This is a genomic window from Gilliamella sp. M0364 (assembly GCF_016100565.1).
In the GTDB taxonomy this organism is placed as follows: Bacteria; Pseudomonadota; Gammaproteobacteria; order Enterobacterales; family Orbaceae; genus Gilliamella; species Gilliamella apis.
This window is the reverse complement of sequence record NZ_JACFSF010000005.1, coordinates 57,672-112,816: the sequence shown is the minus strand read 5'-3', so window position 1 is coordinate 112,816 and position 55,145 is coordinate 57,672. Positions and strand designations below refer to the sequence as shown.

Here is a 55,145-nt window from a genome sequence, read left to right as displayed (position 1 = left end):
GTAGTGTGGGTATTACCCATGTGAGAGTAGGGTGCCGCCAGACTTTTAAATATACGAGCCCAGCAGCAATGCTGGGCTTTTTTGCTTTCTAGGATTAATAAAATACTATTGTAGATAGTCAAATAATTTCTATACAACGCCTATCACAAAAATATAATGTTATATTTCTTTTACATATCATACCTAATCTTAAATACTTTTTATCGGCATCATTATTTTCGTTATATGAATGGTATACAGTTCTTTTCTATTAAAAAACAAAATATTTTTTTACTAATACAATATTGGTATTTGATGAAAATACATATGACATATTCGTTAGTGATGATAAGGAATTTCTATGGATTTATTGCAAATACACTAACAATATAGAAGCGGTAAACGGTATAAATATATATACTTTTGGGGACATGTAGAAAAGCAACCTTCTATCATAACAAAGAGTTGTTTTAGCCAATGGTATCCAAATCGTTTTGAGATTGATAATATTTACTATCCAACATCAGAACATTATATGATGGCTGAGAAAGCAAGATTATTCGGTGATGAGCAAATATTATCAAAAATACTTACTGCTAATTCTCCTGGATTAGCAAAGGCATTAGGGCGTCAAGTAAAAGGATTCATACCGAAGATTTGGGATGAACACTGCTTTAATATTGTCATAAATGGTAATTATGCTAAGTTTTCACAGAATTCAAAGTTGACTGATTTTATATTATCAACCAAACAAAGAATATTAGTAGAAGCAAGTCCGGTTGATAAAATATGGGGGATAGGATTGTCTCAGGATGATCCTAATATTGAAAATCCGCTAATGTGGCGTGGAAAAAATTTGCTTGGATTTGCTTTAATGAATGTTCGCCAACAATTACAAGAAAAATAATGAATTATTTATACGAATCTTATTGGATAAGAAGCAATATTCAACTATTAAATATTGCTTCCTGATTTATTAACCTAATAATAAGGCATCGTCAGTTACTTTTTCACCACGAGTTTTTTCAAACATATCTAATAAATCTGTGACTGTTAGCTTATCTCGTTGTTCTCCTGACACATCAAGTACTACTTGTCCTTGATGTAGCATCACTGTTCTTGTGCCATATTCTAATGCTTGTTTCATTGAATGAGTCACCATCATAGTGGTTAATTGGTTTTTCTGAACAATTTCATTAGTCAGATCCAAAACAAATTGTGCAGTTTTGGGGTCGAGAGCCGCTGTATGTTCATCAAGTAATAATATCTTGGATGGTTGCAATGTTGACATGAGTAGGCTAACGGCTTGTCTTTGTCCGCCAGAAAGCAAGCCCATCATATCTGATAGTCTATTTTCTAAACCTAAATTTAGCGTTGCTAGTTTTTCTTTAAATAGAACACGCAGTCTACGATTTAAAGCTGGTCGTAAAGTAAAATTATTGCCACGGTTGTAAGCGATAGCTAAATTTTCTTCTATGGTCAGGTTTTCACAAGTTCCGACCATTGGATCTTGAAATACTCGTGCCACCATTCCAGCTCTTTTCCAAGCGGGCCATCGTGTAACATCTTTATTATTAATGGTAATATGACCAGAATCAGCAATCAGATCACCACTAATGACATTAAGTAATGAACTTTTTCCTGCGCCATTACTACCAATAATAGTAACAAATTCCCCTTTTTTGATATTGAGATTCAAACCACGTAATACATGATTTTCAATTGGCGTTCCTTGATTAAACGTCAATTGTAATTGTCCTACTTTAATCATGCTTACTTACCTCTTTTTTTAGAATATTTTTTTAGTTGTTTTGGTAATACTAATGCCAAAACAACCAATATTGCTGTAATAAGATTTAGGTCTTCAGTACCTACACCAATTTCTTGTAAGAATTCATTACTGAGTGCGAAAGCGATAAATAATCGATATAAGATTGCACCAAAAATAACGGCAATCATAACTGCCCAGATGCGTTTTGTTGGGAATATACTTTCACCAATAATAATTGAAGCAAGACCGATAACAATGGTACCAACCCCAATAGTGATATCCGCTCCGCCTTGTGTTTGCACAAATAATGAACCACCTAGAGCGATTAATCCGTTTGATATTGCCATCCCTAAAATAGTGATCGCACCCGTTGGAATACCTTGAGATTTTGCCATTCGTTGATTAGTACCTGTTGCTCTTAGTGCTAATCCAACTTGAGTATTTAGAAATAGATTGAGTAGTAGCCAAAAAACTACAACAAACGCTAAAATCATCATAGGTTGTACTAGATATTGATTGCTATAATCTTCAGCCATAAATGGTGAAAAAATAGTTTTTGCATCTAGTAATGATAGATTAGGGGATCCTGCCATTCTTGGGGTTTCGCCCATAATATATGGCCCTATTCCTAAAATTCTTAAATTAATAGAATACAGACCTATCATTACAATAATACTGGATAGTAATTGCAATATATTAAGTTTAACATAGAGTAGTCCAGTCATTGCACCAGCAATACAACCAGCAAACATACCTAAAAATGTTGCTATCCATGGATCAATACCAACGTACATACATAATCCACATACTGCACCACCAAGTGGAAAACTTGCATCAGCTGTTAGATCGGGGAAATCAAGTAATCTAAATGAGATAAACACACCCAAACTAACTAATGCGTAAATAAGTCCTATTCCAATTGAGCCTAATAAAAATTCAAATGACATGAAAAAATCCACTAAAAAAGTAACCGCCAAATTTGGCGGTTTAGTTATTAAAACGGTTTAAATTATTTTTCGACAACTTTTGCCGCTGATTTTAATACTTCTTCCGATAGCGTTACACCTTGACGTTCAGCCGCTTTCTTATTAATTGTTAATTGTGTGATATTACCAACTTGTGGTGCAATATCACCTGGTTTTTCACCATTAAGAATTCGAATAACAATTTTACCAGCTTGGCGGCCAAGATCATAATAACTCATTCCTAAAGCGGCAATCGCTCCTCGTTCAGCTGAATCAGGATCTGAAGCTACTAGTGGAATTTTGTTTTCATTGGCAACTTTAGCTAAAGCTTCATAGGCCGAAACGACGTTATTATCGGTTGTTGTATAGATCAGATCAACTTTTCCTTTTAAACTTCTTGCTGCAGTTGAAATGTCAGAGGTTCGTTGTGCTGGTGCAGCGATGATTTTCATGCCACGTTTTTCAAGTGCAACTTGTAATTCTTTAAGTACAATTGTTGAATTAACTTCACTAGGACTGTAAACATAACCGATATTTTTTGCATCTGGTTTGATTTTTAACATCATATCGATTTGTGATTCTAATGATAAAGCATCGGAAACCCCGGTTACATTTGTTTTAGATGCATCCCAACTTGGTGTCAATTTAGCTGCAACCGGATCTGTTACTGCAGTAAAAACGATAGGGATTAATTTAGTTGTAGCAACTAACGCTTGGGTACTTGGTGTTGCAATCCCTACGATAGCATCTGGTTTATTGGCAACAAATTGTTTAGCGATTTGGGCTGCATTAGCGCTACTACCTTGGGCACTAGCAAATTGTAATTTTAGGTTTTCACCAGCAATATAGCCATTATCTTTTAACTCATCTTCAACACCTTTACGGACATTATCTAAGGCAGGATGTTCAACAATAGCGGTGATAGCAACAAATTTTTGTTCGGTTTTATTATCAGCAGATGAAAAAAATGTTACTGCGGATAAACTGAGTAACATAAAAAGTTTGATTATTGAATTTCGCATTTGCTACTCCTGTAATATTTATTTTACATTCAATTTAAATATTTGCTTACTATAAAGCAAAATCGGACAATTTTCTATAGTTAAAAGAAAGTATATGTGTAAATTATTTGTTACAGTTTGTGTTGTTTTTGTCGAAATAAATGGGTTATTTAGCAATAAACGATAGTAATAATTTTTGAGGAGAGGGGTTTTTTAAAACCTTGCTCATTTCAATGAGCAAGGGATTTGATGATTATTTAAGATAAGGATTTATTTTTGACCGATAACTTTATAGGCTGATTCGATAACATCTGCTGATAAATCAATTCTTTGCTTCTTAGCAGCATCAATATTGACCACCAAACGTAATGCTTGACCTATTTCTGGCGTAATATTTCCTGGTGCTTCACCATTTAAAACTCTTACCACAAGTTTGCCTGATTGGCGGCCAACATCGTAATAACTCATACCATAAGCGGCAACTGCACCACGTTCAATTGCATCGGGGAATGATGCTAACAGAGGTATTTTATTTTCGTTGGCAAATTTAACTAATGATTCATAAGCAGAAACAACATTGTTATCTGTTGTCGTATAAATAAGATCAACTTTTCCTTTAAGTGTATTGGCAGCAGTTGAGATATCTGCGGTACGTTGAGCCGGTACCGCTATTAATGATATATTTTGTTGACTAAGTTGCTGTTGTAGATTTTTTAGCACTACAGTTGAGTTAATTTCACTAGGACTATAAATATAACCCACAGCTTTTACATTAGGCACAATTTTCTTCATAAACTCGATTTGAGGGCCTATTTCTTGATAATCTGAAACACCAGTAACATTGTTATGTGTTGGTTCCCAGTTTTTGATTAATTTAGCTGCAATTGGATCGGTAATTCCAGCAAAGACGACTGGAATTTGTTTGGTCGCGGCAACCGTTGCTTGGGCACTTGGTGTAGCGATAGCGACGATAACATCAGGTTTAGCTGCGACAAATTGGCGTGCAATTTGTGCGGCTGTAGCACTACTACCTTGGGCACTTCGATATTGTACCTGCAAGTTTTCATTCAATTTAAAACCACTTGCGATTAACTCATCTTTTACCCCATCACGGATTTGATCTAATGAAGGATGTTCAACAATTGCTGTTATCGCAACATTTTTTATGGTATCAGCTAAACAGGAAAATGATGTAATTACTAACATCACTATCAATAATAAATAACGTTTCATTATCAAGAACTCATAAACTAGTACAGTGATATTATTCTAGTCCTAATAATTTAAAATGTTAAGTAATATTTTTATAATTAATTATTATAAAAAGATAAAATGTTCCTGATTGAAAAATTCTATTTTTGTGCAAAAACAAATGGGTTTATCCCACTTTTTGCGAATCCTTCTTCTTCTGTTTTTATATCTAAGATTAATGATGCTACATCATCGGCAATAACTTCTATGTGAGGATCTTTATCTTGATCTAAAATTTTCAAATAGCTATGACAGGCCTCACAACATTCAGTTTTTATTGCTGCCATTTCGTTATCTAATGAGAAATATTGGATATCTTGCATATTATCGCAACAAGTACATTTTACCCGTGGTACATACCATTCGCTTTCACACAAACTACAATGAAGATATCTTAAACCATTATTACCGCCAAGTTGAATCACACTAGCAACCGGTAGGCTATTACAAACAGGGCATAGCCAACTTTGATCGGTATTTTCAGCGACTGCTTTTCCTTTAATTTGATTAGCCTGTTGACTGTAATAAACTGATAATGCAGACCAAATAAATATAGATTCGTTGCCTTCGACCAGATCAAATTTACCCTGTAATAAACTAATCGCTTTTTCTTGAAGTTGTTCAGGATTATTTTGTTTTAATCGTTGAATTACGGCTTCAATTTGTTCACTGGTATCGGAAAAAGAATTTAATAGTTCAGATAAATAATCTTGCCAAATATCATTTAATGGTAAATTCTCTAAATTTAATGGCGCTAAGCCATTATTGAGTAAATTTGGTGCTTCAATAGCGTTTTGTTGATTAATTAATTTGGCTTGTTGCTCTGCTATTTTTGCACAAAATAGTAAATAATCGCTTAATGGGTTATTTTCGGCTAAAGTTTTTAAACGTGCCGCACGGTGAATATAAAGTGTTTTCGTTGATGGATAAAATAGCAATGGGATCTGCCTAATTACTGAGCTTATATTTTGTTGTTCAAGTTGTTCTTGTGAAATGATTTTTATACTCATTATTGATTACCACTTTGAGGTTTTATCCAGAATTGATTTAGCCATTTAGTAGATCTGCTGATTAATATCAGCAGATCTACTATTAGACTTTATAAAGCAGGTTTTTGCTCAGTTTGCGGTGATTGCTCAACCTTGGTTTCACTCTCGGCATTAAGTTCTTGCTGATAAACTTTTTTCATTTCTTCTTCGTACCAGGATGAATGATTTTTAAACGCCCAAGCTCGAGAAACATAGCCAGTTATCATACCTTTTATGGAACCTTTTACCCAAAGTGCCATATAAGCATGGCCAATGGCTAATAAAATAAGACATATAGCGGCAAAAGAATGTAAAAATATGGCAATACGAACTATTTGAATTGGGAAGTAATCGGAAACATAGCGACGCCACATAATTAAACCTGTGACAAATAATACAAAGATCAGACTCATAATGCACCAGAATAGAAATTTCTGACCAACATTATACTTACCGATCGGAATACCTTCTTCTTTACCCATAATGACGTGTTTAAAGTTTTTAATCCATAACAGGTCATTTTTATTTGGAATATTATGATGTGCTAGTTTTATAAACATAAACATTAATAAAACGAATACTACACAACCAATGATTGGATGCAACGCTCTAACTAGTTGTGGTGTACCAAGAAATAATCCAAATAGCTTAATGGATGGAAAAAACAGCGACAAACCAGATAGTGCCGTTAGAATAAACAAACAGACCATACACCAATGACAGAAACGTACAATAAGTGGTGTTCTTAATATCATTCCTTTTTTATTCATGATGAGCCTCCGATTGCGACGAATTAGGCGTATTTTTCCGGCCAAAAATAGGCAATCCTAAACGTTTTCTTGCTTGTTTATCTGCTTCTTTTTCGTGTTCTATATCTGCTTCATCGACTTCAATCGCACCGACACCCATATAGTGGAACAGCAATCCACCAAAAGTAGCGACAAAAGCAGCTGCTGATAGTGGCTTCCAAGCACCTTTCCAGAATTTAACAATTTCACTAACTTGCGGGTCTTTTGGTAAGCCATGATAAAGTTCAGGTTGATCGGCATGATGTAAAACATACATAACATGTGTGCCACCCACACCTTCTGGATTATAGAGACCAGCGTGTTCAAATCCACGTTTTTTCAAATCAGTAATTCGATGCTCGGCATGACGAATCATATCTTGTTTGGTGCCAAAATGAATCGCTCCCGTTGGGCAGGTTTTTACACAAGCAGGTTCTTGGCCAACTGCGACACGATCAACACATAATGTGCATTTATATGAATGATTATCTTCTTTGCTGACTCGCGGAATATTAAATGGACAACCAGCCACACAATAACCGCACCCTATGCAGTGTTCCGATTGAAAATCAACAATACCATTTGCATATTGGATGATTGCTCCTTCTGATGGACACGCTTTTAAACAACCGGGATCGGCGCAGTGCATACAACCGTCTTTACGGATAAGCCATTCAAATTTGCCATTGATCTCCACTTCTGAATAGCGCATAACGGTCCACGCTTTTGGTTGTAAGTCGGCTGGATTATCATAAACGCCGACAGTATTGCCTACTTCTGCTCGTAGGTCATTCCATTCGCTACAAGCGACTTGGCAAGCTTTACAACCGATACAGGTAGTTACATCAATTAACTTGGCAACTTCCTGCTGATAATCTCGTACACGAGGTGCAGGGGTTAAAGCGTTAGTTGCTGAGCGGCGAATAATATCTTGAGTTTGTAATGACATAATTTATCTCCCTCCTTATGCCGCTGTGGTAACTTTTTCGATGTTAACTAAAAACGACTTATATTCAGGTGTTTGTGAATTAGCATCACCTAAATGTGGTGTTAATTCATTAACCAAAAAGCCTTTTTTCGTTTGCCCCGTGAATCCCCATACAATTGGAATTCCTATGGTTTCGATCTCTTTACCATCAACAGTCAAAGTTGGTAAACGTTTTGTCACAACTGCTTTGGCTTTGATATAACCTCGATAAGAGGTAACTTTTACTGTATCGCCTAATTTTATGCCTTTCTTATTGGCAAGATTTTCACTCAGTTCAATAAATTGTTCCGGTTGTGTGATGGATGCTAATCTTGCATGTTGCGTCCAGAAATGGAAGTGTTCAGTAATACTGTATGTGGTGCCAACATAAGGAAACTCATCTGCTTTACCTAAGCGAGCTAAATCCTCTTTAAATGCTCGAGCAACTGGGCTATTAACTTGTTTAGGATGCATAGGATTATTGGAAATTGGTGTTTCAAATGGCTCATAATGTTCAGGGAATGGACCATCAACCAAACGATTTAAGCAGAATAATCCACCTAAACCGTCATTATTCATGATAAATGCACCGGCACCAGAACTTGGTGATAATGTACCGGTAAAGTCAGCGACATCATTACCATCCCAATTTGTACCATTCCATTTGATTAACACTCGATTTGGATCCCATGGTTTACCATTTTCGTCGGCCGAGGCTCGGTTATACAACACACGTCGATTCATTGGCCATGCCCATGCCCAGCCAGCATGGATACCTTTACCGGATGGATCACTAGGATCGCGGCGAGCCATTAGATTACCTTGCTCAGTCCAAGAGCCACAGAATATCCAGATCCCTGATGAGGTAGAGCCGTCAGCTTTTAATTGTGAAAAACCGCTTAATAGTTGTCCTTTTTTCAGGATGACATTGCCACTGTTATCCGTTAAGTCAGCTAATGCTCGACCATTACACTCTTTAGCGAGTTCTTCAGCCGATGGGCCTTCTGGATCTAGATAATCCCAGCTTAAATTGTTAATTGGTTCGTGGTAAGCACCACCTTCTTCTTTATAAAGCTCTTTAATTCTTAGATAAATGCGGGCAATAATCTCTGGATCATAAAGTGATTCGTAAGGAGGTCTTGCTGCTGCCCAGTGCCATTGTAATAAACGTGATGAGTTAACAATTGTGCCGTTTTCTTCAGCAAAGCAGTTAGCAGGAAGTCTAAATACCTCTGTTTGAATTTTGCTTGGATCAACATCGTTGGATTCGCCATGATTTTTCCAAAACTCAGCGGTTTCGGTTGGCATTGGATCAATGCTAACTAAAAACTTAAGCTTAGATAATCCATCACGGATACTATTTTTATCAGGCAGTGCTGCTAATGGGTTGAAACCTTGGCAAATAAAACCATTAGCTTGACCATCACGCATCATTTTGCTGAATCTTAAAACATCATAGGTTTTATCCCATTTTGGTAACCAATCAAATCCCCAATTGTTATCTTGAGTGGCATTCTCGCCGTACATTGCTTTCATAAAGCTAACAAAGAATTTCGGGTAATTCCCCCAAAAATTGACCTCATTTGGACCGAGTGGTTTAGGGGTTTTTTCTGTCAGATATTGCTCTAGTGAAGTTTGCGATTCTTTGGGTAAGTCAAGATAAGCAGGTAATCGATTAGATAGTAATCCTACATCAGTTAAACCTTGAATGTTTGAGTGTCCACGTAAAGCATTGATACCACCGCCCATAACACCAATGTTGCCAAGAATAAGTTGGATCATCGCTGCAGTGCGAATGATTTGAGTTCCATAGGTGTGCTGAGTCCACCCTAAGGCATATAAGAAAGTTGCTGCACGATCGTTGGTTTTGGTACTAGCAAGAGATCGACAAACATGTAAAAAACCGTCTATTGGACTACCGGTAACTTTATTTACCATTTCTGGCGTATAGCGACTCACATGTTGTTTTAATAAATTCCATACACAACGTGGATGACTTAGGGTTTTATCTCTTAATGCATAACCATTTTCATCTTTTTGATATGCCCAACTGGTTTGATCGTATTGGCGGTTAGCGGCATCATAACCACTGAACAAACCACTATTAGCATCAAAGTTAAAATCATCACGGACAATTAAACTGGCATTAGAGTGGGTAACCAGATATTCAAAGTTTACTTCGTTATGTGAGATAAGGTAGTTAATAATGCCAAGTAAAAAAGCAATGTCAGAACCGGCACGAATTGGTACATAATGATCAGCGACGGAGGCAGTTCGATGAAAACGTGGATCAATTGCAATCAGTTCCGCGCCGTTAGTAATTTTAGCTTCAATAGCCCATTTAAATCCAACAGGGTGGGCTTCCGCTGCATTACCACCCATAACGATAACCACATTAGCATTTTTGATATCATTCCAATTATTGGTCATCGCGCCTCGACCGAATGTCGCAGCTAAGCTAGAAACAGAAGGACCATGACAAACCCTAGCTTGGGTTTCGAGGCTTAACATTCCTAATGAACGAGCAACTTTAAACGCTAACCAACCTGTTTCATTACTCGCTGCTGAGGTAACCAACCAGCCGGTTGTTGTCCAGCGATTAACTGTTGTACCTTGTGCATTTTTTTCTTGAAAATTTTTATCTCGGTCAGCTTTCATTAGTCGGGCAATACGATCAATTGCTTCATCCCAACTAATCCGTTGCCATTTGTCAGAACCAGGAGCACGATATTCAGGATATTTAACTCTTTGTTCGCTTTTAATATAATCAAGTACTCCTGCACCTTTTGGACAAAGAGAGCCTCGGCTAACTGGATGATCAGGGTCACCTTCGATATGAAAAATAGATGATTCGGCATTTTTTGCTCCATCGCCTCGGCTATAGAGGAGCATTCCACATCCTACTGAACAGTAAGTACAATTATTTCGCGTCTCTTTTGATTTTAATAATTTATATTGGCGAGTTTGTGCAAGAGCTATGCTCGGGGCAAGTCCCAGCGTAGCTACTGTGGTTCCAGCCATGCCACCAGCACAGATCTTAAAGAACTGTCTACGGTTAAATAGCATATGAACTCCTTAAAAAGCAGACATTACATTATTTAGATTATTATGTAGGAATTTATAAACATCCTTATTAATTGTAATGATAATATTTAATTGAATGGAAATAAAGGGATAAATATTTAAAAGTTTGACATATGTCAAAAATATCAATTGCTATTTGCTTGTTTTAATATTTTATTAAGATTAAATACATTTTTAGTAAAACTAATTAAGCAAGGAAATGTTTAAATTAAAGGTTGGAAGCGTAGTATATTCGGCTTACTGATAGCAATCAAGTAAGCCTTAGTTTATTATTTTAGATTAATTTCGTCAATTGTCTGCATTACTCGGTTGGTGATTAATGGTTTAAGTATTTTATTCATAGTGTCAATTTTTGCTAAATTGGCATCGTCTTTATCATCTAAATAACCTTGTTCACGAAGTGAAGCAACTAAGGTTGAAAAAACACCTTTATCAAAAAACTCTGGTGCATTAATACCATGAAGTATCGATAAACGTTCGGCTATTAATCGGCCTTCTTTTTCTAAACTTGCTCGGCTGATGGTTGGATCTTTTTGCAATAATGAAAATGCAATGACATAGCGTTGTAATGTATCTTTTGAGGATGATGCCAATAGCTGTAAACCTGACATTTTTAAGTAGTTCAAGGTTAATTTGTCTGGCGTGTAACTGATTAGATTCAATTCGGCATAAGTTGCAATAATGTTATTTACGTATTCTGTTAGTTGTTCATCATCGTGATATAAAAATAGTTCTGATTTTATTAACGGGAACAGCAGTTTGACTTGCATAAGTACTTCATCAATCGAAATGCGGTTATTTTTAAGTAAAATTCGCGCGACAATTGCTGGAATGATCAATAAATGCTGAATGTTATTACGATAATAGGTCATCAATACTGCTTGCTCGGCTGTTAGACCTACCATTTCACCAACTTCATCAGTGGTAATAACAAATTTGCCCATTTCTTTAGCATGTTCAAACATCTGTTCAGCAGTTTGATCAGGAATGGTAATTAATTCGGAATAAGGAATGTTTTTTAATAATTTTAAGAGATAATCAATATTTTCTAATAATTTTACTTTGGTTAATGTACATTGGTCAGCAGCTAACAATATTGAACAACATAAATTCATGGCATTAATTGCAGCAGATGAATTTATGTGTTCCATTATTTGTGTAGCCAGCAGATTAGTTGTGGGTGTTAACCAGCTAGGGCGTTGTGTTCCTGTTGGATCAATCGAATCTCGCCAATCGGGAATTTGTTGATTTAAAAATTGATTTAAAGGGATAGGATCACCAAAGTTAACATAACCAAATCCTAATTTTTTCAATTTTAAAAATGCTTTAATTGTACGCCACAAGCTCTCTTTTTCTTTTTTTGCGCCACGAAGTTCATTGGCATAAGTGGCAACTTCTAAAACATGTTCATAACCTATATAAACAGGAACGATTGTTATCGGTCGATGATCACCACGCAATAAAGTCTGGACTGTCATCATTAACATTCCTGTTTTAGGATCAAGTAACCTACCTGTACGTGATCGACCGCCCTCGATGAAATACTCTACCGAATAACCTCGGATAAATAGTTCAGCTAAATACTCCCGAAATACAGCGGTATAAAGTTTATTACCTTTAAATGAGCGGCGAATAAAAAATGCCCCTAAGCGCCTAAAAATAGGTCCTGCTGGCCAGAAGTTTAAATTAATACCTGCGGCAATATGTGGTGGCACCAGTCCTTGTCGATAAAGTACATAGGATAGTAATAAGTAATCCATATGACTGCGATGACATGGCGCATAGACAATTTCATGGCCATTTTCAGCTAATTCTCGAACAGGATCTGCATTGGTGACTTTCAAACCTTGATAAAGTCTATTCCATGCCCAAGTCAGAACAAAATCAGTCATTCTAAGCATGCGATAAGAAAAATTAGCCGCAATTTCGTTTAATAATGATAAGGCATTCTTTCTGGCTTTATCCTGATCTATTTTTTTGCTTTTAGCTTCTTCTTGTATAGCTTCGGCAAGGGCAGGATTAGTTAGTAATTTGTTAAGCATCTCCTGACGAACAGGTAACTTCGGACCAACAGAGGCAGCCCTTTGTTTGGCAAAGTGTATGCGTGCGACACGTGCAAGTTTGTGGGCTAAAACAGAGATATCTTGGTTATCGTCAACCTTAATATTTTTAAATGATACCGTTCGAGAGAATCGAGTGTAACAGTCACGACCAGAAATTAAGATTTTATAAAGTTTATACGTTGCGCCTAAAACTTGTAGTGAAGGCATTTTTTTACCTTCTTTATCTGGTTTTCGCCCAAACATAACGGAAACCGGCAACATTTGCACATCAAGTTCATCATTTTGTTGATGCGCTGAGATATATTCTCTTAAAATTTCAATTGATTTATTTTTTTGTTTTTTAGAAGCAAAAATACCCGGTCCTTTATCAATATAAACATAAGCAGGAATTGTATTGCCATTAATATCAATGCCTAATAAAGGATCTGGTAAATCATATTTAAGACAAAGAGATCTCACTACCATTAAGTCAATTTGTGAATTATAAGGTAGTACATACAAAATTGGTCGATGGATATCGAGATCCAATTCAGTAATGGGATCGGTAGGGATCGGTTTACTTTTAACAAAAAGCTTAACAGGGATCTGAATTAGTGAAAAATAAACTTTTGTCCACCAAGAAAACATAAAAATAAACCTCATATTTTGTAGCTAATTATATATTTAAATCATTGTTAGCTATTAGTTTATCGACTAACTTGTCGATGCATAAATTGCAAATTTATATTGTTATTTTACTTTTTAACAATAAACATTAATCCAAGTATATATGTGTTATTATCTAACTGTTAGTTAATTTGCATAATCTTTCAGCTAGATTATTTTAATTTATAGATGCTTATGCCTACCCATTATAAAGACATATTAAAAGCAACACTATATAGTTTATTGAAATTAAGTTGTCAAAATGGTTGAATTAATGAGCGAAAACTAGCCATCACAATCCAGTTTAAATCGTGATGGCATCAGTTTATTATCAAGCTTTGCTTTGATACATTACATCTAAAATGTAACGTAATTGTTTAACATCAAGTTGACCTGGAGCTGAGGCGTTTTTGGCGGCACCAAATGTCATGGCTGAACCAAAGGTTGTCCCTGCAATGCGGCTGATTGCACCAAGACCGGCCATTGACATGGTAATAATTGGTTGTGTAGCAAATTTTTCATTCATTTCGCTGGTTGCGGCAAGTAATGTTAATACATCATTAGTATTTTGTGGCATCACGGCAATTTTAGGAATATCTGCACCTAAGTCTTGCATTTTTCTTAATCGATAGACAATATCACCTTGTGATGGTGTTTTTTCAAAGTCATGGTTTGAGGCTACCACGAATACGTTATTTTTATGCGCAATATCGATAATTTCTTTTACATTGTCATCGCCAATAAAGACTTCAACATCAATTAAATCAACTAAGCCACTGCTTGCCATTGCTTTATTTAGTTGCATATAAGCATCTAATGGCCACGGTTTTACGCCACCTTCATTTGCGGTACGGAAAGTAAATAAAATTGGTTTATTGGGCAATAAGGTCGCTATTTTTTGTGCTATGGATTTGACTGCATCAATATTATCAACTTGCGTAAAGTGGTCAACTCGCCATTCTAAAACGTCAAAATCAATAGATTGTAAAAACTTTACTTCATCAATGAGTTCTTCTTCGGTTTTTCCAATAATTGGCACAATTATTTTCGGAGTACCTTTACCTATCTCAAGCTGTTTAACTGTTACTATATTCATTTTATTTCCTGTTCACCACAAAATTAATCATTAAATCCCATTTGTTCTTTGACATAATCAATTGGTGCATCTTCGCCTGTCCAAATTTTTATTTGTGCCGCTCCTTGCCATAGCATCATACCGATGCCATTAAGTGTTTTACATCCTTGTTGTTCGGCCATTTCTAATAGCTTAGTTTTGCGTGGGCTATAAATACAATCTGTAACAACGAGATCTGATCGCAAGATTGTTGGATCGGTAATTAAACTTTGCCCTTCTAATGGTTTCATTCCTACACCAGTGGCATTACAAAGTACATCACTATCAGCAATTTGTTTTCTTAACTCATTCTCATCAGCTAGATCGGTAATATGTACTTTACATTTTGTCTGTTCATTTAATTTCTTTATTACTGATTCTATCTTTGTATAGCACTCATCTTTCTGATTAAAAATGGCAATTTCTTTTACACCATCAAGTGCTGCTTGTACGGCAATTGCGGTTGCCGCACCTCCGGCACCGAGAATGGTTATTTTTTTCTCTAGCATATTAATGCCAGCTTCTGCTAGCATACGCATATAGCCAATGCCGTCAGTGTTATAACCAGTCAATACGCCATTATCATTTGAAATAGTATTACAGGCACCACTCATTTCTACCGCAGGTGTTAATTTATCAAGGTATTGGCAAACAAGTTGTTTATTGGGCATTGAAATAGCACTACCTCGTAACCCTAGTGCTCGTAAACCTTTTATTGCATCGGGTAGCTTTAGTTGATCGACTTCAAATGCTAAATAAATAAATGGAATATTTAATTTAGAGTAAATGGTATTTTGCATTTGCGGTGATAAACTATGACGAATCGGATAAGCCATTAAACCAATCAATAGAAAATGACCATCAATATTACTTCTCATTTGAAATTCTCCGTAACTAATCTAAATTTTGTCCAAAACTGATCATATACCATGATGTTTGTGTCTAGTAATTTTGTTTAGCCGAAAAGCTGGCAATTTAGACCTTAGCTTATTTAATTCAATAAGATAATTATTTAATTGTTATTTCAGTTTTGCTATTGCTTTTATAATGACACGAGATCAAGTGTGCTACAACCTAAAGATATAACAATATTATTTGTTTTATTGATTCACATTTTAACATGGTCAGTTAATTGGCGATTAAAAAAGGCTTTATGCGAGTAAGCGTATACTAACAATTGCACTTTAAATAGCTATCGCCTAGAATAACCACCTTTATCTCGCTACGAAGAATCTATTTATGAATACTATTCTTGAGCTGTTTTCCTCAGTAAATGCAGTTGTTGTTGCTGTTATTTTAATGTTAGTGCTTTCGCTTTGCCGAGTTCATGTGGTAATTAGCTTAATTATTGGTGCATTTGCAGGTGGTTTATGCAGTCATCTAACCCTAAAAGAAACCATAGACGCTTTTAATACAGGAATTAGTAATGGGGCTAATATTGCCTTATCTTATGCTATGTTAGGTGCGTTTGCGGTGGCTATTTCTAAATCAGGTTTACCAGAATTATTAGCTGATAAAGCCATTAAACAATTAACTACTAATGATGCGAAAACACGAATTAAATGGTTGTTAATTATTATTATCGGCTTAGTTAGTATTTCCTCACAGAATATTATTCCAATTCATATCGCCTTTATTCCGCTATTAATTCCACCACTTTTATATGTGATGTCGAGATTACAATTAGATAGAAGAATGATTGCGTGTATTATGACATTTGGTTTGATTACGCCATATATGTTTTTACCGGTCGGATTCGGTAATATCTTTCTAAATCAAATTTTGTTAAAAAATATTATTTCGTCTGGAATGGATGTTAGTCATGTTAATGTCATGCATGCTATGGCTATTCCAGCTTTCGGTATGTTTGTTGGTTTACTATGGGCTATTTTTGTCAGTTATCGTAAACCGAGACAGTATGAACTTATCCGTGAAGAGAGCCATGCCGAACAGTTTAGTAATGTAAGTGTTCGTTCACTTATTATTTCATTATTAGCGATTATTCTTTCTTTTACCGTGCAACTTTGTACTGGATCGATGATATTAGGCGCGTTAATTGGTTTTATTTGCTTTATTGTTTCAGGTTCAATCAAATGGGGCGAAGCGGACGGAATCTTCACCGATGGTATCAAAATGATGGCAATGATTGGTTTTGTGATGATATCTGCGCAAGGATTTGCCGAAGTATTAAAACAGACGCATGAAATAGAACCTTTAGTCATTAATAGTGCAGCGTTATTTGCTGGTAACAAAGTCGTGGCCTCTTTCATGATGATGTTAGTTGGTTTGGTCATTACGCTGGGAATTGGCTCGTCATTTTCTACTGTTCCTATTATTGCGGCAATTTATGTTCCGTTATGCGTTCAATTAGGATTTTCACCAATTGCAACAGTTTGTTTAATTGGTGCATCAGGAGCTATCGGTGATGCCGGTTCACCACCTTCAGATACTATTTTAGCCACATCTGCTGGTTTAAATAGTGATGGACAGCATGACCATATTAGAGACAGTGTTATTCCAACCTTTACCCATTTCAATATTCCGTTATTTATTGCTGGATGGGTGGGATCATTGATTCTTTAAACAATCAAAAGAATTAAGGCTATTATTAGTTATGAATAAAAAGTCATACCGAAATATTCGTGCGCTTTGTGCAAAAGCTATTTTTGCGGTACTTGAAGAAGGACAATCACTTAGTACGGCTTTAGCCTCTTTGAATCATCAAGTTGCTGATAAAGACAAAGCACTAGTGCAAGAGATCTGTTTTGGTGTAATGCGAGTGCTACCAGAACTGGATTTCTATATTCATAACTTAATGAGCAAGGTCTTAACTGGGAAAAATAGAATTTTACATTACTTATTGTTAACTGGATTGTACCAAATTCTTTATACCCGAATTCCTGAACATGCCGCTGTAGGTGAAACAGTAGGTGCGGTTAATGATTTAAAAAAACCGCAATTAAAAGGCGTGATTAATGGCGTTTTACGTGAATTTTTACGCCAACAGGCATCATTAAAACAAAAATTTCAGCAAGATAGTAAACAACAAATTAGTCAGACCTTACATCCTAGTTGGTTATTAAATCGTTTAAAATCAGCTTATCCAGAGCAGTGGCAAGCAATTGTTAATGCGAATAATCAGAAACCACCTATGTGGTTACGAGTTAATCTTAACCATTATTCGGTTAGTGAATACCAACAATTACTTGAAAAACAACAGATTGCTTCCGAGTCTTTTGCTGATATCCCTTGTGCTATTCGCTTAACTACGGCGGTAAATGTGACTAAGTTACCGTTTTTTGCTGAAGGAGCGGTAACCGTACAAGATTTATCAGCACAATATGCGGCTTATCTATTAGCACCTAAAAATGGCGAGCAAATTTTAGATATGTGTGCCGCTCCTGGCGGTAAAACCACCCATATTTTAGAACTTGCGCCAACAGCTAATGTATTAGCTGTAGATGTTGATGCCAACCGAGTTAAACGAATTGATGAAAATTTAACACGCCTAAAACAACATGCACAAGTCAAAGTTGGTGATGGTTTAACCCCTAAGAAATGGTGTGATGGGCGTCAGTTTGATCGCATCTTGCTTGATGCACCTTGTTCGGCTACCGGGGTTATTCGTCGTCATCCTGATATAAAATGGTTACGACGTGATAGCGATATCGCTCAGCTCACCGAACTACAATATGCTATTTTGACACGTATCTGGCCTTATTTAAAAACAGGTGGCACTTTAGTTTATGCCACTTGCTCCGTATTACCAGAAGAAAATAAATTACAGATTTGCCGTTTTTTAAAAGAAAATCCTAATGCCAAACAGCAGGGGGAGCTAAGACAGTTTTTACCGACTGAATTGGCTGGTGACGGTTTTTTCTATGCTGTATTAAGGAAAGAATAGTTATTAGTTATGTTTATGGGGTGAAGGCGTTTAGTTGTCATTTTTGTCTTTTTAATTGTTAGTTGATTTGCAATGATTAATGATGAATTAAATTCTTACTCAAAAAATTTTGAGGAACGGGGTTTTTTAAGCGATAAAATTTAATCAATAACATCTTATCATCGTTACTTGGACAATCTTTGGCAGATATGGTAAATTCCGAATCTGTTTTGCACTTTTAAGACTCTCGAAATATGGCTTACACATTAACCTATAGTGATCTCCCCGAAAATATACAATATTGGCAAGGTTTACCTTTATCTTTAAATGGTTGTGAAGTAGTTCCATTAGATTACAATGCCGGAAAAACTGGTTGGATTATTTATGGTAAAAAGTTAAATAAAACCTTGCTGTCAAAATTTCAAAGACAGTTGGCAATGCCGATGGTTGTGGTTTCTTCATGGAAAATTAAAACCTATCAAATTGTACGTATTGCAGGGGTAATGCCGAAAAAAGCCAAATCGATTTCGTTAAGCTTAGGGATTGATGTTGCACCAATAGATAATTTACCAACCTTACATTCTCCTGGCCTATTGGTTATGGATATGGATTCAACAGCTATTGGTATTGAATGTATTGATGAGTTGGCAAAGCTACAAGGTGTGGGTGAACAAGTTGCTGCAGTTACTGAACTTGCTATGCGAGGTGAACTTGATTTTGCCTCCAGCTTACGCAAACGCGTGGCGACGTTAACTGGTGCTCCACAAGATATTTTAGAGCAAGTAAAAAAAACACTACCGCTAACGCCGGGATTGACTTGTTTAGTTAAAGAGCTACATAAAAAAAATTGGCACGTTGCTATTGTTTCTGGAGGATTTACCTATTTTGCTGACCATTTAAAACAGAAGTTGAAACTGGTTGCTGCTCATGCTAATGAGTTAGAAATTAAAAAAGGCCAGTTAACTGGTAAAGTGATAGGGCAAATTGTTGATGCTAAATATAAAGCTCGAATGTTACAACAATTGGCTGCTTCTTTAGATATTCCGATTGAACAAACTGTTGCGATTGGCGATGGTGCCAATGATTTAATGATGATTCGAATTGCTGGACTTGGGGTTGCTTATCACGGCAAGCCGAAAGTGGTTGAAAAAGCAAAAATTAGTATCAATTATGCTGATTTAACTGGTTTATGGTGCATTCTATCTACCAGTTTATTAAGTGAAGGTTAGGAGAAAAATTTGGCCAAAACAGTAAAGCGCGCTTATGTATGTAATGATTGTGGCGCCGACTATCCTCGTTGGCAAGGTCAATGTAGTGCTTGCCATGCTTGGAATACTATTACTGAAGTGAGGTTAGCCAGTTCCTCATCACGCAATGATCGATTAACCGGTTATGCAGGTGGCGCCGGGCAAACTAGAATCCAAAAACTGTCTGAAATTAGTCTTGAGGCCTTACCAAGATTTTCAACCGGTTTTTCTGAATTTGACCGAGTACTAGGCGGTGGTGTGGTGCCGGGTAGTGCTATCTTAATTGGTGGTAATCCCGGTGCCGGTAAAAGTACTTTGCTATTGCAAACCATGAGTAAACTTTCGGCACAAATGAATACGCTTTACGTTACTGGTGAGGAATCACTACAACAAGTGGCAATGCGTGCCCACCGTTTGGGTTTACCAACTGATAATATTAATATGTTGTCTGAGACAAGTATTGAGCAGATCTGTTTACTGGCCGAACAGTCTCAACCCAAATTAATGGTTATCGACTCAATTCAAGTGATGCATCTTGCTGATATTCAATCTTCACCGGGTAGTGTGGCACAAGTTCGTGAAACAGCAGCTTATTTAACCCGGTTTGCCAAAACCAAAGGAATTGCCATTATCATGGTTGGCCATGTGACTAAAGATGGATCACTGGCTGGGCCTAAAGTCCTTGAACACTGTATTGACTGCTCGATTTTACTCGATGGCGATGCTGATTCTCGATTCCGTACTTTGCGTAGCCATAAAAATCGGTTTGGTGCCGTAAATGAACTTGGTGTGTTTGCCATGACCGAACAAGGCTTGAAAGAGGTTAGTAATCCATCAGCAATCTTTTTAAGTCGTGGTGAAGAGATGCTATCTGGTAGTTCAGTAATGGTGCTGTGGGAAGGCACTCGGCCATTATTAGTTGAGATCCAAGCATTAGTTGATCACTCTGTTTATGGCAATCCAAGGCGAGTAACTGTCGGGCTTGATCAGAACCGATTGGCACTGTTATTGGCTGTTTTACATCGTCATGGTGGTTTACAAATGGCCGATCAGGATATTTTTGTTAATGTTGTCGGTGGGGTAAAAGTAACCGAAACCAGTGCCGATTTAGCATTAATTGCCGCATTGGTATCGAGTTTTCGCAATCGGCCTTTGCCACAAGATGTGGTAATTTTTGGTGAAATAGGACTAGGTGGTGAAATTCGACCAGTACCAAGTGGCCAAGAGCGTATTTCTGAAGCGGCTAAACATGGCTTTAAAAAAGCGATAGTACCTATTGCCAATATGCCGAAAAAGAAACCAGAAAATATGCAGATCTTTGCGGTTAAGAAAGTATCTGAAGCACTAGATATTTTAAGTGATTTGTAGGGTTTTTCTTGCTGAAAATATTCCGCCGATTTAATTCTGCAATTTAGTCTTAGAATTTAACTATCGGCGGAAAAGAAGTTATTTAATTTTAGCGTTAATAACAAATTTCATAACAAGGTTGGTAAGCACTACCTCCAGGTAGCTTCATACGGTCTTGTTTAACATAGCTAAGCAGTAAATTATCTAATTGTTTCATAATCTCTGGATCACCTTGTAACTTATAGCGGCCATGTTCGGCAATTTGCTTCATACCGAATTCTTTAACATTACCGGCTACGATACCTGAGAAAGCTCGACGTAAGTCAGCTGCTAACATTTCAACAGGTTGATTTTTATGTAGATTAAGTGATGCCATATTTTCATGGGTTGGTTCAAATGGATGCTGTAATGATTCATCGATTTTAAGTAACCAGTTAAATCCGTAAGCATCGCCAGTTGCTAAACGTGATGATTTAACCTGTTTGACGCCATGTTTCATGATGCGAGCGACTTGTTCCGGCGAATCAATGATAATTTCATACAGCTTAGTCGCTTCTTCACCTAAGGTGTTACGGATAAATTGGTCAATCGCCGCAAAATAATCTTCACACTCTTTGGGACCAGTCAAAATAATTGGTAAAGTCTGATTTTTATTGGCAGGATTGAGCATAATCCCCAATATATAAAGTAATTCTTCCGCGGTACCTGGGCCACCTGGAAAGATAACAATACCATGAGCCATACGCACAAACGCTTCAAGTCGTTTTTCAATGTCAGGCATAATGATCAGCTCATTAACTAATGCGTTTGGTGGTTCGGCGGCAATAATGGATGGTTCGGTCATACCAATAAAACGACTATCTTTGATACGTTGTTGTGCATGACCAACAGCAGCGCCTTTCATCGGGGCTTCCATAATTCCCGGACCACAGCCTGTGCAGATATTGAGTTCGCGCAGTCCTAGTTGCATACCAACTTGACGAGCATAATAATATTCACTTTCGTTAATGGAATGCCCACCCCAACAGACAATTAAATTAGGTTCTTCACCCACATGTAAGGCATTGGCATTACGTAAAATTGAGAAAACAAGATTGGTGATGTAATAGGAGTGTTCTTTTTCCAATTTATCATTAGGCACCAAATGTTTAATTGCACTAATTTGGCTATTTAAAAACAGGATATCACGCAACACCGCAAATAGATTGGCTTGAATGGAGCGAATAATTTTTTTGTCGACAAATGCTGTTTCAGGAGCATCAATAAGCTCTAATTTGACCCCTCGTTCTTTGCTGATAACGTTAATTTCGAAAGATTTAAATCTATCCAATAATTCTTGAGTATTATCAGTTTTGCTACCTGCATTTAGTGTGGCTAGTGAACAATTTCTAAATAATTGGTATAGTTCGCTATTTGCTGATTTTTTCAGAATATCGACTTCTGCTTGTGCAAGTAAATCCATTGATCCTAATGGACTAATATGGGTAATCATCACAACCTCCATTTGACGGTTTTATCGACAAAAAATCATTATATATTCAAACAGAATAAAAAATAAGTAAAGCTGATAATAACCTAATTTATCAATTAAATTAATTTAACATGAAAATATGTAACTATTTTTTCAAATTGAATTTTTCAATATTACATTAACCAATGATTTAAATATCATTATAGTAAAAAATTATCGCAATTTTAGTTATTAAATTACCTGATTGGCTTAGCGTTATCGATACTGAGTATATTAATAACCATGTAGGATCATAGATAAAAATAAATTGTTTTTTATTAGATTGATATTAAATAATTGTCCATAGTCAAAAAATAAACGCTATGCTAGACTAAACCAAACTCTGAAGCTACTTTGCCTAAGTGATAATATTATTCATATGGTAATTTAGCCGCGGTATAGCTCAGAAATGGCTATGCTTCCCGATTTGGATAAGGTGTTTATTATATATATGCAATTAGTGGATAATTATCAGCGTCGCTTTCAATATTTGCGTTTATCAATTACTGAACTATGTAACTTTCAATGTCAGTATTGTTTACCTAATGGATATCGACCTAATAAAGATCATAAATTTTTATCGTTAAATGAAATTGATAATGTCATATCAACATTTACCGAACTCGGTGTGCATAAAATTCGCTTAACTGGTGGCGAACCGACTTTGCGTCGAGATTTTATGGATATTTTGTCAATTATTTCGGCTTATCCAAGTATTAAACAATTGGCAATTACTACCAATGGTTCACGATTATTAAAAAATGTCTATTATTGGCAACAAGCTGGGCTTAACGCTATTAATATTAGTATTGATAGTTTTTCTCCATATATTTTTAAACGAATAACTGGCCAAGATAAACTGCAAGAGTTAATGCAAGGAGTTGAAAAATCATTAGATGTTGGTATTGAGAAAGTTAAAATTAATACTGTTCTAATGAAAAATATGAATGATCATCTGAATGATTATTTAGCTTGGATTAAACACCGACCAGTAGAATTACGTTTTATTGAACTGATGGAGACAACCGAAAGCCGTCAGTTATTTAATCACTATCATTTAGCTGGTCAAGCGATGGAGTCTCAACTTATTGAACAAGGTTGGCAGTTACAAGCAAAAGAGGCATTATCTGGTCCTGCTAAAGTTTATGCTCATAGTGATTATAAAGGTAAAATTGGTCTAATTATGCCTTATTCGCAGGATTTTTGTAAAAGTTGCAACCGGTTACGAGTTTCATCGCTTGGTAAACTTCATTATTGCCTGTTTGGTGATGCCGCAGTTGATTTACGAGATTTGCTAAGCAGTCCAGAACAGAAAGCACAACTTAAGGCACGAGTGTTAGCTTCGCTATTAATAAAACCGGAAAAACATTTATTACATGAGCATAATCTAGGCATCTCACCTAATTTATCTTATATCGGTGGTTAACACTTGGTTTTGTTTCGGTACTTGGTTAATTTGCCAGTGGGTGATTGCCCAAGCTAATAACTGTGTTTGTGAGGCATCTTGCCAGCTTTCCGGTAATTGTTGACCTAAAAACTGTAATGCTTGTGCGGTTAATAAATTCGCTTTTTTACTATCAATCGGGCTAGCATGGTTCTGTTTTGACAGTTTATTACCATGACTATCTAAAGCCAATGGTAAATGGCAGTAATTGGGGATAGTAAAATTAAATAATCGATAAAGCGAAATTTGTTTAGCGGTAACTGGTAGTAGATCAGCGCCGCGAACAATTTCAGTTATTCCTTGATAATTATCATCCAATACTACAACTAAATTATAAGCAAATAGACCATCTTTACGATGAATAATAAAATCCTCTAAAGCATTAGCGGAATCAATAGTTTGTTGACCACGAATTTTATCATCGAAAGAAAAAACTGGCTGACTTTGCTTTAATCGAATAGCACATTGCTGTTGGCTAGTGGATGCTAAATGTCGCTCACGACAAAAGCCATCATATATCCCATTGCTAAGATTATGGATCCTTTGTCTAGTACAATCACAATAATAAGCTTTTTGCTGAGTAATAAGTGATTGTAGTACGGCTCGATAACGCTCACTACAATTTGATTGATATAAAACTTGGTCATCCCAATACAGCTCGAAAGCCTCTAAGGTTTTTAATATTAACGATGCGGCGCCTTTGACTTGCCGTGGTGGGTCAATATCTTCAATGCGAACAAGCCACTTACCAAAATTGGCTTTGGCTTGTAAGTAACTACCGAGAGCCGTCACCAAAGAACCAAAATGTAATGGTCCAGATGGTGAGGGGGCAAAACGACCAATATATTGCATGGGCGTATTGAATAAAACAACGGTTTAAATGGAAATTATATACCCATTTGTTTTTCACGAAGTTCAGCTAATGTTTTACAATCGATACATAAATCAGCTGTCGGTCTTGCTTCTAAACGACGAATACCAATTTCAACACCACATGATTCACAAAAACCAAAATCATCGGTTTCAATTTTCTTTAATGTCTTTTCAATTTTTTTGATCAATTTGCGTTCTCTGTCACGCGCTCTTAATTCTAAGCTAAACTCTTCTTCTTGAGTAGCGCGGTCAGCCGGATCTGGGAAATTTGCAGCCTCATCTTGCATGTGAGAAACTGTTTTACCCATTTCACCTTGTAACTGTGACAGCCATGCTTCTAAGATAAGTTTGAAATGTTTTAATTGCTTAGGATTCATGTACTCCTCACCTTTTGCCTCTTTATAAGGCTCAAGCCCTGCAATAGCAAGTAGGCTAAGAGAAGATGTATTTACTTTTTGTTCCTTTTTCACAGCAATCCCCTTAAGTACAGATTATTTGCGAGCGGTAAACTATAGCAATAATTTAGGCTTTGGCAAATTTTTTTTATTATTTTTTGGCATTTAGACCATAAAAATTTACAACTATATGGTTATTAATAAGATTAATTATTCATGCCATTTTTTTAATCCATTCATGGGACATTTTGTTAATAAATTAAACAGCTTATCGTTATCAGGTAATATCAGATCAGGTGAAATATCAAATAAAGGATAAAGTACAAATTCTCTCTTTTTCATATGATAGTGTGGTATGGTAAGCCTTTCTGTATTTATAACTAAGTCATCATATAACAATATATCTAAATCTAATGTTCTTGCTCCCCAACGATTTTCTTTACGGACTCTACCTTGTGACTTCTCAATGGCTTGTAAATGATCTAATAGTGCTATTGGTGTCAGAGACGTGGTTAATTTTATGACTGCATTGAGATAATCATTTTGATCTTGTGGTCCCAATGGTTTGCTACGATAAAATGGTGAAATATCAGAAACAACTGTTTCAGGTAATTGTTTTAAGGCTGCAATAGCTTGATTAGTTTGTTCTAATGGATCGTTAAGATTACTGCCTAAGGCAATATAACAAATTGACATAATTAGATTCAATTGAGGTGATGTTAAAACATAGTGATATTTTAACATATAAACAAGTTAGTAACTAATAAAGGAAATAGAATAATGTTTCAATTAAATTTTTGAAAAAAATTGAGGAGCCGTTTTTTTTGAGTTTTATAACTATCTATTTATTGTTATTTTTCTATGATATTTTTACTAAAAACTGGATGTGAATTTGGTTCAATTAAACCATAAACACATCCAATTATGAAGAATATACGTTATTTTAGTTTATACTATAAAACTTCGACAATTGATTCACAAAGTCTAGACATATTATCGATAGTCATTCCGGCAACATTGATTCGTCCCGAATTAACAATATAAATACCATAATCATTACGCAATTTAAGTACTTGTTCTTCAGTTAAACCACTAAATGAAAACATACCATTTTGTTTGGCAATAAAACTAAAATCTTGGTTAGCGCCTTTGTCTTGTAGCGTTTTCACAAATAGTTGGCGCATACGATGAATACGTTGACGCATGCCAGTTAATTCATCAATCCACTCTTCTTTTAATTCAGCATTGTTTAATATATAAGAGACAATCTTAGCACCATGAGCTGGAGGATTAGAGTAGTTGGCTCTGATAATAGTTTTGACCTGACTAAATGCTCGATCGGCAATTTCGCGATCAGCTGCAATTAAAGTGAATGCACCAACACGCTCATTATATAGACCGAAATTTTTTGAGTAAGAACTAGCAATCAGTAGTTCAGGTTGATTATTCGCAAACAGTCTAAGTCCATATACGTCTTCTTCTATACCTTGACCAAACCCTTGATAAGCGAGGTCAAATAGTGGTAACCAACCATTTTTTAAGGCTAACTCTGAAATTGTTTGCCATTGTTCTGGAGTCGGATCGATACCGGTAGGGTTATGGCAGCAACCATGAAATAGCACTGCTTCACCGGCAATAACTTGATTCAAATCACTCATTAAACCATCAAAATCTAGGCTTCGAGTTTGAGCATCATAATAACGGTATTCTCGAACTTCTAATCCTGCAGTTTGAAAAACGCTGCGATGATTAGGCCACGATGGATTGCTTATCCAAACTCGTTTTATTTTCGTACGGCGAGATAAAAAGTCTGCCATAATGCGCAACGCACCGGTTCCGCCAGGGGCTTGCGCAGTTCTCGCTCGTTGATTTTCACTACCGAACAGTAAGATTTGAGTAGCAATATTAAATGAATTAACACCATCAATGGGTAAATAGCTTTTTGTGGTTTCATCATCTAGCAATAGATGCTCAGCTTTTTTTACACTTTCTAAAATAGGTGTTTTGGTGGTTTCATCTTTATAGACACCAACACTTAAATTAATTTTGTTGGTGCGTTCATCCTTGTTGTAGAGATCCGCTAAGCCTAAAATAGGATCTGCCGGTGCTGCTAATAAATATTCAAACATAAGTTACCTATTTCTTTTAGTGACACTTATTGCATTATATACACATTGTTTGGCAAGTTACAATTTGTAAACCACAATGAGGTTGAGCCTCATTTTTACCACAGCTTAGTAATTATCGAAAGCTAATTATTATGCTATAACGATAAGTTTTTCAAGAAATGTTGCTAAATTAGATGATAATGTTGTCAATTGCCCAGTTATTAAATCTTCTTTAACCACTTCGCCTGTCAAATTATTTAATGCGACGATTTCAGTATCTTCATTGGTTGAGGCGATAAAAATGGTCGGCGTTCGCTTTAATTTTTTTTGTTGCGATAGGTGAGCAATTAAATTTTTTTCTAAATTTGAAAAGTCATCATCATTCCACGCTTGTAACAAAATTAAATTAACGTCAGCAAATTTTGCTGTCAGATTTGCAGCATATTGTGTGCCGTAAAATATATGTGCACTTGGGTGGATTCTGATGTTAATAACTTGTTCTGCGATGGTTAAATCTCTTGGTGGATTAAGTAAAAAGGGTTGCCAATAAACGGCAAGATTTTCAGTTTTGATAATGCAAGGCGAGGGTAAACCGTGTAATTCTTCACTTTGTGGAGCTTTTTCAAATTGAGCGATCCAACGCTGGGTAAAATCAATCAATGCTATTTTTTCAGGCGCTTCCATAACTAAATATTATCTCATAGTTCATTTTATAATCGATAGTTGTTTAATATTATACGGATCAAATTGGCATATACACAATTGTTAAAGTTAAGTTTTTAAATTCATAAAATGCGTTATAAATCGATGTAAAAAATTTGCCGAATTTATCGACAATTAAATGATGAAAAATTAGTGATCAAAGCTTTTTTTTATTGTATTTTCAGTCTAATTTTAGGGTAGTACAAAACCAGCATTAAATTGTTTATAAAATAGTCAGTTTAATTTGCTTGCTATCCGTTGCTGAAACGTGAATAATAGACATGGATATTTTATCCATGTAATGCAGCAATGGCGTTAGACATTACAGTTTGTCAAAATAAAATAGCGTAAGTAGAATTATTATAATTAATTAATATGTTTATTTTAAACAATCATATAAAGATTTAGTGGTTTGTTAAATTGTAGAAGAATAGAATTTGCAAACTCATCATTGAAATAATATCAATAATTGTATATTTAGTGGTGTTCAAAAAGTGTATAGGTGTTTTGAATGTAATATTACCTCTAAAAAGTGTATTGATGTTGGATAAGTTATACTGATTTCACATAAAATAATAACAAAAATAACACAAATAAAATAATGAATACGGTATAAAAAATATTTAAGTAAGTACTATTGTTTATCATTGTTAAAATAAGCGGTTATTGTTAATAATAAAATTCTACCTACAGTTAATTTAGATTAATGAAGAGTGTAGAATAATGAAAAGAATGCTAATCAACGCAACCCAGCAAGAAGAGCTGCGTGTTGCCCTTGTTGATGGCCAACGCTTGTATGATTTAGATATCGAAAGCCTTGGTCACGAACAAAAAAAAGCCAATATTTATAAAGGCAAAATCACTAAAATCAATCCTAGTTTAGAAGCTGCATTTGTCTCTTACGGTGGTGAACGAGATGGTTTTTTACCTCTAAAAGAGATTGCTGAAAGCTATTTCCCTTCCAATATCTCTGGTCGTCGTAGTATTAAACATTTACAAGAAGGCCAAGAAGTTCTTATTCAAATAGAAAAAGAAATTCGTGGTAAAAAAGGTGCCGCTTTAACGACTTATATTAGTTTAGCTGGTAGCTATTTAGTTTTAATGCCAAATGATCCTAGAGCCGGTGGTGTTTCTCGTCGAATTGAAGGTGAAGAGCGTGCTGATCTTAAGCGTATTATTGATGCGTTGGAAAAGCCAAAAGGTATGGGCGTTATTGCTAGAACCGCTGGTGTTGGTAAAAGCCAAGAAGAGTTGCAACAGGATTTGAATGCTTTAGTCAACTATTGGACTGCGATTCAAAATGAATCTAAAAATCATCCAGCGCCAAGTTTAATCCATAAAGAAAGCGATATTATTACTCGCGCATTCCGTGATTACTTGCGTGATGATGTCGGTGATATTCTCATTGATAATCCAAAAGTTCTTGAAATTGCTAAAAAACGATTAGCTGATTTAGGCCGAGTTGAGTATGTTAGTCGCCTAAAACTTTATGAGGGTGATGTACCATTATTCAATCATTTCCAAATTGAAGGGCAGATTGAATCAGCATTTCAACGTGAAGTTCGATTACCATCTGGTGGCTCTATTGTTATTGATGCGACCGAAGCATTAACCGCTATTGATATCAACTCAGCGAAATCTATCCGTGGTAGCGATATTGAAGAGACTGCATTTAATACTAACCTTGAAGCAGCGGAAGAGATTGCTCGTCAATTACGCTTACGTGATTTAGGTGGTTTAATTGTGATCGATTTTATCGATATGACGCCAATCCGTAATCAGCGTGAAGTCGAAAATCGTTTGAAAGAGGCGATGAAAACTGACCGAGCAAGAATTCAAACCACACGTATTTCTCGTTTTGGTCTACTTGAGATGTCTCGCCAACGTTTAAGCCCTTCGTTGCGTGAAGCTACTCACCATATTTGTCCTCGTTGCCAAGGAACAGGTACGGTTCGTGATAATAATTCATTATCACTATCAATTCTTCGTTTAATTCAAGAAGAAGCGATGAAAGATAATACCGTGCAGATTGACGTGATTGTGCCGGTACCAATTGCAAGTTATTTGCTTAATGAAAAACGTCGAGCCATTACCAATATCGAAAGAATGCATCCAGATGTTAAAATCGTTATTGCTGGTGATGAAGAGATGGAAACACCTCTTTATAAAGTCATCCGTAAACGTCGTGGTGAAGAGACCGATGTATTAAGCTACAATTTACCTAAGTTGATTCGTGAGCTTGAAGAAGAGGAAGAAGATCAAGTTGCTGAATTGGTAGTAGAAGAAGCAGTATTATCTGGCCCTAAAGTAGAAGCAAGCAAAGCGCCAAAAGCAAAAGCTGAGCCGAAGAAAGTTGAGAAATCAACAGGTTTATTTAGTGGATTGTTTAAAAAGATTCGCCAACTATTTGTTACTGAAAAAGAGGCTCCAAAACCTGAAGTTAAGCCTCAGCAAAATAGACGACGAGACAATCAACGTTCAAATAATCGACGTCAACGTAATAATCGTAACAATAATGCGGCAGCTGCAGCAAATAATACAACTACTGAAGAAGTTAAAGAGCCGACACGTAATAATCGTCGTAGCAAACAAAATAACAATGGCAACACCAATACAACGAATAATATCAAGGCAGATAAAGTAGTTAATGAGACTGCACAACCAAAACAAAAAGAAGCTAAGCCACGCAGACAACCACGAAACTTAACTAAGAGTGTTCGGGTCAAAAATAGTGATGCGCCAGTTCAGAACGAACAAGAGCGTATTGTGATCCCTTCTTTATTGTTACCAATTATTGTTCCAGAAACAGGTGAAAATAAAGCTGTTGGCGAATCACAACCAAAACGTCAACGACGCACATCTCGACATTTGCGTATGAATACACCGCGTACCAAACGTCGTAGTAAAAATACTGAACTAAAACAGTCGCCAGTGCCGTTGTCATTTGCTGCTGCGTCTTTAGAGCTAGCATTAGGTCGGGTAGCGGTTGATTATAGTCAAGTGAATAGTGAACAACCAAATAACGATGTACCAGTCATTCCTTCACTTTTATTACCAATCGTAATTAAAGATGAGGTGAATACTAATAGTGCTGAAAAAGCGGTTGTTAGTGACCGAAAACCACAACAACCAAAAGTAGCAGCAACAAGCTCTCAAGCTGATATTGATGTTCAAGAAAATAAACCGCAGACAGATGAAGTCGTCACTATGCCTGCAACAGAAACGACTGCTGGTTATTCTTCATCAGTGATGACAAAGGCTCCTGCTCCAGATTATGTAGAATCTAATAGTGGGATAAAAACTCGAGAAGAGTTAGATTATCATTATGAAGGTAAAGGTAACGCGGGTGGCTTAAGTGCACAAGATCACGCTTATGCAGCCGCAAGTAAACCGGTTATACCTGAGTAGTGTATAGATAAATAACGGTGACAAATGTCACCGTTATTCTTAACTCATAAAAGCGATAAAGATAAACAATGATTATCTATATTTTAAAAAAAATAGTGACGTTTTTATTTATTATCTGCGTACTTGCCCAGATCAGCTTTTGTCTGGTTTATTTTGTTCCTCAATCTATTTTTAGTGATTTAACTTTTATTGATGCATATAGCGCTTTTTTTAAGCAACTATTGCAAGGTCAATTTAAGTTAATATCTGGTGAAACCGTTCCTTTTTTCGATACGTTATTAACGACATTTGAGCTTTGTATTTTAGCGTTACTTGTTGCGTTATTTATTGGTATTCCGTTAGGAATTTTTCTTGGTTTAAGTAATATAAATTGGCTAAATACCACAATTCGATTAGGTTGTTTAATCTTTTATTCCTGTCCGATTGTTATGTTAGCAGCATTAGTGATGTTTTATCTTTCATCAACATTGCCAATGTCAATGAACTTCGATATATCAATATCAGTAACGGGGAGTTCTTTATTAGATATTATTCTTTCATCGCGAGCAGACAAATTACCGGCAATTTTGGAACAACTGCATTATTTACTTTTGCCAACAATCATTTTAGCGATTCAGCCAAGCATTATGACTATTCAATTAGTCAGTGAAAATGTTAAAAATACCTCAAGGCAAAACTATATTAAAATGGCAATTATACGCGAGCGCTCACCATTTAAGATTTTACGTCGACATTTATTACCAAATTCAATTCCGGCGACAATCCCACAGTTGACATATAATACAACGACTCTATTATTTTCAACGATGGTGATTGAAATCTTGTTTAACCGTGTTGGTCTTGGCCAATGGGTTATGTTGGCTTATCGTAATCATAATTATTTTATTATTTCGATAGCAATCCTTGCTTGTGGAACAGTAATTAGCTTATTAACTTTATTAGGTGAGATAACGGCTATTGCTATTTATCCATTACGTCATAAGGAACATTATGTCTAGGATAATTCAGTTAGGTAAGCGAATAAATTCGTGCTTTCATCGACTTCATAGCAATTTATATCTGATTGTCAGCTTTTATGGGATTTTAGCAATTGCTTTTATTGCATTATCGACTAAATGGTTTTTTCATGCTCATTTAAATCCAGTATATGTCGCTTCTTTGCCTCCCGCTTGGTGGCCGACTGGTGATATCAATCATATATTAGGAACAACGGCTCAGGGACAAGATATTTTCGATTTTTTATTGATTGGCTATCGGTCAACTATTTCAATGACATTAAAAGCGGTTTTTTATGTCATTATCATTAGTGGTGTGATTAATTATTTGATGTTTTTTGTTTCATTTATTCGACCGTTTATCTTATTTATCTTTAGATTCTTTATGGTTGTGCCACCATTATTGGGTGTGATTGTAATTAGTTTGCTATTAGAAGATGATATTACCAATATCTTAGTGATTATTGGTTTATCTTATGCACCAAGATTTATTTATAATATCCATCAACGTGTTATTAAAGAATGGAATAAAACTTACATCACAGCTTATCGACTTGATGGTTTATCTTCATTTTCTATTTTAAATCATTATATTGTACCTAATATCCTACCGGTTTATTTGACTGAGATAGTGTCTTTATTTGGTTCGGTTATTTTAGCTATCACAACCATTACGTTTTTAGGCTTTGCGAATGATTTTTCTCGACCTGATTTAGGCATGATGATGTTTAAGATGAAAGATATAATGGATGTTAATTTATTGGCCTTTTTAGCTCCAGGAATCGCCGTCTCTGTTACAATTATTTTGGTTTACTTATTCAATTTTGGGTTATATGGTCAGCGAGTAGGGCATTAATCATGGCACTATTAGACATTCGTAATTTAACTATAGAGTTTATTACTCCTGATGGCCTGCTACGGGCGATTGATCGCGTCAATTTAAAACTATCAGAAGGTGAAATTCGAGGTCTAGTTGGTGAATCAGGTTCAGGTAAAAGTTTAATTGCTAAAGCGATACTTGGTGTCACTAATCATAATTGGAAGATTTCTGCTGATCGCTTTTATTTTAATGATGTTGATTTATTGAAGTTGACACCGAAACAACGGCGAAAAGTGATTAGTGATAATATATCCATGGTATTCCAAGAGCCACAATCTTGTTTAGATCCGTCTATGAAAATCGGCCAACAATTAATTGAGGCTATTCCGCGAAGAACATTTAAAGGACATTGGTGGCAACGACTGTTTTGGCGTAAGCATCGCGCAATTGAGTTACTACATCGTGTTGGGATTAAAGATCATAAAGAAATACTTAAATCATACCCATTTGAATTAACGGAAGGCGAATGTCAAAAAGTGATGATCGCTATAGCATTAGCTAATCAACCTAAATTACTTATTGCCGATGAACCAACCAATGCCATGGAAGCGACCACCGAAGCGCAAATATTTCGTTTGCTTGCGAGTATGAATCAAAATATGGGGACAACTATTTTATTGATTAGCCATGATTTGCAAATGGTTACTCGCTGGACAGACCGTATCAATGTCCTATATTGCGGACAAACTGTTGAGGTTGCTGATAGTGAAGATTTGATTAAATCACCTTATCACCCTTATACTCAGGCATTGATTTATGCTATTCCTGATTTTGGTAAAGCGATGCCTCATAAAAGCCCTTTAAATACCTTACCTGGCGTTATTCCATCATTGGAACATTTACCCATTGGTTGTCGATTGGGGCCTCGTTGTCCTTATGCACAAAAAAAATGTATACAAGCTCCAGAACTTATCCCAATCAAAGATCATTCGGTAGCCTGTCATTTTCCATTAAATACTGATGAGTAGTTTGAGATATAGGAATAGTTAATGAACCCAATATTAAAAGTCCGAAATTTATCAAAGCGATTTAAAATCCCTAAAGGACTCTTTGGTCATTTACAAATTGATGCCGTTAAACCCTTGTCGTTTTCGCTAAATGAAGGGAAAACGTTAGCCATAATTGGACAAAATGGTTCCGGAAAATCGACATTAGCTAAAATGCTGGTTGGTATGATTAAACCAGATAGTGGCGATATTTGGATTGATGGTAACAAAGTTGAATATGGTGATTATGGGCATCGTTCACAACTGATTCGCATGATATTCCAACATGTGGAAAGTTCTTTTGATCCACGGCTTCGTATTGGTCAATTACTGGAAATTCCACTTAAACGCAATGCCAATTATAACGCTCACGAACGAGAAAAATTGATTAATGATGTTTTAAAACAAGTAGGTTTATTGCCGGAACATGCCTCTTATTATCCGTCAGTGATGGCTGCAGGCCAAAAACAACGAGTCGCTTTAGCTAGAGCTCTAATTTTAAAACCGAAAGTGATAATTCTTGATGAAGCTTTAGCTGCATTAGATATTTCAATGCGTTCACAAATTGTTAATTTAATGTTGTCATTACAAGAAGAGCAACAGATATCTTATGTTTATGTCACACAAGATATCGGTATGATGAAACATATTAGTGACCAAATTATTGTTATGCATAATGGTGAAGTGGTCGAATATGGTAATACTGCCGAAGTTTTAGCTTCGCCACTAAGTGACATTACTCAAAAGCTTATCAATAGTTATTTTGGTGAAGCACTAACAGCCGATACTTGGCGGACAGATACTCGAGCTTTTTAGTTTTATTTTGCAGCAGAATTAACCAAATAACTCAGTTATTATTCTGATTTTGTTTAAAATATTCTATTTATTTTTCAATAAATACTCGACAAATTTTTTAAAACGCTCTATATTTAGCTATATAGATTTCTAGACGTCCGTTTTTTCAGTGTTATAGAAGATAATTTATTATTGTTAGGAGCTTTTGTTATGCCTATATGTATTCCTGATTCATTACCGGCAGTTGATGTTCTTCGTAATGAAAATGTATTTGTAATGACTTCAACGCGTGCTAATACTCAAGAAATTCGCCCACTTAAGCTTCTTTTCTTAAATTTGATGCCGAAAAAAATAGAGACTGAAAATCAATTTTTGCGTTTACTTTCTAACTCATCTTTACAGGTGAATATTCAGTTATTAAGAATAGATCAGCGTGAATCCAAAAATACGCCAATAGAACATTTGAATAGCTTTTATTGTGATTTTGATGATATTCGTGAACAGAATTTTGATGGACTTATTATTACTGGAGCGCCATTAGGTAAAGTCGCTTTTTCAGATGTTGTGTATTGGCCTAAGTTAGCTGAAATTATTACTTGGGCGAAAGATCATGTAACCTCAACCATGTTTGTTTGTTGGGGAGTGCAAGCGGCATTAAATGTTTTATATGATTTACCTAAATTCACTCGTTCACAAAAGTTATCCGGTGTTTATCAACACCAAATCTTGCAACCAAATGCTATTTTAACCCGAGGCTTTGATGATACGTTTTTAGCGCCACACTCTCGTAATGCTGATTTTCCAATTGATAAAATTAAAAACTATACCGATTTAAATATTTTGGCTGAATCAGATATAACTGGCCCATACTTAATGGCAACCGCTGATAAACGAATGGCGTTTGTTACTGGGCATCCAGAATATGATTCATTTACTTTAGCCAATGAATATTATCGTGACTTAAAAGCGGGTATAAACCCTGAAATCCCTTATAATTATTTCCCAGAAAATAATCCTAATTTAACTCCGAAAGCAACATGGCGAAGTCATGCTTATTTACTATTTAGTAATTGGCTCAACTATTACGTTTATCAATTAACGCCATTTGATTTAACTACTCGTAATTTGACGATTGATGATTAAAAATTATATATATCAGTTATTTTACGTTGTAATATAAATAATTAATCTAAATTTGACCATTTTCTTGGTCAAATTTAGTAATGACTAGATTTTATGGGAAAACTATTTTATTCCTTTTCGGCTACTATTAAGAACATTGGAGTTGAATGGTAATTAATTTGTTCAATTTCATCCCAAACAACTTTTGATATATCGTTTTCAATACGAATATTTTTATAACCAATTGATTGTAAAATACCCCTATCCCATTCAGGTCTAATTTCCTTACTTAATGGTAGTAATTTCGCTATTCGTTCCATCTCTAGTGTATCGGTTTGTCGATAATGATCCTCAATGCCATATTCCATGGTATTTTGTCTATCTTGCATATATTGTGAATAAAGATTTTTATTAAAAAGAAATAGATACCAATTGGCATCAAAATTAAGTAATTTACCTTTAGTATTTAATACTCTAAACCATTCTTGATATGCTAAAGTTGGATTACTCAAATTCCACGTTACATTACGCAATATAATTAAATCAAAACTATTGTCTTGGAATGGTAAGCAATGAACATCTGATAAAACAAAATTAACCTTTACTTGGTATTGTATTGCATTGTTTTTTGCTTGATTTATCATTTCTTCAGTAGCATCTACTGCAGTTACTTCATGTCCGGCTAACGCTAACGTGATAGCTAAAAAACCGGGACCGTTTCCAAAGTCTAATATTCGTAATTTATTCTTGTTAGGAGCATGGTTTAAAATTAACTTTTGCCAGATTGTTCTTTTATCTGTTGCCTATTTGTCTTTATTAGTTTGGCTATATCCTTTAGCTCGATTTGTCCAATAGATAATAAGATCTTGCAAAAGATTATCATCATTATTATTCGCGACTAGTACTTAGTTTCCTGCTTTTTAATTGTGAGACGGGTAGTGTAATAATTATTACTCAATCAAATAATACCTTCTACTTAACTTTATAGACAAGTTTTTTAAAGTTTGAAATTGGACATAATTTGATATTTGAACTAATTATTAGTTTTAATACTGCAAGCAACATTAATTTGCAGCTAATTGGCGGTAAATAGTTGGGATTTTATTTATTAAACTTGATAATGACTGGTAAAAAAGTTCCCTTAATTACCAGTAGGTTAAAATTATATATACATATTATGCAAAATATTTATTCATAAACATCCATTGGTTTATCAAAATTAATTAATAATGAGCAAATTAAATAACCCATGGCAGAGGCAGCAAAGAACATCATTGCAGCAAAATAATTTCCTGTGGCTTGTACGATGAAACCAATAACAATAGGTAAAATTGCGGCAAATAAATTACTGGTAAAATTCATGGTTCCACAAATTGTACCGGCTACTTTCTGAGCACCTAATAATGATGGAATTGACCAATAGATACTAGCCCAACGTAATGGGAACAGCGCAACGGTTAATAAAATTATTGCCATTGTAGGATTATCACTTTGTGCACAAAAGAAAATACCTACTCCAGCGGTAATTGCGGAAATGGCTAACATGGTATGTAATACTTTACTTGTTTTACCGCCCGCATTACGCCATTTATCCATGATATATCCTCCAGTTAATTGCCCTATAAAACAAACTAGGAATATAATTGCCATAGCTCCACCCATTGATTTAATATTAAATCCATATGTAGCTTGGAAATAAAGTGGTAACCAAGTCATTAAACCATAGAATACAAAACTGTAACAAACCCATCCGAAAATTAAAGCTAGTACATTTCGTTGTTTTAAATATGGTTTAATATCAGATAATTTATATTTTTTATCTGTTTTTTTAGAATCTAAATTATATTTTTCAATATGCTCTAGTTCTGCTTTATTAATTTTAGGATGTTCATTTGGGTATGTTCGGATATACCACCAAGCAAGTAAACCTGCTAAAATGGTTCCCACTCCTGCAATGACAAATGCCATGCGCCAACTGCCAAAAAATCCAATTAATCCAGCAATAATGACAGCACCGAAGGCAGTTCCTAGTGGTGCCCCGCCGTCTAATAACATTGAACCACGACCCCGTTCAGTTGGTGTTAACCAAGTTCCCATTAATTTAGCTCCCGCAGGCATAATTGGTGCTTCAGATACACCTAAACCTAAGCGAGATAAAGATAATGTGAAAATACCATGACATAATGCTGCAACAGCTTGGAAGCCACCCCAAGCGATTGTTGCTATTGCAATAATATTTCTTGTTTTAAATTTATCTGCTAATACGCCACTTGGAATTTGCATTAAGGCATAAGCCCAAAAAAATGCACTGTGAATTGCACCAACAATTCGTGTATCTTCAATACCAAATTCTTCTGTGATATAAGGCATTGCAATGGAAAGTGAAGTTCGATCAATATAGTTAATTGCTCCAAGTAGTAACATTATAATAAATATTCGCCATCTAACATTCGTCGCTTTTAGTTGCTCCTCAGGATTTTGATATAATTCATTTATTTTAGGCATAACAGACTCCCTACTTCTCCTAAGAGAAGTGTTTTCCTTTAACTGACAATATAAAATTATTTATTAATTACATAATTGCACCGGGCTGCCATGGGACGAATTCAAGTGAGCCGTATCCAAATTTTTCACTTTTAGTCTTTTCACCAGAAGCAACAGCTAAGATTGTTTCAAATATTCGCTTACCTGCTTGCTCTAATGTTTCTTGTCCATCAGCTACATCACCACAATTAATATCCATATCTTCCTCTTGGCGACGCCATAGAAAATTATTGGATGCGATTTTTATGCATGGGGTTGGTTTTGAACCATATGCAGATCCCCTTCCTGTTGTAAAACACATAATATTGGCTCCACCAGCAATTTGGCCTGTACATGCAAATGCGTCATATCCAGGGGTATCCATAAATACCAATCCTTTTGCGGTTACTGGTTCTGCATATTCATATACATCAATAAGATTAGTACTTCCTGCTTTACAAATCGCACCAAGTGATTTTTCAAGAATGGTCGTTAATCCTCCTTCTTTATTGCCTGCGGATGGATTATTATTTAATTCTGCGTGACATCTTTTGGCATAATCCTCCCACCATAAAATTCGATTAATTAGTTTTTCACCTACTTCTTTGGAAGTTGCTCGGCGAGTAAGTATATATTCAGCACCATAAATTTCAGGGGTTTCGGCGAGTATTGCTGTACCTCCTTGCTGTACGAGTAAATCAACAGCTACGCCAAGTGCAGGGTTAGCAGAAATGCCTGAGTAACTATCAGAACCACCACATTCAAGTGCTAAAACTAATTCTGATGCAGGTACTTCTTCTCTGGTGTATTGATTTGCTTCATTTAACATGCTTTCAATAATAGTTACGCCCTTATCGAAAGTTTTTTGTGATCCACCTGTTTCTTGAATAGTCATATGTTGTAGCATAGGACCTTCATTTAATCCTTTCACTTGAATAAGATCTTTGATTTGATTTGATTCACAACCAAGGCCAATTATTAGAATACCGGCAAAGTTAGGATGATTTGCATAACCGCTCATTGTGCGTTGCATCATCTTCATCAAATCACCTTTCATATCCATGGCACAACCAAAACTTTGAGGTAGGGCTACGATTCCATCTATATTGGGATAATCAGCTAATCCTTTAGCTTTAAAGTGATCTTCAAGGCGACGTGCAACTGTTGCACTACAGTTGACGGATGTTAGTATGCCAATATAGTTACGGGTTGCTATTTGGCCGTTTTTACGCTTATAGCCCATGAAAGTCCTTTTTTCACTAGCCATTGGTGTTTCTTGTTTATCTGCACAAAAGTCATATTCGTGCCCATAATCACCCATTTTTAGATTATGTAAATGGATATGTTCTCCAGCTTGAATATCACAAATTGCATAACCTATAATTTGATTATAACGTTTAATTGGTTGATCTTTTTCGATATTGTGAAGCGCTATTTTATGTCCTTCTTTTATATCGGAAAGTACAGAAACATCAGCTTCTTGAATGATGTATCCTTTGGATACAGGAAAACGAGCTATGGCAACATCATCATTGGGATGAAGTATGATTACTTTAGATACTTCGCTCATAATTTGCTCCTAAAACTAATTAGTAATAAATTTTTATAAAATTTTTGAATCGGATAATAATTTTTTTAGAACTTTCTTTTTATCGGAAGTTAATGGCATTACTGGAGCTAAAACTTCTGTTGAAATATCGACACCGGACAGTTTTATTGCTTGTTTGATTACGCCAAAGAATGGAGATTCAATTGCATAGACAGGCATTAATTTTGCTAATTGACGTTGTAATTTAAATGCTTTTTCATAATCTTTTTTAACAAAAGCTTTATAAATTCCTTTAGTAATTTTTGGGGCAAAATTAAATGTTGCTGGAATGCCACCATGACCACCAAGAATAAGCGTGTCTAACATATATTCATCAAATCCACTGAAGATAATAAAATCTGGACGGAAGGCGTGAACTCTGTTGATAACTTCTCGGGTATGGCTTATGTTATCAATGGTGTCTTTCAAACCAATAATATTTGGTTGATCCTTGGCTAATTGAGTAATAACATCAATACCAATATCTTGGCCGGTTAATGCCGGGAAATTGTAAAGTAGTACTGGTATATCAAGATTTTCAGCGACAGTTTTATAATGGTGATAAATGGCATCACTATTCAATAAAGCATAATATGGATTAACCACTAAAACGGCATCTGCGCCTATTTGTGCTGCATGCTGACCATATTGAATAGTTTCTTTGGTACTTGGACTGGATATTCCAATCATCACCGGAATGCGTTTATTGATATGTTTTACCGCAAATTCAGCAACTTCATATCGCAACTTAGGTGGCATATGGCAGAACTCACCACCACTACCTAGAATTAAAACACCATCAGCTTCGTTATCGATGAGATGATCTAATAATTTGCCCATTCCTTTTTTATCTAGTTCCCCTTTTTTATTAACGATAGTAGGGACTGGAGGGAATATACCTTTAAATTTTTCTAAATTCATTTTTTCTCCTTGTTCATGATGTAGAACATTGTTTCTCACGTTGGAACAAATTATTGGTAAAAAAATCTAGAATTGCAATGTATTAATTCAAAAGAAAATTAATTTTGTGATCATCCTCTCATTGTCAAAAATAATTTTTTTTGTAATTAGTTTTTTCCGTATAATGAAATATAGTTCTTTTTATGGGAATTTTTAATGTTATTAATTAAGAGGTAAATATGATTTATTACATTCCACCGGTTAATCTTTTGGGTAAAGGATGCTTATCTGAATTAGGTGTACCGGTTAAAAAACTAAATTGCCGAAAAGCATTTGTTGTTAGTGATAAGTTTTTAGTGGGTAATGGTACTGTAGATAGAGTAGTAGATATATTGGCAAAAGAGGGGATTGAATCGGTTATTTTTTACGATGTAAAACCAAATCCAACCGTTACCAATGTTGAAAATGCACTAAAATTATGTCAAGAATCTAAATGTGATTTTATTGTCTCAATTGGTGGTGGGTCGCCACAAGATTGTGGTAAAGCCGTTGCTGTGTTGGCGACGAATGGTGGTAAAATTACTGATTATGAAGGGATGCATAAAAGTAAACATAAATGTTTACCGATTGTGGCAATAGCAACAACTGCTGGTACCTCTGCCGAAGTTACCATCAATTACGTGATTACTGATGAGAGTAGACATGTCAAAATGATTATGGTGGATCCAAATACATTGGCGTCAATAACAGTTAGTGATCCCGATTTAATGATTTCTAAACCAGCAAATTTAACCGCAGCAACCGGTATGGATGCGTTAACTCATGCAATAGAAGCGGTGGTTGCTAAAGGGGCGATGGATGTCACTGATTCGACCGCACTATATGCAATTGGTCAAACCTTTAAATATTTAGCGCGCGCGGTTAAAAATGGTAACGATATTGAAGCCAGAGAACAAATGAGTTATGCCTGCTTTTTAAACGGTATTGCTTTTAGTAATGCTGGTTTAGGTAATGTGCATGCGATGGCTCATCAACTTGGAGGTCTTTATGATTTACCTCATGGGGTATGTAATGCAATGTTATTGTCGGTAGTTGAAGAAGAAAATGCTAAACATGCACCAGAAAAATTTAGAGTTATTGCTGAAACAATCGGATTGGATACTAAAAATAAAACAGATCAAGAGTGTGTTGATTATGTGATAAAAAGGATCAAAGATTTGGCTCAAGAGGTAGGTATTCCTAAATCCTTAAAAGAAATTAGTGTTGATAATCCAGATTTTGAATTATTGGCTGAAAATTCGATGAAAGATGCTTGTGCCGGAGCAAATCCAGTATTTTTTGATAAACAAAAACTGATTGAGTTATTTAAAAAAATAGCGTAGCAGTTAATTTATCCAATGAGTCAAAATAATATTGAATCATAATGATTCAATATTATTAAAACTTATCAGTCAATTGTTGGCATGCATCACGTACTAATTGTGAATATTTATCGATTTTATCCACAGGTAGTTGAAAAAGAACACCCGAAATACTGATAGCTGCGATGGGTTCGTTATTTTTATTGAAGATTGGTGCTGCAATACAATGAACACCTTGAACATCTTCCTGATTATCATAGGCCCAACCTTGCGAGCGAATTTTCGCAAGCTCTTTTTTTAACTGTTTCTTGCTGGTTATTGTTGTGTCGGTATATTTGATTAATTTATCTTCGGGAATAAGTTGATCAATTTTTTCTTCTGGTAACCAAGCTATTAATGCTTTACCAATACCTGAACTATGTAAAGGCAATTTTTTACCAATCCAAGTACGAATACCAATAGCCTGATCATTTTCAATTTTAGCAATATAAACAGAATAAAGACCATCAAGAACACCTAAATGGCAGGTCAAATTGGTTTTATCTCGCAGTTTAATCATTAAAGGTTCGGCTATTTTAGTGATATCAAACTGTTCTAGAGATTTATCTCCCCATTCATGCAATTTTAACCCAAGATAATACTTATTTTGATCTTGTCGCAAAATACCATGCATGACTAAGGCATTTAATAGTGTTGATGTACTGCTTTTAGGTAAATTGAGATCTTGAAATATTTGACTAAAAGTAGCCCCTCTGTGGTTATCTAAATAATCACAAATACGGACAATTTTATCTAATGCTGGTACAAGTGTTTGAATATTGGGCATGAAATATCCTAATATAATAATGTAAGAAATATATTTATTTTATTGATACTAATTGTTTAGAAAAACATATTTTGAACGGTTTAGTGTATTAAGTGTCTTATCTTTAACATTATATTCAAGTTACTTGATAAGGAAAAGAAAATAACTTTTATTATTTTCCTGTTTAGTGTATTTAAATCGATAAATCCTTATCTTGCATCATGTTAGGCATAGTTATATTATGAGTAGCAATGCTATATTATTTAAGGAATGAGTTATGTTAAAATCAATAGATCCAACCTCTACATCTTCTTGGAAATCCCTTCAAGCCAGTTATCAAAAACATCATAATAAAACTATAGCCGAAATATTAAAAGACGAGCCCAAGCGCGTCGAAAAACTGAGTATTCCGTTTGAGGATGAGTTTTTGGTTGATCTTTCAAAAAACCGTTTAACGCAAGAAACATTAGAAATTCTTTATCAGCTTGTGGATGAGTGTGATTTAGGTGGCGCAATTAAAGCGATGTATAGTGGTGAAAAAATTAATCGCACAGAAGATCGAGCCGTGTTACACGTTGCACTTCGTAATGTATCTAATACTCCAATTTATGTTGATGGCAAAAATGTTATGGATGATGTCAATGCAGTGCTTGCTAAGATGGAGTCCTTTAGTAAAAAAGTGATTAGCGGTGAATGGAAAGGTTATACCGGCAAGGCTATCACCGATGTTGTTAATATCGGCATTGGTGGTTCAGATTTAGGACCTCACATGATTACTGAAGCTCTTCGACCTTATAAAAACCATTTAACGATGCATTTTGTATCTAATGTTGATGGCACTCATATTGTAGAAGCGTTAAAAGATCTTAATCCAGAAACAACACTCTTTTTAGTTGCGTCGAAAACTTTTACAACTCAAGAAACGATGACTAATGCTCAAACTGCCCGTCAATGGTTACTTGATGCAGCTAAAGATGATAAAGCAGTAGCACTGCATTTTGTTGCATTATCAACTAATACTAAAGAAGTTGAAAAGTTTGGTATTGATACTGCTAATATGTTTGAATTTTGGGATTGGGTTGGTGGTCGCTATTCGTCTTGGTCGGCAATTGGTTTATCAATCGTTCTTTCTATTGGTTACGAAAACTTTAAACAGTTTTTAGCTGGTGGCCATGCAATGGATAAACACTTCCAAACAGCGCCGGTTGAGAAAAATATTCCAACATTACTTGCGTTAATTGGTCTTTGGTACAATAACTTCTGTGGCGCAGAAACTGAAGCAATTTTACCTTATGATCAATATATGCATCGTTTTGCTGCTTATTTCCAACAAGGTAATATGGAATCAAATGGTAAAAGCGTTGATCGTAATGGTAATAAAACGACTTATACTACTGGACCTATTATTTGGGGTGAACCTGGTACTAATGGCCAACATGCCTTCTATCAATTGATTCATCAAGGTACTAAACTGATTCCTTGTGATTTTATTGCACCAGCAATTAGCCATAATCCGGTTGGAGATCATCATCCTAAATTACTTTCAAATTTCTTTGCACAAACTGAAGCTTTAGCTTTTGGTAAAACTGAGCAACAGGTAGAACAAGAATTCCTTGCGGCTGGTAAAAGCCTTGATGAAGTTAAATCTATTATTCCTTTTAAAGTTTTTGCCGGTAATAAGCCAACCAACTCTATTTTAGTCAAAAAAATCACACCTTATGCATTAGGTGCATTAGTTGCTATGTATGAACACAAAATCTTCACACAAGGTGTTATTCTTAACATCTTTAGTTTTGATCAATGGGGTGTTGAACTAGGTAAACAGCTAGCTGGTCGTATTTTACCTGAATTAGCCGATGATAAACCTGTGAGTTCTCATGATGATTCAACTAACAACTTAATCAATCAATACAAGAAATGGCGTTAGAGCGAGTTTAACAATAGATAAAAAAACCTTCAGTTTTAACTGAAGGTTTTTATAGATGATTATTTTTTAATACGCATAATTGGCGTTTTACCTGCTTCAACAGAACCAGTTAGTTTGGTTAGTTCAACTACTGTTTCCATATTTGAAATTACAACAGGAGTTAAAACTGATTTAGCTTTACTTTCAAGTAACGGTAGATCAATTTCAATGATAGTATCACCAATTTTAACTTGTTGTCCTTCTTCAGCAACACGAGTAAAACCTTCACCTTTTAGTTCAACGGTATCTATACCAAAATGAACAAAAAGTTCAATACCTTCATCTGACTCAATCGCAAAAGCATGATTAGTTTCAAAAATTTTGCCAATTTTACCATTTAATGGTGCGACAATTTTGTTGCCAGATGGTTTAATTGCAACGCCATCACCAACGATTTTTTCAGCAAAAACAACATCAGGCACATCTTCGATTTTAACGATCTCTCCACTAAGAGGTGCTATAATTTCAATGCTATTTTTGTTATCGTCAGAGACAAACTGTTTTATTTTATCAAATAGCCCCATTATGGCCTCCTAACAAATTTGCTTTTCAGCAGTATATTTTTCAATTAAATCAGTTATTTCTTTAGCGGTTGCTTTTTCTAGTGCAGTTTCAGCAAATTTTTTCGCTTCTTCGTAATTGGTATTACGAATTAATTTTTTGATTTTAGGAATTGATACAGCACTCATACTAAACTCATCAAGTCCCATACCTAATAATAGGATAGTTGCTCTTTCATCACCAGCAAGTTCACCACACATTCCTGTCCATTTACCTTCTTGGTGAGAAGCATCAATGACATTTTTAATTAATGTTAACACTGATGGTGAAAACGGATTATAAAGATGTGAAATAAGCTCATTACCACGGTCAACAGCAAGTGTATATTGGGTTAAATCGTTAGTACCAATACTGAAGAAGTCAACTTCTTTAGCTAAGTGACGAGCAATAACTGCTGCTGCAGGGGTTTCAATCATAACTCCAATTTCGATTTCTTTATCAAACGCTTTACCTTCGGCGGTTAATTGTTCTTTAAGAATATTGATTTCAGATTTTAAGATACGAATTTCTTCAACTGAAATAATCATTGGGAACATGATACGTAATTTACCAAAGGCTGAAGCACGTAGAATTGCGCGTAATTGTGCATGTAATATCTCTTTACGATCTAAACAGATACGAATTGCACGCCAACCTAAGAATGGATTTTCTTCTTTTGGTAAATGCATATAAGGTACATCTTTGTCACCACCAATATCCATGGTACGAACAATAATTGATAAGCCATTAGTTGATTCGGCAACTTCTTTATATGCTTTGAATTGTTCTTCTTCATTAGGATACGCATCACGATCCATAAATAAGAACTCAGTACGATAAAGGCCAACACCTTCATAGCCATTGCGATCCGCACCGGCAATATCACGTACCGTACCGATATTGGCACAAATTTCCACTTGGTGACCATCAAGAGTTACCGCAGGTAAATCTTTTAATTTTGCTAATTCTTCTTTGTCAGCAATATATTTTGTTTGAACTTGTTTTAATTTTTCTTCAGTTGTGTGATCAGGATTAATATAGATTGCATTGTTAATCGCATCTAAAATAACAAAATCACCTTGTTTGATTGCTTGTGTTGCATTAGATGTACCAACAATTGCTGGAATTTCTAATGAACGAGCCATGATTGAGGTATGTGACGTACGGCCACCTGCATCAGTGATAAAGCCTAATACCATATCTAAATTTAATTGTGCAGTTTCTGATGGTGTTAAATCAGTTGCAACTAGGATACATGGTTGGCTAATAGCACTTAAATCAACAATTTCAATACCGAGAATGTTTTTCAATAGACGTTTGCCAATATCACGGATATCTGCAGCACGTTCTTTTAAATATTCGTCATCTAAGTTTTCTAACTCTTTTGCTTGCGTTTCAAATACAGATTGAACGGCAGCATCAGCACTTGAGTGTTTACTTTGGATACGAGAGATAACTTCTTGTTCAAGATCTTCATCTTCAAGAAGCATTATGTGACCTTCAAAAATAGCAGCTTTATCTTCACCTAATGTAGTTTTTGCTCTCTCCATGATAGCATTTAATTGTTCGCTTGATTTTTGACGAGCTTCTTTAAAGCGTTCGATTTCAGCATCAATTTTGTTATCAAGAATTTGCCTATTATTAATTACAATAGGTTCTTCTTTTAATAATAGCGCTTTTGCAAAAGCGATACCTGGGGAAACAAGTATACCTGATACCATAATATTTAATCCTTATTCAATATTAAAACCGTTCAATAATAATTGGGAGTATTATTCCAATTCAGGAATTAATTTTACTAGATGAGTTACTGCTTCTTTTTCATCTTCACCTTCGGCTGAAATAGTAATAGTTGTGCCTTGAGTTAAGCCTAATGTTTGTAATTTGAATAAGCTTTTAGCGCTAGCACTTTTTCCGTTTGATGTGACAGTAATTTCAGCATTAAAGTTTTTTGCTTCTTTTACAAATTGCGCAGCAGGGCGAGTATGAAGGCCATTCGATGCAGTAATGGTTACATCTTGTTTGTACATAATTATTTTACTCCCAAAAATATGTTTTTTCAGACGACAATATAAATAAAAACAGCGTGAAAGGCTAGTAAGATTTCACTGTTCTTTAACAATTCGCCCAATCTTGATGGTGATAAATCAACCAAGTTAGCCGATATTATTGTTAATATCGGTAAATTCGAGTGATTTTATCACGACATTTTTTAAATTCCACCTGCCCGTGAATTCCTCGTTTGATATTTTCAAACACAACTTCTTCACTACCATCAAGTTGTGAAGCTCGGATCTCTTCGTGGCAAAAAGATTCAAATTTTTCAAGCTCTTGTTCGCTGTTGCCTAAATGATAATTTTTAGGTAAATCTTGGCTAGTTATAGAGGTATTTGTTTGATTCTGTACATTAAGAACAATCACGCCTTTATTGGGCACCCATGAACTACATGCAGTTAATGACATAACAAAGAATAAAAATAGCGAGGGCAATGCTACGATCAATCTAAAAATGTTCAAAATATTTCCTTTATAAAGCACAATAACCTGTTTATTATTTATAGCTAGGCATAAATTATATACTATTAATCCGTGAAAGTGCAGGGGTGTGTTTTCACGGTATTTAAGACTAAGGTGGATCTAATGACTAATAGCAATAATTACAATGAACTTAATCGCCAACTTATCCAAAATAAAATCGGCATGACAGCGGCTGAACTACATGGTTTTTTATCAGGTATTTTAGCAGGAGGCAATCATGATGAAAGTTGGAAAATTTTAACTAAGGATATGTTAAATGATGGGCAAAGCATTGCTGAACCTTTAAACAAAGAAATTGAAAAATTATATCATTTAACAAAACAACAACTTATTGATGAAGATTTTGAGTTTCAATTGTTACTCGGCGATCAAGATCTATTTACTCAGATTGATGATTTAGTCGGATGGGTTAATCATTTTTTATTAGGAATTGGTTTGGTTCAACCTAAAATTAATCGGGTTAAAGGTGATGTTGGTGAAGCAATATATGACCTGAGACAAATCGTTAAGTTGGGTTATGATGAAAATGAAGATCAGCAAGAGTTAGGCTTTGCGTTTGAAGAAATTAAAGAATACGTTCGGATCACGGCGATGCTCTGTTTTGATGAGTTTAATGAATCTGATATAACCCCAACTATTCATTAATATCAGTATTATTGATTTTTAAGGTACAAGTTATGGTAGATATGTATAGCAAAACAGAACTTTTAGCGCGACGAAATAAATTATTGGCACAAATGGAGCAAAATAGTATCGCTTTGTTTTTCGCTTCACCAGAGGTTACGCGAAGCAATGATACTCACTATCCTTATCGGCAAGATAGTGATTTTTGGTATTTTACTTTTTTTGCTGAGCCAGAAGCACTATTGGCGGTAATAAAGGAATCTGATATTCAGGCTCGATACATATTATTTAACCGTAAAAAGGATCCTTTAGCGGAAACATGGACCGGATATCGGTTAGGTCAACAAGCTGCACTTGAAAAAGTTTTAGTAGATGAAGCCTATCTTTTTGATGAGATTGATGAGGTTTTGCCTAATTTAATCAATGGTAAAAAAGCTATTTATTATGCTGACCAGCTATATCATTATGCTGACGAGATAATTAAAAAAACGCTTAATACGCTACGGCAAGGCGGTCGATTAAAACTTTCAGCGCCAAGCATTGTTATTGATTGGCGACCAATCGTTCACGAAATGCGGATGTTTAAGTCTGAATATGAAATCGCCATTTTACGTCAAGCTTGTGAAATCAGTGCGCAGGCACATATTCGAGCAATGCAAAAATGTCAGCCCAATTGGTTTGAATATCAATTAGAAGCCGAAATTTTACACGAGTTTGCTCGGCGTGGTGCTCGTTGGCCGTCATATAACACTATTGTTGGTGGCGGAAATAATGGTTGTATATTGCATTATGAAAATAATAGTGACCAATTGAAAGATGGCGATTTAGTCTTAATTGATGCTGGTTGTGAATATCAATATTATGCCGGTGATATCACCCGTACATTTCCCATAAATGGTAAATTTAATCAGTCACAACGTGAAATATATGACATTGTGTTAACCGCACAATACGCGGCAATCAAATTATTACAACCAGGTACTTCAATATCAATAGTAAACCAACAAATTATTCGAATTATGGTTGAAGGTTTAGTTAAACTTGGCATTATGCAGGGCGATATCGAGACGTTAATTGCAAATAAAGCTTACATGGCATTTTATATGCATGGTTTAGGACATTGGCTAGGTATTGATGTGCATGATGTCGGTAGCGATCGTGATCGTATCCTTGCTCCAGGCATGGTGTTAACGGTTGAACCAGGGCTCTATATTAATCAAGAAGCCCATGTTCCTGAGCGTTATAAAGGAATCGGCATCCGTATAGAGGATAATATTTTAATTACTGATTCAGGCAATGAAGTTTTAACTGCAATGGTGCCTAAAGATCCTCAACAAATTGAGCAGTTAATGCAAGTCAATAAATAAACTTATGATCAAGTAAGGTGCAAATCAATAAATTAAGATTAGCACCATTAAGTTTTATTTTAAATAAATACTATTGAATGATAGTTATTGATTGATAAATGTCAGTTTAGCCGTTACCTAAACTAATTGAACTATCACGATTAAAGATAATCTTCATTTTGATATCTTTACCAGCAATTGGTTTGTATTTCCATGTTTTCATTGCTGTGATCACTGAGCGATTAAAAATATTATTGGGTTGAGCTTCAATAATTCTAATATTTTCAACTCGCCCTTCACTATTTACATCAAACATGACAATAACATGACCTTCTAAGCGCATGTCTAGAGCTCTTCTTGGATATTCTGGGCGATTTCGGCTAATCGGTGTTGGAGTACCCGAATATTGCTGACTATCAGAAATTTTAGGTGCTACTGATGTTTTTGCCGTATTATCACTAATTGCTTCTTGTCTAACTTGTTGATGAGAAGCTTTTTGTGTAGGTGGCTTTTTCTTTTTTGGTTTCGGTTTTGGTTCTGGTTTTACTATTGTTGGTTTATCCGGTTCAACAGTAGGTTTTTCGGGTTCTTTTTCCGGTGTTGGCTCAGGTGTTTCTTCTTTAACAACTTCAGGTTCTACAACAGGCTCAACGGGTTGCTCTTCAATAGGTTTATTATCTATGATTTCACTGTTTTCAGCACCTTGAATATCAGGCGTATTTTCAACTAATGATTGTTCTGGGGCTGCTAACTGAGTAAGGTCAACCATTACGGCTTTAATTGAATCATCACCTTCATCAATCATAATATTATTTGCGAACAATGCCGAGCTAAATAATAATCCTAATAAAAGTAGATGAGATATCACAGCAACAGATGCAAATACGTATATATAATCATCCTTTTGCTTATTTGCAGCAGATGATTGCGGCTCTTTTTCTGTGTTGATATCTATATCAAAATTGATCTTCATAACAGTAATAATTTTTCCCTTAGGGTGTGTATTCTAAATGAAAATGCTTATCATTTGTAGTATTTTTTTAAATATGATTTATCAATAACTTGTTGCATAAAAATATTTATCAGATAATAGTAAGTAAATATCTCTCATTTGTAGTGGTTAGACTGATGAATAATCTATCGATAAAACAAATACTCGATCTAGTACAAGAAGATTTAGTGAAGGTTAATCAGGCAATACAAGCAGAGCTTAGCTCTGATGTTGTATTAATCAATCAATTAGGTAATTACATTATAAGTAGTGGTGGTAAACGTATTCGTCCAATCATTGCCTTGCTCATTGCTAAAGCACTGAATTATCAGGGTAATAAACATATTATAACGGCTGCCTTTATCGAATTTATTCACACAGCAACTTTATTGCATGATGATGTTGTTGATGAGTCAGATTTACGGCGAGGAAAATCAACAGCTAATGCATTATTTGGTAATGCTGCTAGTGTTCTAGTGGGCGATTATATTTATACTCGTTCTTTTCAAATGATGGTTCGTACCGAATCATTTAAAGTATTACAAATTATGTCTGAAGCCACAAATGTTATTGCAGAAGGTGAAGTTCAACAACTACTTAATTGTAATGATCCTGATATTACTAAAGAACAATATCTACAAGTCATATATCGTAAAACAGCAAGACTATTTGAAGCGACTTCTCATTCCGCAGCGGTTCTTGCTGAAGCAACTCCAGAACAAGAATTTGCCTTGCAAGAATATGGAAAATATTTAGGTACTGCTTTTCAAATTATTGATGACTTATTAGATTATAGTGCCGATAGTAATCAAAAATTGGGTAAAAATTTGGGTGATGATCTTAATGAGGGTAAACCGACATTACCACTATTACATGCTATGCATCACGCTAACGCGCAGGATGCGGCTTTAATTCGGCAAGCGATTGAACAAGGAAATGGTCGTCATTTGTTAGAGCATGTTTTAGCTGTGATGAAATCATGCGGATCGCTTGTATTTACTTTAAAAATAGCCCAGCAAGAGGCGAACAAAGCGTTTAATGTGATTTCAATTTTACCAGATTCTCCTTATAAAAAAGCATTACAAGATCTGGCATTGTTATCAGTAAAAAGGGAAAACTAACAGTGAAGTTTATTTGATAATTTTAAATACATTATTTATACAATTTGTTTAATTAACACTGTTTTTACTATAGATGGTGAAAATTTTAAATTGAATTTTATTATGTTATGCAAACAATTTGTTCCCTTTTTATAACAATCCCATTGTTCAAATAAGGTTATTATTATGTTCAAAAGATCTTGGCCAGTTTTATTAATTTTTGTATCAATGATTTCTGTACAATCAAGTGCTTCATTTGCTAAATATTTGTTCCCAATACTTGGACCAGAAGCAATGACTGCGTGGCGTTTATTTTTTTCCTCTATTTTATTGGTCATAATCTTTAAACCATGGCGTAAAAAGATTTCAAAATCAGCAATTAAATATATTATTTTGTATGGTATTGCCATGGGTTGCATGAATTTATCTTTTTATAATGCTATCTCTCGTATTCCTTTAGGTATTGCTGTCGCAATTGAATTAACCGGCCCAATTATGGTGGCTATGTTTTCCGGTCGACGATTAACCGATTTTATTTGGTTAGGTATTGCTATAATTGGATTAGTTATGTTATTGCCTATTCATCAAGCAGCCAGTGACTTAGATCCGATTGGTCTTTTATTGGCTTTATGTGCTGGAAGTTGTTGGGCTGGTTATATTCTTTTTGGTCGTAAAGCTGGCGAAATATATGGTGCGCCAAGTGTTGCGCTTGGTTCGATTGTTGCTTCAGTACTACTCTTTCCAATTGGGGTATGGCAAAGTGGTAGTACAATGTTTTCCTTGGATATTTTGCCATTGGCTTTCATGGTTTCACTATTAGCGTCAGCGATTCCTTATGGCCTTGATATGGTTGCATTACCACGCTTACCAGCCCAAACTTTTAGTACCTTAATGAGTTTGTCACCGGTATTTGCGGCGTTTTCCGGATTAATTGTGTTGCACGAACAGTTAACACATTATCAATGGTTGGCTATTATGTTTATTATCGTTTCATCGATTGGAACGGTATTAACTATGCATCGGCCAAGTAAAATTAAAGCAGTAAATCGAGAGAATTAAGTTTATTGAAATACTATCGCGCCAAGCTGCGCGATAGTAATGAATTGAAAGAAAGAGAAAAGTAAAACGTTATCTCGGTGGGAAACCCATGCCTCCGCCCATTAAACCTTTCATTTGACGCATCATCTTCATCATGCCGCCACCTTTCATTTTTTTCATCATTTTTTGCATATCTTCAAACTGTTTAAGTAGTTTGTTGACATCTTGTACTTGTGTTCCTGATCCATTTGCAATACGGCGTTTGCGTGATCCTTTGATGATTTCCGGATTCGCTCGCTCTTTTAATGTCATAGAACCAATTATTGCTTCCATTTTGATGGTGATTTTGTCATCCATTTGCGCTTTAATATGATCCGGTAGCTGACCTACCCCCGGTAATTTAGCCAGCATGGCTCCCATTCCGCCCATATTACGCATCTGTTTAAGCTGATCTTGGAAATCATTGAAGTCAAATTTATCGCCTTTTTTTAACTTTTTAGCGATTTTTTCCGCTTTTTCACGATCAACATTACTCTGTAATTCTTCAATTAAAGAGAGAACATCTCCCATGCCTAAAATGCGCGAAGCAATGCGGTCAGGGTAAAAAGGCTCTAATGCATCCGTTTTTTCCCCCATCCCTAAAAACTTAATTGGTTTGCCAGTGATATGGCGGATGGATAATGCCGCACCACCACGAGCATCACCATCAACTTTAGTTAAAATGACACCGGTTAGTGGTAAGGCATCGTTAAATGCTTTAGCTGTATTGGCAGCATCTTGCCCGGTCATTGCATCGACAACAAATAGCGTTTCAATTGGATTGATTGCATCATGTAGTGCTTTGATTTCATCCATCATGTCGCTATCAACATGTAATCGACCAGCCGTATCGACAATCAGTACATCAAAAAATTGTAATTTCGCATGTGAAATTGCTTTATTAACAATATCAACCGGTTTTTGTTTTATATCTGATGGGAAGAACTCGACATCAATTGCTTTAGCAAGTGTTTCTAATTGTTTTATCGCTGCGGGTCGATAGACATCGGCAGAAACAACTAATACTTTCTTTTTTTGTTTTTCTTTTAAGAATTTTGCTAGTTTTGCAACGCTAGTTGTTTTACCTGCACCTTGTAAACCAGCCATTAGCATTACCGCTGGAGGCTGAGTAGCTAAGTTAAGTGAACTATTAACTTCACCCATTGCTGCAGTAAGTTCAGCTTGAACGATTTTAATAAATTCTTGGCCTGGGGTTAGCGTTTTATTCACGTCTAAACCGACGGCTTTTTGTTTAACTTGATTAATAAATTCTCGTACTACAGGTAGGGCAACATCAGCTTCAAGTAATGCCATTCGGACATCACGTAGTGCATCTTTGATATTATCTTCAGACAGACGCCCACGACCACTAATATTGCGGAATGTCTGCGATAAACGATCAGTTAAATTCTCAAACATACTAACTCTCAACAAA

45 protein-coding genes, 1 pseudogene and 1 riboswitch are annotated in these 55,145 nt (G+C 35.4%); of the genes and pseudogenes, 18 read left to right on the top strand and 28 right to left on the bottom strand.

The window, feature by feature from the left end:
• Positions 1-394: 394 nt before the first annotated feature.
• Positions 395-886 carry an NADAR family protein gene (locus tag H3U96_RS08220; RefSeq protein WP_370545640.1) on the top strand — a complete coding sequence of 164 codons (492 nt, stop codon included), beginning with the start codon at positions 395-397 and terminating at the stop codon, positions 884-886.
• A gap of 69 nt (positions 887-955) precedes the next feature.
• On the opposite strand, the gene H3U96_RS08215 is transcribed toward H3U96_RS08220, so the two are convergent.
• The 11 genes from H3U96_RS08215 to H3U96_RS08165 all read right to left on the bottom strand — a co-directional run bounded on the left by H3U96_RS08215 (position 956) and on the right by H3U96_RS08165 (position 15,534).
• Positions 956-1,750, bottom strand: coding sequence for an ABC transporter ATP-binding protein (locus H3U96_RS08215; protein ID WP_065578412.1), 795 nt, complete (start codon positions 1,748-1,750; stop codon positions 956-958).
• A 2-nt stretch (positions 1,751-1,752) separates the two neighbouring features.
• Complete coding sequence (locus H3U96_RS08210) at positions 1,753-2,697, bottom strand: ABC transporter permease (RefSeq protein ID WP_065578411.1); 945 nt, start codon at positions 2,695-2,697, stop codon at positions 1,753-1,755.
• 62 nt (positions 2,698-2,759) lie between these two features.
• Entirely contained in the window at positions 2,760-3,737 is a 978-nt protein-coding gene (locus H3U96_RS08205) for an ABC transporter substrate-binding protein (RefSeq protein WP_065578410.1), read from the bottom strand.
• A gap of 249 nt (positions 3,738-3,986) precedes the next feature.
• Complete coding sequence (locus H3U96_RS08200; protein WP_198196258.1) at positions 3,987-4,949, bottom strand: ABC transporter substrate-binding protein; 963 nt, start codon at positions 4,947-4,949, stop codon at positions 3,987-3,989.
• A gap of 119 nt (positions 4,950-5,068) precedes the next feature.
• Complete coding sequence (fdhE, locus tag H3U96_RS08195) at positions 5,069-5,977, bottom strand: formate dehydrogenase accessory protein FdhE (protein ID WP_086356844.1); 909 nt, start codon at positions 5,975-5,977, stop codon at positions 5,069-5,071.
• An 89-nt stretch (positions 5,978-6,066) separates the two neighbouring features.
• Entirely contained in the window at positions 6,067-6,765 is a 699-nt protein-coding gene (locus H3U96_RS08190; protein ID WP_065614648.1) for a formate dehydrogenase subunit gamma, read from the bottom strand.
• Positions 6,758-7,732 carry a formate dehydrogenase subunit beta gene (gene fdxH, locus H3U96_RS08185; RefSeq protein WP_198196256.1) on the bottom strand — a complete coding sequence of 325 codons (975 nt, stop codon included), beginning with the start codon at positions 7,730-7,732 and terminating at the stop codon, positions 6,758-6,760. Before fdxH ends, H3U96_RS08190 begins: the two co-directional genes overlap by 8 nt.
• Before the next feature lie 15 nt (positions 7,733-7,747).
• The gene (gene fdnG, locus H3U96_RS08180; protein ID WP_198192919.1) at positions 7,748-10,816 is read right to left on the bottom strand and encodes a formate dehydrogenase-N subunit alpha; all 3,069 of its coding nucleotides are present in this window, start codon (positions 10,814-10,816) and stop codon (positions 7,748-7,750) included.
• Positions 10,817-11,103: 287 nt separating this feature from the next.
• Entirely contained in the window at positions 11,104-13,524 is a 2,421-nt protein-coding gene (gene plsB / locus H3U96_RS08175) for a glycerol-3-phosphate 1-O-acyltransferase PlsB (RefSeq protein ID WP_198196254.1), read from the bottom strand.
• Positions 13,525-13,873: 349 nt separating this feature from the next.
• Complete coding sequence (gene aroD, locus H3U96_RS08170) at positions 13,874-14,638, bottom strand: type I 3-dehydroquinate dehydratase (RefSeq protein WP_086360357.1); 765 nt, start codon at positions 14,636-14,638, stop codon at positions 13,874-13,876.
• Between the two features lie 23 nt (positions 14,639-14,661).
• On the bottom strand, positions 14,662-15,534 hold the full coding sequence (locus H3U96_RS08165; protein ID WP_086360356.1) for a shikimate dehydrogenase: 873 nt from the start codon (positions 15,532-15,534) through the stop codon (positions 14,662-14,664).
• 361 nt (positions 15,535-15,895) lie between these two features.
• Here H3U96_RS08165 and H3U96_RS08160 point away from each other — a divergent pair, with 361 nt between their 5' ends.
• The 4 genes from H3U96_RS08160 to radA all read left to right on the top strand — a co-directional run bounded on the left by H3U96_RS08160 (position 15,896) and on the right by radA (position 21,154).
• Positions 15,896-17,239, top strand: coding sequence for a Na+/H+ antiporter family protein (locus H3U96_RS08160; protein WP_065614644.1), 1,344 nt, complete (start codon positions 15,896-15,898; stop codon positions 17,237-17,239).
• Positions 17,240-17,270: 31 nt separating this feature from the next.
• Positions 17,271-18,560, top strand: a complete 1,290-nt coding sequence (gene rsmB, locus H3U96_RS08155; RefSeq protein WP_198196246.1) for a 16S rRNA (cytosine(967)-C(5))-methyltransferase RsmB — start codon at positions 17,271-17,273, stop codon at positions 18,558-18,560.
• Positions 18,561-18,793: 233 nt separating this feature from the next.
• The gene (gene serB / locus H3U96_RS08150) at positions 18,794-19,768 is read left to right on the top strand and encodes a phosphoserine phosphatase (RefSeq protein ID WP_086360351.1); all 975 of its coding nucleotides are present in this window, start codon (positions 18,794-18,796) and stop codon (positions 19,766-19,768) included.
• A 9-nt stretch (positions 19,769-19,777) separates the two neighbouring features.
• Positions 19,778-21,154: a DNA repair protein RadA gene (gene radA, locus H3U96_RS08145; protein WP_086356835.1), complete on the top strand. Its 1,377-nt coding sequence runs from the start codon at positions 19,778-19,780 to the stop codon at positions 21,152-21,154.
• Positions 21,155-21,248: 94 nt separating this feature from the next.
• Here the strand turns inward: radA and ppnN are convergent, their stop codons facing one another.
• Positions 21,249-22,625, bottom strand: a complete 1,377-nt coding sequence (gene ppnN / locus H3U96_RS08140; RefSeq protein WP_065614640.1) for a nucleotide 5'-monophosphate nucleosidase PpnN — start codon at positions 22,623-22,625, stop codon at positions 21,249-21,251.
• Between the two features lie 348 nt (positions 22,626-22,973).
• Positions 22,974-23,097: riboswitch (molybdenum cofactor riboswitch) on the top strand.
• Here ppnN and moaA point away from each other — a divergent pair.
• Complete coding sequence (gene moaA / locus H3U96_RS08135) at positions 23,095-24,069, top strand: GTP 3',8-cyclase MoaA (RefSeq protein WP_370545639.1); 975 nt, start codon at positions 23,095-23,097, stop codon at positions 24,067-24,069. Its footprint overlaps the riboswitch before it by 3 nt.
• Here the strand turns inward: moaA and gluQRS are convergent.
• From gluQRS to syd, 5 genes are all read right to left on the bottom strand, one after another.
• Positions 24,049-24,939 (bottom strand): tRNA glutamyl-Q(34) synthetase GluQRS, encoded by an 891-nt coding sequence (gluQRS, locus tag H3U96_RS08130; protein WP_198196244.1) that lies wholly within the window; start codon positions 24,937-24,939, stop codon positions 24,049-24,051. The two genes, moaA and gluQRS, sit on opposite strands and share 21 nt — an antisense overlap.
• Before the next feature lie 35 nt (positions 24,940-24,974).
• On the bottom strand, positions 24,975-25,430 hold the full coding sequence (gene dksA / locus H3U96_RS08125) for an RNA polymerase-binding protein DksA (protein ID WP_065578398.1): 456 nt from the start codon (positions 25,428-25,430) through the stop codon (positions 24,975-24,977).
• A gap of 135 nt (positions 25,431-25,565) precedes the next feature.
• Positions 25,566-26,051: a 2-amino-4-hydroxy-6-hydroxymethyldihydropteridine diphosphokinase gene (gene folK / locus H3U96_RS08120; protein ID WP_198192912.1), complete on the bottom strand. Its 486-nt coding sequence runs from the start codon at positions 26,049-26,051 to the stop codon at positions 25,566-25,568.
• A gap of 257 nt (positions 26,052-26,308) precedes the next feature.
• Positions 26,309-27,484 carry an amino acid aminotransferase gene (locus tag H3U96_RS08115; RefSeq protein ID WP_198196242.1) on the bottom strand — a complete coding sequence of 392 codons (1,176 nt, stop codon included), beginning with the start codon at positions 27,482-27,484 and terminating at the stop codon, positions 26,309-26,311.
• A 129-nt stretch (positions 27,485-27,613) separates the two neighbouring features.
• The gene (syd, locus tag H3U96_RS08110) at positions 27,614-28,147 is read right to left on the bottom strand and encodes a SecY-interacting protein (RefSeq protein ID WP_086356831.1); all 534 of its coding nucleotides are present in this window, start codon (positions 28,145-28,147) and stop codon (positions 27,614-27,616) included.
• A gap of 741 nt (positions 28,148-28,888) precedes the next feature.
• Here syd and rne point away from each other — a divergent pair.
• From rne to metA, 6 genes and pseudogenes are all read left to right on the top strand, one after another.
• Positions 28,889-31,546: pseudogene (gene rne / locus H3U96_RS08105) on the top strand (ribonuclease E); the annotation flags it as partial.
• A gap of 95 nt (positions 31,547-31,641) precedes the next feature.
• Positions 31,642-32,571 carry an ABC transporter permease subunit gene (locus H3U96_RS08100; RefSeq protein ID WP_198196238.1) on the top strand — a complete coding sequence of 310 codons (930 nt, stop codon included), beginning with the start codon at positions 31,642-31,644 and terminating at the stop codon, positions 32,569-32,571.
• Positions 32,564-33,424: an ABC transporter permease subunit gene (locus H3U96_RS08095; RefSeq protein WP_198196236.1), complete on the top strand. Its 861-nt coding sequence runs from the start codon at positions 32,564-32,566 to the stop codon at positions 33,422-33,424. The genes H3U96_RS08100 and H3U96_RS08095 overlap by 8 nt, the downstream gene beginning before the upstream one ends.
• A 2-nt stretch (positions 33,425-33,426) precedes the next feature.
• Positions 33,427-34,416 carry a putrescine export ABC transporter ATP-binding protein SapD gene (sapD, locus tag H3U96_RS08090; protein WP_065578391.1) on the top strand — a complete coding sequence of 330 codons (990 nt, stop codon included), beginning with the start codon at positions 33,427-33,429 and terminating at the stop codon, positions 34,414-34,416.
• Between the two features lie 21 nt (positions 34,417-34,437).
• Entirely contained in the window at positions 34,438-35,250 is an 813-nt protein-coding gene (locus tag H3U96_RS08085) for an ATP-binding cassette domain-containing protein (RefSeq protein WP_065578390.1), read from the top strand.
• A gap of 189 nt (positions 35,251-35,439) precedes the next feature.
• On the top strand, positions 35,440-36,372 hold the full coding sequence (gene metA, locus H3U96_RS08080; protein WP_065614631.1) for a homoserine O-succinyltransferase: 933 nt from the start codon (positions 35,440-35,442) through the stop codon (positions 36,370-36,372).
• A 107-nt stretch (positions 36,373-36,479) separates the two neighbouring features.
• On the opposite strand, the gene H3U96_RS08075 is transcribed toward metA, so the two are convergent.
• From H3U96_RS08075 to H3U96_RS08060, 4 genes are all read right to left on the bottom strand, one after another.
• Positions 36,480-37,136 carry a class I SAM-dependent methyltransferase gene (locus tag H3U96_RS08075; RefSeq protein WP_198196266.1) on the bottom strand — a complete coding sequence of 219 codons (657 nt, stop codon included), beginning with the start codon at positions 37,134-37,136 and terminating at the stop codon, positions 36,480-36,482.
• Positions 37,137-37,539: 403 nt separating this feature from the next.
• The gene (locus tag H3U96_RS08070; RefSeq protein WP_086356829.1) at positions 37,540-38,856 is read right to left on the bottom strand and encodes an MFS transporter; all 1,317 of its coding nucleotides are present in this window, start codon (positions 38,854-38,856) and stop codon (positions 37,540-37,542) included.
• 67 nt (positions 38,857-38,923) lie between these two features.
• Positions 38,924-40,444: a UxaA family hydrolase gene (locus H3U96_RS08065; protein ID WP_086360343.1), complete on the bottom strand. Its 1,521-nt coding sequence runs from the start codon at positions 40,442-40,444 to the stop codon at positions 38,924-38,926.
• Positions 40,445-40,477: 33 nt separating this feature from the next.
• Positions 40,478-41,383 carry a dihydrodipicolinate synthase family protein gene (locus H3U96_RS08060; protein ID WP_086360342.1) on the bottom strand — a complete coding sequence of 302 codons (906 nt, stop codon included), beginning with the start codon at positions 41,381-41,383 and terminating at the stop codon, positions 40,478-40,480.
• 218 nt (positions 41,384-41,601) lie between these two features.
• On the opposite strand from H3U96_RS08060, the gene H3U96_RS08055 reads away from it, so the two are divergent.
• Positions 41,602-42,744 (top strand): iron-containing alcohol dehydrogenase, encoded by a 1,143-nt coding sequence (locus tag H3U96_RS08055; protein ID WP_086360341.1) that lies wholly within the window; start codon positions 41,602-41,604, stop codon positions 42,742-42,744.
• Between the two features lie 55 nt (positions 42,745-42,799).
• On the opposite strand, the gene H3U96_RS08050 is transcribed toward H3U96_RS08055, so the two are convergent.
• Positions 42,800-43,549, bottom strand: coding sequence for an IclR family transcriptional regulator (locus tag H3U96_RS08050; protein WP_034901731.1), 750 nt, complete (start codon positions 43,547-43,549; stop codon positions 42,800-42,802).
• Between the two features lie 256 nt (positions 43,550-43,805).
• On the opposite strand from H3U96_RS08050, the gene pgi reads away from it, so the two are divergent.
• Positions 43,806-45,455 carry a glucose-6-phosphate isomerase gene (pgi, locus tag H3U96_RS08045; RefSeq protein ID WP_065651706.1) on the top strand — a complete coding sequence of 550 codons (1,650 nt, stop codon included), beginning with the start codon at positions 43,806-43,808 and terminating at the stop codon, positions 45,453-45,455.
• 59 nt (positions 45,456-45,514) lie between these two features.
• Here the strand turns inward: pgi and crr are convergent, their stop codons facing one another.
• From crr to H3U96_RS08025, 4 genes are all read right to left on the bottom strand, one after another.
• Positions 45,515-46,018 (bottom strand): PTS glucose transporter subunit IIA, encoded by a 504-nt coding sequence (gene crr / locus H3U96_RS08040; protein ID WP_065578381.1) that lies wholly within the window; start codon positions 46,016-46,018, stop codon positions 45,515-45,517.
• A gap of 9 nt (positions 46,019-46,027) precedes the next feature.
• On the bottom strand, positions 46,028-47,755 hold the full coding sequence (ptsI, locus tag H3U96_RS08035; RefSeq protein ID WP_086360340.1) for a phosphoenolpyruvate-protein phosphotransferase PtsI: 1,728 nt from the start codon (positions 47,753-47,755) through the stop codon (positions 46,028-46,030).
• A gap of 51 nt (positions 47,756-47,806) precedes the next feature.
• Complete coding sequence (gene ptsH, locus H3U96_RS08030; RefSeq protein ID WP_034901724.1) at positions 47,807-48,064, bottom strand: phosphocarrier protein Hpr; 258 nt, start codon at positions 48,062-48,064, stop codon at positions 47,807-47,809.
• Positions 48,065-48,206: 142 nt separating this feature from the next.
• The gene (locus H3U96_RS08025; protein WP_034901722.1) at positions 48,207-48,551 is read right to left on the bottom strand and encodes a hypothetical protein; all 345 of its coding nucleotides are present in this window, start codon (positions 48,549-48,551) and stop codon (positions 48,207-48,209) included.
• A 123-nt stretch (positions 48,552-48,674) separates the two neighbouring features.
• On the opposite strand from H3U96_RS08025, the gene H3U96_RS08020 reads away from it, so the two are divergent.
• Together H3U96_RS08020 and pepP are read left to right on the top strand one after the other, a co-directional pair.
• The gene (locus tag H3U96_RS08020; protein ID WP_034901720.1) at positions 48,675-49,217 is read left to right on the top strand and encodes a UPF0149 family protein; all 543 of its coding nucleotides are present in this window, start codon (positions 48,675-48,677) and stop codon (positions 49,215-49,217) included.
• Positions 49,218-49,249: 32 nt separating this feature from the next.
• Positions 49,250-50,563: a Xaa-Pro aminopeptidase gene (pepP, locus tag H3U96_RS08015; protein ID WP_232347769.1), complete on the top strand. Its 1,314-nt coding sequence runs from the start codon at positions 49,250-49,252 to the stop codon at positions 50,561-50,563.
• 106 nt (positions 50,564-50,669) lie between these two features.
• On the opposite strand, the gene H3U96_RS08010 is transcribed toward pepP, so the two are convergent.
• Positions 50,670-51,515, bottom strand: coding sequence for a TonB family protein (locus H3U96_RS08010; RefSeq protein ID WP_065578378.1), 846 nt, complete (start codon positions 51,513-51,515; stop codon positions 50,670-50,672).
• Between the two features lie 155 nt (positions 51,516-51,670).
• Here H3U96_RS08010 and ispB point away from each other — a divergent pair, with 155 nt between their 5' ends.
• A complete protein-coding gene (gene ispB / locus H3U96_RS08005) occupies positions 51,671-52,654 on the top strand; it encodes an octaprenyl diphosphate synthase (RefSeq protein WP_086360338.1) in 984 nt (327 codons plus the stop codon).
• A gap of 165 nt (positions 52,655-52,819) precedes the next feature.
• The gene (locus tag H3U96_RS08000) at positions 52,820-53,692 is read left to right on the top strand and encodes an EamA family transporter (RefSeq protein WP_086360337.1); all 873 of its coding nucleotides are present in this window, start codon (positions 52,820-52,822) and stop codon (positions 53,690-53,692) included.
• Between the two features lie 69 nt (positions 53,693-53,761).
• Here the strand turns inward: H3U96_RS08000 and ffh are convergent, their stop codons facing one another.
• A complete protein-coding gene (ffh, locus tag H3U96_RS07995) occupies positions 53,762-55,129 on the bottom strand; it encodes a signal recognition particle protein (protein WP_034901714.1) in 1,368 nt (455 codons plus the stop codon).
• Positions 55,130-55,145 lie beyond the last annotated feature (16 nt).

Bases quoted from the DNA above. Each gene is read 5' to 3' on its own strand.
- H3U96_RS08215 (WP_065578412.1), bottom strand. From the start codon at position 1,750: ATGATTAAAGTAGGACAATTACAATTGACGTTTAATCAAGGAACGCCA.
- H3U96_RS08210 (WP_065578411.1), bottom strand. From the start codon at position 2,697: ATGTCATTTGAATTTTTATTAGGCTCAATTGGAATAGGACTTATTTAC.
- H3U96_RS08205 (WP_065578410.1), bottom strand. From the start codon at position 3,737: ATGCGAAATTCAATAATCAAACTTTTTATGTTACTCAGTTTATCCGCA.
- H3U96_RS08200 (WP_198196258.1), bottom strand. From the start codon at position 4,949: ATGAAACGTTATTTATTATTGATAGTGATGTTAGTAATTACATCATTT.
- fdhE (WP_086356844.1), bottom strand. From the start codon at position 5,977: ATGAGTATAAAAATCATTTCACAAGAACAACTTGAACAACAAAATATA.
- H3U96_RS08190 (WP_065614648.1), bottom strand. From the start codon at position 6,765: ATGAATAAAAAAGGAATGATATTAAGAACACCACTTATTGTACGTTTC.
- fdxH (WP_198196256.1), bottom strand. From the start codon at position 7,732: ATGTCATTACAAACTCAAGATATTATTCGCCGCTCAGCAACTAACGCT.
- fdnG (WP_198192919.1), bottom strand. From the start codon at position 10,816: ATGCTATTTAACCGTAGACAGTTCTTTAAGATCTGTGCTGGTGGCATG.
- plsB (WP_198196254.1), bottom strand. From the start codon at position 13,524: ATGTTTTCTTGGTGGACAAAAGTTTATTTTTCACTAATTCAGATCCCT.
- aroD (WP_086360357.1), bottom strand. From the start codon at position 14,638: ATGAATATAGTAACAGTTAAACAGCTTGAGATAGGTAAAGGTACTCCG.
- H3U96_RS08165 (WP_086360356.1), bottom strand. From the start codon at position 15,534: ATGAGAAGTAATATTGATGGTCATTTTCTATTGATTGGTTTAATGGCT.
- H3U96_RS08160 (WP_065614644.1), top strand. From the start codon at position 15,896: ATGAATACTATTCTTGAGCTGTTTTCCTCAGTAAATGCAGTTGTTGTT.
- rsmB (WP_198196246.1), top strand. From the start codon at position 17,271: ATGAATAAAAAGTCATACCGAAATATTCGTGCGCTTTGTGCAAAAGCT.
- serB (WP_086360351.1), top strand. From the start codon at position 18,794: ATGGCTTACACATTAACCTATAGTGATCTCCCCGAAAATATACAATAT.
- ppnN (WP_065614640.1), bottom strand. From the start codon at position 22,625: ATGATTACCCATATTAGTCCATTAGGATCAATGGATTTACTTGCACAA.
- moaA (WP_370545639.1), top strand. From the start codon at position 23,095: ATGCAATTAGTGGATAATTATCAGCGTCGCTTTCAATATTTGCGTTTA.
- gluQRS (WP_198196244.1), bottom strand. From the start codon at position 24,939: ATGCAATATATTGGTCGTTTTGCCCCCTCACCATCTGGACCATTACAT.
- folK (WP_198192912.1), bottom strand. From the start codon at position 26,051: ATGTCAATTTGTTATATTGCCTTAGGCAGTAATCTTAACGATCCATTA.
- H3U96_RS08115 (WP_198196242.1), bottom strand. From the start codon at position 27,484: ATGTTTGAATATTTATTAGCAGCACCGGCAGATCCTATTTTAGGCTTA.
- syd (WP_086356831.1), bottom strand. From the start codon at position 28,147: ATGGAAGCGCCTGAAAAAATAGCATTGATTGATTTTACCCAGCGTTGG.
- H3U96_RS08100 (WP_198196238.1), top strand. From the start codon at position 31,642: ATGATTATCTATATTTTAAAAAAAATAGTGACGTTTTTATTTATTATC.
- H3U96_RS08095 (WP_198196236.1), top strand. From the start codon at position 32,564: ATGTCTAGGATAATTCAGTTAGGTAAGCGAATAAATTCGTGCTTTCAT.
- sapD (WP_065578391.1), top strand. From the start codon at position 33,427: ATGGCACTATTAGACATTCGTAATTTAACTATAGAGTTTATTACTCCT.
- H3U96_RS08085 (WP_065578390.1), top strand. From the start codon at position 34,438: ATGAACCCAATATTAAAAGTCCGAAATTTATCAAAGCGATTTAAAATC.
- metA (WP_065614631.1), top strand. From the start codon at position 35,440: ATGCCTATATGTATTCCTGATTCATTACCGGCAGTTGATGTTCTTCGT.
- H3U96_RS08070 (WP_086356829.1), bottom strand. From the start codon at position 38,856: ATGCCTAAAATAAATGAATTATATCAAAATCCTGAGGAGCAACTAAAA.
- H3U96_RS08065 (WP_086360343.1), bottom strand. From the start codon at position 40,444: ATGAGCGAAGTATCTAAAGTAATCATACTTCATCCCAATGATGATGTT.
- H3U96_RS08060 (WP_086360342.1), bottom strand. From the start codon at position 41,383: ATGAATTTAGAAAAATTTAAAGGTATATTCCCTCCAGTCCCTACTATC.
- H3U96_RS08055 (WP_086360341.1), top strand. From the start codon at position 41,602: ATGATTTATTACATTCCACCGGTTAATCTTTTGGGTAAAGGATGCTTA.
- H3U96_RS08050 (WP_034901731.1), bottom strand. From the start codon at position 43,549: ATGCCCAATATTCAAACACTTGTACCAGCATTAGATAAAATTGTCCGT.
- pgi (WP_065651706.1), top strand. From the start codon at position 43,806: ATGTTAAAATCAATAGATCCAACCTCTACATCTTCTTGGAAATCCCTT.
- crr (WP_065578381.1), bottom strand. From the start codon at position 46,018: ATGGGGCTATTTGATAAAATAAAACAGTTTGTCTCTGACGATAACAAA.
- ptsI (WP_086360340.1), bottom strand. From the start codon at position 47,755: ATGGTATCAGGTATACTTGTTTCCCCAGGTATCGCTTTTGCAAAAGCG.
- ptsH (WP_034901724.1), bottom strand. From the start codon at position 48,064: ATGTACAAACAAGATGTAACCATTACTGCATCGAATGGCCTTCATACT.
- H3U96_RS08020 (WP_034901720.1), top strand. From the start codon at position 48,675: ATGACTAATAGCAATAATTACAATGAACTTAATCGCCAACTTATCCAA.
- pepP (WP_232347769.1), top strand. From the start codon at position 49,250: ATGGTAGATATGTATAGCAAAACAGAACTTTTAGCGCGACGAAATAAA.
- H3U96_RS08010 (WP_065578378.1), bottom strand. From the start codon at position 51,515: ATGAAGATCAATTTTGATATAGATATCAACACAGAAAAAGAGCCGCAA.
- ispB (WP_086360338.1), top strand. From the start codon at position 51,671: ATGAATAATCTATCGATAAAACAAATACTCGATCTAGTACAAGAAGAT.
- H3U96_RS08000 (WP_086360337.1), top strand. From the start codon at position 52,820: ATGTTCAAAAGATCTTGGCCAGTTTTATTAATTTTTGTATCAATGATT.
- ffh (WP_034901714.1), bottom strand. From the start codon at position 55,129: ATGTTTGAGAATTTAACTGATCGTTTATCGCAGACATTCCGCAATATT.